This is a genomic window from Enterobacter cloacae complex sp. P14RS (assembly GCF_014895895.1).
Classification (GTDB): Bacteria; Pseudomonadota; Gammaproteobacteria; order Enterobacterales; family Enterobacteriaceae; genus Enterobacter; species Enterobacter bugandensis.
On record NZ_JADBQM010000021.1, the window covers coordinates 114646 to 171384 of the forward strand.

Annotated in this window: 53 protein-coding genes (2 of these 53 cut by a window edge); 28 read left to right on the forward strand and 25 right to left on the reverse strand. The window is 57.2% G+C overall.

The window, feature by feature from the left end; genetic code table 11:
* The 10 genes from IM295_RS16645 to dsbG all read left to right on the forward strand — a co-directional run.
* A protein-coding gene (locus IM295_RS16645) for a sucrose-specific PTS transporter subunit IIBC (protein WP_028013216.1) crosses the window boundary here: on the forward strand, positions 1–1059 show its 3' portion. It extends 312 nt beyond the left edge of the window; the window shows 1059 of its 1371 coding nt (coding positions 313–1371); its start codon lies beyond the left edge, outside the window; it ends in the stop codon at positions 1057–1059.
* Positions 1059–2465, forward strand: coding sequence for a sucrose-6-phosphate hydrolase (locus IM295_RS16650; protein WP_193066987.1), 1407 nt, complete (start codon positions 1059–1061; stop codon positions 2463–2465). Before IM295_RS16645 ends, IM295_RS16650 begins: the two co-directional genes overlap by 1 nt.
* Before the next feature lie 28 nt (positions 2466–2493).
* Positions 2494–3510 (forward strand): LacI family DNA-binding transcriptional regulator, encoded by a 1017-nt coding sequence (locus IM295_RS16655; RefSeq protein WP_193066988.1) that lies wholly within the window; start codon positions 2494–2496, stop codon positions 3508–3510.
* A gap of 89 nt (positions 3511–3599) precedes the next feature.
* A complete protein-coding gene (locus tag IM295_RS16660; protein ID WP_028013213.1) occupies positions 3600–5150 on the forward strand; it encodes a methyl-accepting chemotaxis protein in 1551 nt (516 codons plus the stop codon).
* Positions 5151–5352: 202 nt separating this feature from the next.
* The gene (locus IM295_RS16665; RefSeq protein WP_059357577.1) at positions 5353–5772 is read left to right on the forward strand and encodes a hypothetical protein; all 420 of its coding nucleotides are present in this window, start codon (positions 5353–5355) and stop codon (positions 5770–5772) included.
* A gap of 5 nt (positions 5773–5777) precedes the next feature.
* The gene (locus tag IM295_RS16670; RefSeq protein ID WP_045630592.1) at positions 5778–6338 is read left to right on the forward strand and encodes an RNA polymerase sigma factor; all 561 of its coding nucleotides are present in this window, start codon (positions 5778–5780) and stop codon (positions 6336–6338) included.
* A gap of 87 nt (positions 6339–6425) precedes the next feature.
* On the forward strand, positions 6426–6794 hold the full coding sequence (locus tag IM295_RS16675) for a hypothetical protein (protein ID WP_028013210.1): 369 nt from the start codon (positions 6426–6428) through the stop codon (positions 6792–6794).
* Positions 6795–6842: 48 nt separating this feature from the next.
* Positions 6843–8867: a protein-disulfide reductase DsbD gene (locus IM295_RS16680; RefSeq protein WP_193066989.1), complete on the forward strand. Its 2025-nt coding sequence runs from the start codon at positions 6843–6845 to the stop codon at positions 8865–8867.
* A 6-nt stretch (positions 8868–8873) separates the two neighbouring features.
* Positions 8874–9485, forward strand: coding sequence for a DsbA family protein (locus tag IM295_RS16685; RefSeq protein WP_048958256.1), 612 nt, complete (start codon positions 8874–8876; stop codon positions 9483–9485).
* A 41-nt stretch (positions 9486–9526) separates the two neighbouring features.
* Positions 9527–10285, forward strand: a complete 759-nt coding sequence (gene dsbG / locus IM295_RS16690; RefSeq protein ID WP_059357572.1) for a thiol:disulfide interchange protein DsbG — start codon at positions 9527–9529, stop codon at positions 10283–10285.
* Positions 10286–10325: 40 nt separating this feature from the next.
* Here the strand turns inward: dsbG and IM295_RS16695 are convergent, their stop codons facing one another.
* From IM295_RS16695 to IM295_RS16735, 9 genes are all read right to left on the reverse strand, one after another.
* Positions 10326–11618, reverse strand: a complete 1293-nt coding sequence (locus IM295_RS16695) for a glycoside hydrolase family 10 protein (protein WP_059357571.1) — start codon at positions 11616–11618, stop codon at positions 10326–10328.
* A 7-nt stretch (positions 11619–11625) separates the two neighbouring features.
* The gene (locus IM295_RS16700; RefSeq protein WP_041909918.1) at positions 11626–11913 is read right to left on the reverse strand and encodes a VF530 family DNA-binding protein; all 288 of its coding nucleotides are present in this window, start codon (positions 11911–11913) and stop codon (positions 11626–11628) included.
* A 94-nt stretch (positions 11914–12007) separates the two neighbouring features.
* Positions 12008–14182, reverse strand: coding sequence for a glycoside hydrolase family 2 TIM barrel-domain containing protein (locus IM295_RS16705; protein ID WP_193066990.1), 2175 nt, complete (start codon positions 14180–14182; stop codon positions 12008–12010).
* A complete protein-coding gene (locus tag IM295_RS16710) occupies positions 14179–16845 on the reverse strand; it encodes a PAS domain-containing hybrid sensor histidine kinase/response regulator (RefSeq protein ID WP_193066991.1) in 2667 nt (888 codons plus the stop codon). The genes IM295_RS16705 and IM295_RS16710 overlap by 4 nt, the downstream gene beginning before the upstream one ends.
* Before the next feature lie 11 nt (positions 16846–16856).
* A complete protein-coding gene (locus tag IM295_RS16715) occupies positions 16857–17282 on the reverse strand; it encodes a hypothetical protein (RefSeq protein ID WP_028013202.1) in 426 nt (141 codons plus the stop codon).
* Positions 17279–18673: a DUF3131 domain-containing protein gene (locus IM295_RS16720; protein WP_193051616.1), complete on the reverse strand. Its 1395-nt coding sequence runs from the start codon at positions 18671–18673 to the stop codon at positions 17279–17281. Before IM295_RS16720 ends, IM295_RS16715 begins: the two co-directional genes overlap by 4 nt.
* Positions 18658–20205 carry a DUF3131 domain-containing protein gene (locus IM295_RS16725; RefSeq protein ID WP_193066992.1) on the reverse strand — a complete coding sequence of 516 codons (1548 nt, stop codon included), beginning with the start codon at positions 20203–20205 and terminating at the stop codon, positions 18658–18660. Before IM295_RS16725 ends, IM295_RS16720 begins: the two co-directional genes overlap by 16 nt.
* A complete protein-coding gene (locus tag IM295_RS16730; RefSeq protein ID WP_193066993.1) occupies positions 20202–21521 on the reverse strand; it encodes a DUF3131 domain-containing protein in 1320 nt (439 codons plus the stop codon). Before IM295_RS16730 ends, IM295_RS16725 begins: the two co-directional genes overlap by 4 nt.
* Positions 21518–23335, reverse strand: a complete 1818-nt coding sequence (locus IM295_RS16735) for a glycosyltransferase (protein WP_193066994.1) — start codon at positions 23333–23335, stop codon at positions 21518–21520. The genes IM295_RS16730 and IM295_RS16735 overlap by 4 nt, the downstream gene beginning before the upstream one ends.
* Before the next feature lie 280 nt (positions 23336–23615).
* Here IM295_RS16735 and opgC point away from each other — a divergent pair, with 280 nt between their 5' ends.
* From opgC to IM295_RS16760, 5 genes are read left to right on the forward strand one after another with little or no spacing between them, the layout of a single operon-like run.
* On the forward strand, positions 23616–24833 hold the full coding sequence (gene opgC, locus IM295_RS16740) for an OpgC domain-containing protein (RefSeq protein ID WP_193066995.1): 1218 nt from the start codon (positions 23616–23618) through the stop codon (positions 24831–24833).
* A gap of 11 nt (positions 24834–24844) precedes the next feature.
* Positions 24845–25744: a hypothetical protein gene (locus tag IM295_RS16745; RefSeq protein ID WP_028013196.1), complete on the forward strand. Its 900-nt coding sequence runs from the start codon at positions 24845–24847 to the stop codon at positions 25742–25744.
* 9 nt (positions 25745–25753) lie between these two features.
* Complete coding sequence (locus IM295_RS16750) at positions 25754–26968, forward strand: PP2C family protein-serine/threonine phosphatase (protein ID WP_028013195.1); 1215 nt, start codon at positions 25754–25756, stop codon at positions 26966–26968.
* Positions 26958–27296: an STAS domain-containing protein gene (locus IM295_RS16755; protein WP_028013194.1), complete on the forward strand. Its 339-nt coding sequence runs from the start codon at positions 26958–26960 to the stop codon at positions 27294–27296. The genes IM295_RS16750 and IM295_RS16755 overlap by 11 nt, the downstream gene beginning before the upstream one ends.
* Entirely contained in the window at positions 27297–27722 is a 426-nt protein-coding gene (locus IM295_RS16760; RefSeq protein ID WP_193066996.1) for an ATP-binding protein, read from the forward strand.
* A 24-nt stretch (positions 27723–27746) separates the two neighbouring features.
* On the opposite strand, the gene IM295_RS16765 is transcribed toward IM295_RS16760, so the two are convergent.
* Positions 27747–29234 (reverse strand): UbiD family decarboxylase, encoded by a 1488-nt coding sequence (locus IM295_RS16765; RefSeq protein WP_193066997.1) that lies wholly within the window; start codon positions 29232–29234, stop codon positions 27747–27749.
* 113 nt (positions 29235–29347) lie between these two features.
* Here IM295_RS16765 and IM295_RS16770 point away from each other — a divergent pair, with 113 nt between their 5' ends.
* Positions 29348–30232: a LysR substrate-binding domain-containing protein gene (locus IM295_RS16770; protein WP_041909939.1), complete on the forward strand. Its 885-nt coding sequence runs from the start codon at positions 29348–29350 to the stop codon at positions 30230–30232.
* Here IM295_RS16770 and IM295_RS16775 read toward each other — a convergent pair.
* The 4 genes from IM295_RS16775 to IM295_RS16790 form a co-directional block, all read right to left on the reverse strand.
* The gene (locus tag IM295_RS16775) at positions 30223–31134 is read right to left on the reverse strand and encodes a LysR family transcriptional regulator (RefSeq protein ID WP_193066998.1); all 912 of its coding nucleotides are present in this window, start codon (positions 31132–31134) and stop codon (positions 30223–30225) included. The two genes, IM295_RS16770 and IM295_RS16775, sit on opposite strands and share 10 nt — an antisense overlap.
* A gap of 4 nt (positions 31135–31138) precedes the next feature.
* Complete coding sequence (locus IM295_RS16780) at positions 31139–32125, reverse strand: MBL fold metallo-hydrolase (protein WP_193066999.1); 987 nt, start codon at positions 32123–32125, stop codon at positions 31139–31141.
* 141 nt (positions 32126–32266) lie between these two features.
* Positions 32267–33010, reverse strand: a complete 744-nt coding sequence (locus IM295_RS16785; RefSeq protein ID WP_180216685.1) for a 5'-nucleotidase, lipoprotein e(P4) family — start codon at positions 33008–33010, stop codon at positions 32267–32269.
* Positions 33011–33096: 86 nt separating this feature from the next.
* Positions 33097–33624, reverse strand: a complete 528-nt coding sequence (locus IM295_RS16790; RefSeq protein ID WP_041909946.1) for an N-acetyltransferase — start codon at positions 33622–33624, stop codon at positions 33097–33099.
* 132 nt (positions 33625–33756) lie between these two features.
* Here IM295_RS16790 and treZ point away from each other — a divergent pair, with 132 nt between their 5' ends.
* The 3 genes from treZ to glgX are packed head-to-tail and all read left to right on the forward strand — an operon-like array spanning position 33757 to position 40100.
* On the forward strand, positions 33757–35544 hold the full coding sequence (gene treZ, locus IM295_RS16795) for a malto-oligosyltrehalose trehalohydrolase (protein ID WP_193067000.1): 1788 nt from the start codon (positions 33757–33759) through the stop codon (positions 35542–35544).
* Entirely contained in the window at positions 35541–38009 is a 2469-nt protein-coding gene (treY, locus tag IM295_RS16800; RefSeq protein ID WP_193067001.1) for a malto-oligosyltrehalose synthase, read from the forward strand. The genes treZ and treY overlap by 4 nt, the downstream gene beginning before the upstream one ends.
* 15 nt (positions 38010–38024) lie before the next feature.
* Positions 38025–40100 carry a glycogen debranching protein GlgX gene (glgX, locus tag IM295_RS16805; RefSeq protein WP_193067002.1) on the forward strand — a complete coding sequence of 692 codons (2076 nt, stop codon included), beginning with the start codon at positions 38025–38027 and terminating at the stop codon, positions 40098–40100.
* 1 nt (position 40101) lies between these two features.
* On the opposite strand, the gene IM295_RS16810 is transcribed toward glgX, so the two are convergent.
* Complete coding sequence (locus IM295_RS16810) at positions 40102–40647, reverse strand: winged helix DNA-binding protein (protein WP_028013183.1); 546 nt, start codon at positions 40645–40647, stop codon at positions 40102–40104.
* Positions 40648–40846: 199 nt separating this feature from the next.
* Here IM295_RS16810 and IM295_RS16815 point away from each other — a divergent pair, with 199 nt between their 5' ends.
* The 6 genes from IM295_RS16815 (at position 40847) to IM295_RS16840 (ending at position 45105) form a co-directional block, all read left to right on the forward strand.
* A complete protein-coding gene (locus IM295_RS16815) occupies positions 40847–41569 on the forward strand; it encodes a DUF969 domain-containing protein (RefSeq protein ID WP_028013182.1) in 723 nt (240 codons plus the stop codon).
* Positions 41566–42552, forward strand: a complete 987-nt coding sequence (locus IM295_RS16820) for a DUF979 domain-containing protein (RefSeq protein ID WP_193067003.1) — start codon at positions 41566–41568, stop codon at positions 42550–42552. The genes IM295_RS16815 and IM295_RS16820 overlap by 4 nt, the downstream gene beginning before the upstream one ends.
* Positions 42553–42561: 9 nt before the next feature.
* Positions 42562–43557 carry a DUF2891 domain-containing protein gene (locus IM295_RS16825; protein WP_193067004.1) on the forward strand — a complete coding sequence of 332 codons (996 nt, stop codon included), beginning with the start codon at positions 42562–42564 and terminating at the stop codon, positions 43555–43557.
* Between the two features lie 236 nt (positions 43558–43793).
* On the forward strand, positions 43794–44186 hold the full coding sequence (locus IM295_RS16830; RefSeq protein WP_193067005.1) for a polymorphic toxin type 44 domain-containing protein: 393 nt from the start codon (positions 43794–43796) through the stop codon (positions 44184–44186).
* Positions 44164–44598, forward strand: coding sequence for a hypothetical protein (locus tag IM295_RS16835; protein ID WP_048958788.1), 435 nt, complete (start codon positions 44164–44166; stop codon positions 44596–44598). The genes IM295_RS16830 and IM295_RS16835 overlap by 23 nt, the downstream gene beginning before the upstream one ends.
* A gap of 21 nt (positions 44599–44619) precedes the next feature.
* A complete protein-coding gene (locus tag IM295_RS16840) occupies positions 44620–45105 on the forward strand; it encodes a type VI secretion system tube protein TssD (RefSeq protein WP_048999579.1) in 486 nt (161 codons plus the stop codon).
* A 39-nt stretch (positions 45106–45144) separates the two neighbouring features.
* Here the strand turns inward: IM295_RS16840 and IM295_RS16845 are convergent, their stop codons facing one another.
* Positions 45145–46545 carry an MFS transporter gene (locus IM295_RS16845; RefSeq protein ID WP_193067006.1) on the reverse strand — a complete coding sequence of 467 codons (1401 nt, stop codon included), beginning with the start codon at positions 46543–46545 and terminating at the stop codon, positions 45145–45147.
* Positions 46546–46662: 117 nt separating this feature from the next.
* Between IM295_RS16845 and IM295_RS16850 the strand changes: the two genes are divergently transcribed.
* A complete protein-coding gene (locus tag IM295_RS16850; RefSeq protein WP_048958224.1) occupies positions 46663–47568 on the forward strand; it encodes a LysR family transcriptional regulator in 906 nt (301 codons plus the stop codon).
* A 118-nt stretch (positions 47569–47686) separates the two neighbouring features.
* On the opposite strand, the gene IM295_RS16855 is transcribed toward IM295_RS16850, so the two are convergent.
* From IM295_RS16855 to IM295_RS16895, 9 genes are all read right to left on the reverse strand, one after another.
* Entirely contained in the window at positions 47687–48490 is an 804-nt protein-coding gene (locus tag IM295_RS16855; protein WP_193067007.1) for a carboxymuconolactone decarboxylase family protein, read from the reverse strand.
* A gap of 15 nt (positions 48491–48505) precedes the next feature.
* Positions 48506–49201, reverse strand: a complete 696-nt coding sequence (locus tag IM295_RS16860; protein ID WP_193067115.1) for a putative quinol monooxygenase — start codon at positions 49199–49201, stop codon at positions 48506–48508.
* Positions 49202–49260: 59 nt separating this feature from the next.
* A complete protein-coding gene (locus tag IM295_RS16865; RefSeq protein ID WP_193067008.1) occupies positions 49261–50280 on the reverse strand; it encodes an aldo/keto reductase in 1020 nt (339 codons plus the stop codon).
* Between the two features lie 2 nt (positions 50281–50282).
* Positions 50283–50855: an NAD(P)H-dependent oxidoreductase gene (locus IM295_RS16870; protein WP_193067009.1), complete on the reverse strand. Its 573-nt coding sequence runs from the start codon at positions 50853–50855 to the stop codon at positions 50283–50285.
* A 150-nt stretch (positions 50856–51005) separates the two neighbouring features.
* Positions 51006–52040: an amidohydrolase family protein gene (locus tag IM295_RS16875; RefSeq protein WP_193067010.1), complete on the reverse strand. Its 1035-nt coding sequence runs from the start codon at positions 52038–52040 to the stop codon at positions 51006–51008.
* Positions 52041–52142: 102 nt separating this feature from the next.
* Positions 52143–53090, reverse strand: coding sequence for an aldo/keto reductase (locus tag IM295_RS16880; protein WP_193067011.1), 948 nt, complete (start codon positions 53088–53090; stop codon positions 52143–52145).
* Positions 53091–53174: 84 nt separating this feature from the next.
* Positions 53175–53864, reverse strand: a complete 690-nt coding sequence (locus IM295_RS16885; protein WP_193049966.1) for a type 1 glutamine amidotransferase domain-containing protein — start codon at positions 53862–53864, stop codon at positions 53175–53177.
* Between the two features lie 8 nt (positions 53865–53872).
* Positions 53873–54181, reverse strand: a complete 309-nt coding sequence (locus IM295_RS16890) for a superoxide dismutase (RefSeq protein WP_193067012.1) — start codon at positions 54179–54181, stop codon at positions 53873–53875.
* 184 nt (positions 54182–54365) lie between these two features.
* Positions 54366–54749 carry a helix-turn-helix domain-containing protein gene (locus tag IM295_RS16895; RefSeq protein ID WP_193067013.1) on the reverse strand — a complete coding sequence of 128 codons (384 nt, stop codon included), beginning with the start codon at positions 54747–54749 and terminating at the stop codon, positions 54366–54368.
* Between the two features lie 97 nt (positions 54750–54846).
* Here IM295_RS16895 and IM295_RS16900 point away from each other — a divergent pair, with 97 nt between their 5' ends.
* Both IM295_RS16900 and IM295_RS16905 read left to right on the forward strand, forming a co-directional pair.
* Positions 54847–55950 (forward strand): alkene reductase, encoded by a 1104-nt coding sequence (locus IM295_RS16900; RefSeq protein ID WP_193067014.1) that lies wholly within the window; start codon positions 54847–54849, stop codon positions 55948–55950.
* A 204-nt stretch (positions 55951–56154) separates the two neighbouring features.
* Positions 56155–56739, forward strand: partial view of a LysR family transcriptional regulator gene (locus IM295_RS16905; protein WP_193067015.1) — the 5' portion only. Its footprint extends 315 nt past the window's final position; only the first 585 of its 900 coding nucleotides appear in the window; the start codon lies at positions 56155–56157; the stop codon falls past the right edge of the window.

Sequence of the window (56739 nt, forward strand, 5' to 3'; positions counted from 1 at the left end):
ATTGCGCGTCTGCTCTCCAATATCTTTGTCCCGATCATTCCCGCCATTGTGGCGTCCGGCCTGCTGATGGGCCTGCTCGGCATGGTGAAAACCTACGGCTGGGTCAATGCGGATAACGCCCTCTACATCATGCTGGACATGTGCAGCTCGGCGGCGTTTATCATTCTGCCAATCCTGATCGGCTTTACCGCGGCGCGGGAATTTGGCGGGAACCCGTATCTGGGCGCGACGCTGGGCGGCATTCTGACCCACCCGGCGCTGACCAACGCCTGGGGCGTGGCCTCCGGCTTCCACACCATGAACTTCTTCGGCCTTGAGATCGCGATGATTGGCTACCAGGGCACGGTATTCCCGGTGCTGCTGGCCGTCTGGTTTATGAGCATCGTCGAGAAAAACCTGCGCCGCGCGATCCCGGACGCGCTGGATCTGATTTTGACGCCGTTCCTCACCGTCGTTATCTCTGGCTTCATCGCCTTGCTGATTATCGGCCCGGCAGGTCGCGCGCTGGGCGACGGCATCTCCTTTATTCTGAGCACGCTGATTGAACACGCGGGCTGGCTGGCCGGGCTGCTGTTCGGTGGGCTGTACTCGGTGATTGTGATCACCGGTATTCACCACAGCTTCCACGCGATTGAAGCCGGGCTGCTGGGTAACCCGTCGATTGGCGTAAACTTCCTGCTGCCGATCTGGGCCATGGCGAACGTGGCGCAGGGCGGCGCCTGTCTGGCGGTGTGGTTTAAAACCAAAGACGCGAAAATCAAAGCCATTACCTTACCGTCGGCGTTTTCTGCGATGCTGGGCATTACCGAAGCGGCCATTTTTGGTATCAACCTGCGCTTTGTGAAGCCGTTTATCGCGGCGCTGATCGGCGGCGCGGCGGGCGGAGCCTGGGTGGTGTCAGTGCATGTCTACATGACCGCCGTCGGGCTGACCGCTATTCCGGGCATGGCTATCGTTCAGGCCAGCTCGCTCCTTAACTATATCATCGGCATGGTGATTGCCTTCGGCGTGGCGTTTACCGTCTCGCTGCTGCTGAAATATAAAACGGACTCTGAATAATGACGCAACTTTCCCGCTGGCCTGCGATCCTGCAGGCCGTTATGAAAGGGCAGCCTCGCGCGCAGGCGGATAGCCACTACCCGCAGTGGCACCCCGCGCCGGTGACGGGTCTGATGAACGACCCGAACGGGTTTATTTGGTTTGCCGGACGCTACCACCTGTTTTATCAGTGGAACCCGCTGGACTGCGAGCATCGCTTTAAATGCTGGGGGCACTGGAGCTCTGCGGACCTGGTGCACTGGCAACATGAGCCGCTGGCGCTGATGCCCGACGAAGAGTATGACCGAAACGGCTGCTACTCCGGTAGCGCCGTGGACAACCACGGCGTTCTCACGCTGTGCTACACCGGCAACGTTAAGTTTGATGACGGCAGCCGCACCGCCTGGCAGTGCCTCGCCGTGGAGCAGCCGGACGGAACCTTTACGAAGCTGGGGCCGGTACTGGCGTTGCCGGAAGGCTACACCGGCCACGTGCGCGACCCGAAGGTGTGGCAACACGACGGGGAGTGGTACATGGTGCTGGGTGCGCAGGATGTGCAAAAGCGCGGCAAGGTGCTGCTGTTTAAATCAGCCGATTTGCATGCCTGGACGTCCTGCGGGGAGATCGCTGGTCACGGCGTCAACGGCCTGACGGAAGCGGGGTATATGTGGGAGTGCCCGGACCTGTTCGCCCTCGACGGAACGCACGTCCTGATCTGCTGCCCGCAGGGGCTGGCGCGCGAGCCGCATCGCTACCTCAATACCTATCCGGCCACCTGGATGAGCGGGGCGTTTGACTATGCCAGCGCCGCATTCGATCACGGCGATCTGCACGAGCTGGACGCGGGCTTTGAATTCTACGCCCCGCAAACCACCCTGGCGGAGGATGGACGCCGCATTCTGATCGGCTGGATGGGCGTACCGGACGGGGAAGAGATGCTTCAGCCAACCCGGTCGTACGGCTGGATGCACCAGATGACCTGCCCGCGTGAATTACGCTATCGTGACGGCAGGCTCTGGCAGACCCCGGCGCGCGAGCTGGCGGCGCTGCGTGAAGATGAGCAGCGCTGGCAGGGGCGCGCCAGCGAGGCGCCGGAACTGGACGCGATGCGCCTGGAGTTTGAGCTGGGCGCATCGCAGGTGAATGTCGATTTCGCAGGCGCGCTGCGCCTCACGGTCGATGAGCAGGGTTTACGCCTTGAACGCGCGAGCCTGAAAACCGGTGAAACATTGACCCGCTACTGGCAGGGTGAGGTTCGTCATTTACGCGTTCTGTGCGACTGCTCAAGCGTTGAAATTTTCATTAATCACGGTGAAGGGGTGATGAGCAGCCGCTATTTTCCTGACCATCCGGCCCGGGTGCGATTCGAAGGTGCGTCCGACATCACATTACGCTACTGGTCGCTGCGCGCCTGCATGATAGAATGAGGGTTTTGGCAGCCGGATCTAAGTCGTTGTGAGAAAAACAAAACGCGTCACCATTAAAGACATCGCGGAGCTGGCGGGTGTGTCAAAAGCCACCGCCAGCCTGGTCCTGAACGGGCGCAGCAAAGAGCTTCGCGTGGCGGAAGAGACGCGCGAGCGCGTGCTGGCGATTGCAAAAGAGCACCACTATCAGCCCAGCATTCACGCCCGCTCGCTGCGCGATAACCGCAGCCACACCATTGGTCTGGTCGTTCCCGAGATCACTAACTACGGTTTCGCCGTCTTTTCTCACGAGCTGGAAACGCTGTGCCGCGAGGCCGGCGTTCAGCTGCTTATCTCCTGCAGCGATGAAAATCCGGGGCAGGAGACGGTGGTGGTGAACAATATGGTGGCGCGTCAGGTGGACGGGCTGATTGTGGCCTCCAGCATGCTGAACGATGCGGACTACCTGAAGCTCAGCGAGCAGCTGCCCGTGGTGCTTTTTGACAGGCACATGAACGACAGCGCGCTGCCGCTGGTGATCACCGACTCCATTACCCCGACAGCGGCGCTGGTAGCGGACATTGCGCGCCAGCATCCGGATGAATTCTACTTCCTCGGCGGCCAGCCTCGCCTGTCTCCGACGCGCGACCGTCTGGACGGTTTTAAGCAAGGTCTGCGAGAGGCCGGTGTGGAGCTTCGCCCCGAGTGGATCATTCACGGTAACTATCACCCGAGCTCCGGGTACGAGATGTTTGCTGAACTCTGCGCCCGCCTGGGGCGTCCGCCAAAAGCGCTTTTCACCGCCGCCTGCGGGCTGCTGGAAGGGGTGCTGCGCTATATGGGCCAGCACAACCTGTTGCAAAGCGATATCAGATTAACCAGCTTTGACGATCACTATCTCTACGATTCACTGACGATCCCGGTGGATACCATTCGGCAGGACAACCGCCAGCTGGCGTGGCACTGCTTTGATCTGATTGGCAAATTGATCGAAGGGGAGACGCCGCAGCCATTGCAGCGCAAGCTGGATGCCACCCTGCAGCGGCGCTATAAGTCAGGGGTATAGCGTCGTTCGATACATCAATAACTTTAATTAATTTAAGTTTTGGATGCGCCGATAACCATAAGGAATAATTCTCCTTGAGGTATTGGTTTATGTCGTTGAAAAAGTCGTCCCTGATTGTCCTGTTCTCGCTGCTTTTGTTCTTTATCGTCAGCACCGTGACGAGCGTTGGCCTCATCATTAAAAGTAATAACTCGCTGGATAACGTCAACAAAGAGATCCAGGTGGTGCTGTCGATTATTGACCCCATCAACCACAGCCGTACGCTGCGCGTGCGGGTGATGGAGTACGTGAAGATGGTGGAAGCGGGCAACGCGGCGGACGAGTCTGCAAAGCTTGCCGCAGTGAAAGAGGCGCTGACCAAAGCGGACAATGCCTTTGCGGCGTTTATGGCTTCGCCGCGTCTGACGGATGAAGCGCCGCTGGTGAGTGCCTATCAGGACGCCTGGCAAAACTACCGCAACCAGGGGCTGGCGCCGCTGATCGATGCCGCTGCGGCGCACGATGTCGCCAAATTTGACGCGCTGATCCCGGAAGTTTCCCGTCTCGATCGTCAGTACGAAATCGTGCTCGACCAGGTGCTTTCAGTCCACCAGAAATACGCTAAAAGCCTGAACGAGGATGCGAGCAGCAATTTCGTCTCCGGCCTGGTGATGATTGCCGTTATTGCCTGCCTGTTTGTGGTGGTGATCGTTGCAGTCAGCATCTTCATGAAGCGCTTTGTCTTTGCCCCGGTCAACCTGGCGCGCGAGCACTGCAGCCAGATTGCAGCGGGCAAGCTGGACATTCCGGTGCCAGTGAAGGGGAGTTCAAGCAACGAAATCGACCACCTGATGGGCTCGATGGAGCAGATGCGTCATGCACTGCTGGCGACCATCGCCCAGGTGCGCGATGCGAGCCATACCGTGACGCACGCGGCGCAGGAGATTGCCGCCGGGAATATCGATCTGGCTTCGCGTACCGAGCAGCAGGCTTCCGCGTTGACCCAGACGGCGGCGAGCATGGAGGAGCTGAGCGCGACGGTGGCGAACAATACCGATAATGTCTATCAGGCCGGAAAACTGGTGCAGGACGCGGTGAAAAATGCCCACACCGGGGAAGCGGTGACCCGTGAAGTCATCGACACGATGAATACCATTGCGGCGAACTCGAAGCGCATCGAAGACATTACCAGCGTGATCAACAGCATCGCCTTCCAGACCAACATTCTGGCACTTAACGCGGCGGTTGAAGCGGCGCGCGCCGGAACGCAGGGCCGCGGCTTTGCAGTGGTGGCCAGCGAAGTGCGCACTCTCGCGCAGAAAAGCGCGGTGGCGGCTAAAGACATCGAGAGCCTGATTGCGCAGTCGGTCTCCAGCGTGAAAAACGGTGCGGAGCTGGTGAGCCGCTCGGGCGAGGTGATTGATTCGATTATTTCGTCGGTGAATAAGGTGAATACGCTGATGGAGCAGATCTCCGTCGCCTCCGAAGAGCAGAGCCGCGGGATCGGCCAGGTCGGGCAGGCGGTAACCGAGATGGATGGCGTGACCCAGCAGAACGCCGCGCTGGTGCAGCAGTCCGCGGCAGCAGCGGCCTCGCTGGAAGAGCAGGCGCAGCAGCTTTCGCGGAGTATTGCGAGTTTTAGGTTGCCGGTGCAGGCGTAAGTCTTTGACACGTGCCGGGTGGCGCTGACGCTTACCCGGCCTACGAAACCTGTAGGCCCGTGCAAGCGTCAGCGCGCCGCCGGGCAATAACCGCGAATGTGCGGCCAGAGTAATTATTTCATTCACCCCAGCAATATTTCCCCCCCTCATCCGTCTACCTCATCACAAGCCATAATCAGTTACTGCACACGAGGTAAACACCATGAGAGATTTTGAACTGCACGGCAGAGGTCACGGGCGCGGATTCGGTCGCCACCGTATGGGCAAGGGCTTAATCATCGGCGCGGTGATTTTCATCGTGCTCGGCCTGCTGGTGATGTCCCTGTGGAACGCCTTGCTTCCGGCGATCCTCGGCGTGAAGGCCATTGGTTTCTGGCAGGCGCTGGGGATTCTGGTGCTGAGCCGCATTCTGTTCGGCGGATTAGGTTTCCGCCCGGGGATGTTTGGCGCGCACCGCCGGATGCACGAGCGCTGGATGAACATGACGCCCGAACAGCGCGAGGCGTTTATTCAGCAGCGTCGCGAAGGATTTGGTCGCCACGGTCGCGGTCACTGCGGCTGGCACGGCCATCGTGACGATAAGCGCGATGACGCCGCGCCCAAAACCCCGGAAGCAGAGTGAGCGAAATGAAAGCCGGGGAGGCGGGCGGATCCATGCTGATGTCGGCGCTCAACGCCTGCCGCGCCCGGCTGAAAGCCTTCATTCGCGGACGGACGTCCGTTCGCGATGATGCCGACGACATTTTGCAGGAAGTCACGTATCAGCTGATGAAAGTGGAGCAGCCGGTCGAAAACGTCGCGGCCTGGCTGTTCCGCGCGGCGCGTAACGAGATGACAGACCGGGCGCGTAAAAAGCGCGAGGTGCCGCTCTCCGGCTATTTTACGGGCGAAGACGAAGAGGGTTTTCCCGAGGACGAGCTGGCCGAAACCCTGTTCGGCGTACCGCAAACGCCGGAGGAGGAGTATCTCAAAACGCTGCTGTGGGAAGAGCTGGGGCAGGCGCTGTCAGAACTCCCGCCACCGCAGCGGGAGGTGTTTGAAAAGACCGAGCTGCACGGCTACAGCATTAAAATGCTGGCTGAGGAGACGGGGGCCAGCGAGCAGGCGCTGTTATCCCGCAAGCACAAGGCGGTGCTGTTTCTGCGCACGCGGCTGCGGGATATCTACGACGCGCTGACGGGGGAATAGTGGCGACAGACAAAACCTTACACTTCCGGCACTTGTAGATTCATCACTATCGTTTATGATCGGGGCGTCTTGTTACTCTGGAATATTATGCGCAACCGTCAGCTCCTCGGAAAATGGCTTTTGATCATCACCTGTCTCGCGATGGCGATTTGCCTCGTGCAGCGTGCGGTGATGCTCAACCATTTTTTACAGGGACTGGATCCGCAGATTTCACTGAGTGCAGATGCCCCAACCCAAAGTAGCACCGAGCAGTCCGGGCCATCGCCCTGCCAGCTGGGCGCCCAGTCGCTTCTTTGTGCCCAGCCGCTGTTCTTCGACGGCGCGCTGCCGGCTATCATTATCTTCTTCGCGCTGTTACAGCTGCTGACGCAAGGGCGGGCATTCGCTCCCGCGGAACAGCCGGTTCAGGCACCGCCTCCCCGAATACACCTTAAAAACTGCGTTTTCCGTGAATGAAAATCATCGTCACCACACGATAATTTTTCACTGTTCACGGAGTAATACATGGTTAACCTCTTCAGGGGATTCGTCCTCCTGTGGCTGTCCTGCATCGGCATTGCCCATGCGGCAGACACCGGCTGGCAGGTCTCCCCACAAAACGATCACGCCCGCATCCGCTTTCAGGCGGAAAGGGAACAAACGCACATTAAGGGCCTGCTCACCGTTGAGCTAAAGCCCGGCTGGAAAACCTACTGGCGATCGCCGGGCGAGGGCGGCGTCGCGCCAAAAATCAGCTGGCCGGAAGGCGTAACGGATAGCTGGTCTTGGCCGGTTCCTTCGCGCTTCGATATCTCCGGCATGACCACGCAGGGGTATCACGATAAGGTCACGATTCCGATCGTTCTCGACGGGGTGAAGAGCGACGCGCTCAATGGAACGCTCACGCTCTCCACCTGCAGCAACGTCTGCCTGCTGACGGACTACCCGCTGCATCTCAATTTTACCCAGCCGGTGGATGACGGCTTCCAGGCCGCCTTCGAGCAAGCGATGCGCGCCGTTCCGGGCACGTCTGGCGTATCCACGGATCTCTCCGCATGGCTCGCTGGCGACAAGCTGGTGATTACCGGCACGACGGATGGGAAGTGGGACAATCCGGGGATCTACTTTGACCCGCTGGAGGGTGACATTCTCCCCGGCGAGCCGGCCATTAAGCACGACGGCAACACGCTTCGTGTGACGGTAACCGTGACCGACGAATGGGGCGATAAACCCGCCTCGCTGGAAGGCAAGAGGCTGTCATTTGTGCTGACCAATGGCGGTAACGCGCAGCAAACCACCATGACCGTTGGGGCAACTCCCGCAGAGTCTTCCGCGCCTGAAGGAACGGGTAAAATGGTGCTTTTTGCCCTGCTGGGCGGATTGATCCTGAACCTGATGCCCTGCGTGCTGCCGGTAATGGGCATGAAGCTTAACAGCATCCTGCAGGCGGGATCGGACAGGCGCGCCATCAGGCTGCGCTTCCTGGCCACCAGCGCCGGGATCCTCACCTCCTTTGCGCTGCTCGCCGCGATGGTGACCGCGCTTAAGCTGACCGGGGCGTCGCTGGGGTGGGGCATTCAGTTCCAGAACCCGTGGTTTATCGGCCTGATGGTCGCCGTCACCTTCCTCTTTGCGCTAAACCTGTTTGGGGCGTTTGAGATGCTGCTCCCTTCTGCCGCCGCCGGGCGGCTGGCAACGGCAGGGGGCACAGGGCTTGGTGGCAGTTTCTGCGAAGGGATGTTCGCCACGCTACTTGCCACGCCGTGCTCCGCGCCGTTCCTCGGTACGGCGGTTGCCTTTGCCCTTGGCGCGCCGCTGCATTCCCTGTGGCTTATTTTCCTGATGCTGGGCGTGGGCATGAGCCTGCCGTGGCTGTTTGTGGCCCTGGTGCCGAAAACGGCCATGCTGCTGCCAAAACCCGGCCGCTGGATGAACACGCTCAAAACGATCCTGGGCCTGATGATGCTGGCCTCCAGCCTCTGGCTGGTCACGCTGCTGAGCCTGCATCTGGGCGAGGCGGTCAGCCAGATCGTGATGCTGGTGCTGATCGTTATCGCGCTGGCGCTGTTTGCGAAGAAGGGGCAAGCCTCCTCGCCGTTGTTCTGGGTCGTGGTCATCGCGCTGTCGGTGTTCGGCGGGTATCAGCTGCGCGGGTTGCTTAACTCACCGTCAGATGCCACCACGCAAAGCGTCGCACAGACCATCCCGTGGCAGCCGCTCAGCGAGGAGGCCATTGAGCAGGCTCTGGCGCAGGGGAAACGGGTGTTTGTGGATATCTCGGCGGACTGGTGCGTGACCTGCAAAGTTAACGAGCACCGGGTACTGCGTCAGCCGGACGTTATTGCCGCGCTGAGTCAGCCGGACGTGGTGGCCCTGCGCGGAGACTGGAGCCAGCCCTCCGCGCTTATCGCGGAGTTTCTCGCGAAGCGAAACCGCTACGCCATTCCCTTTAATGAGGTCTATGGCCCCGGCACGCCTGGCGGAGAGATCCTCTCGCCGCTGCTGGACAAGCGCACCCTGGTCACCACCCTGAACAACGCAAAAGGCTAATGCATTATGAAAAAATTCTTTATTACGCTTATGCTCCTGCTGGCCTCGACTCAGGTGATGGCAGCCCAGCCGCTGACGCCGGACCAGGAACAGCGCGCGCAGAAGATGATCGCTGATTTCCTGTTTAACGATCCGGATTCGCCGCGTATTGGCGCGAAAAATCCAAAGCTTACCCTGGTGGTGTTTACCGACTATAACTGCCCGTACTGTAAGAAATTCGATCCTTACCTGGAGAAGATCGTCGAAAAACACCCTGATGTGGCGGTGGTCTTTAAGTTTTTACCTTTCCGCTCGGAAAGTTCGCTGACCGCCGCGCGCGACGCGTTAACCGTCTGGCGCGCGCATCCCGAGCAGTTTATGAAATTTAACCATACCCTGATGGCCAAAAAGGGGTACCACGATGACGCCAGCATTCAGGAGGCACAAAAGCGCGCGGGGGTGAGCGTCACCGCGCCGGATGATGAGAGCATGGTGTCGATCAAACGCAGCCTGATCGTCGCTGAAAAAATGGGAATTCAGGGCACGCCCGCCACGCTTATCGGCGAAGGGCTGCTGCCCGGCTGGGTTCCTTTTGAACAGTTCGACGAAATGGTCAGTGACGCACTGAAAAACCGCTAACCTGAGGGGGGCGGAATGCCCCCGACAAACCGGAGAGGGAAATGAAAAAATTACTGTTACTTTCGGCGCTGGCGACCTCAGGGCTGGCCCAGGCCGCTGATGCCATACCGGATGTGGTGAAGCAGTTCAGCGAGCAGCAGCAGATCAAAATCATTAAGAAACTGGATGCCCCCGGCGGCGCACCGGCCTGGCTGGGGCAATATCAGGACATGGGCGTGACGCTGTTTTTAACCCCGGACGGCAAACACGTTATTTCGGGCTATCTGTACGATGACAAAGGAAAAAACCTCAGCGAAGGCTATTTCCAGAAAGAGATCTACGCTCCGATGGGGCGCGAGATGTGGAAGAACCTCAACGCGGCACATCCCCTGAAGGAAGGGGCAGATAACGCCCCGCGTAAGGTCTTCGTCTTCGCCGATCCGTTCTGCCCATACTGCAAGCAGTTCTGGGCCGAAGCGCAGCCGTGGGTGAAGGCAGGCAAGGTTCAGCTCAACACGCTGCTGGTGGCGTTTCTTAACCCCAACAGCGGGCGCAACGCCTCTGCGATCCTGAATGCGAAAGATCCGGTTTCGGCCTGGCGCGAATACGAGCTTTCCGGTGGGAAAAAATTGCCAAAACCTGAAGGGGACGCTTCCCGCGAAACGGTAGCGATCCTGCAGAAACACCAGGCGCTGATGGACAGCCTCGGCGCTAACGCCACGCCGGCCATTTACTATCTGAATGCGGAAAACGAGTTGCAGCAGGTGGTCGGTATGCCGGACGCGCAGCAGCTTGAGGCGATGTTCGGGCCGAAGCCGTAAAAAATCAGGCAGAAACGGGGTGTTTCTGCCTGATAGTCACTTAACTACCCCAGCGTCCTTTGAGGTAGTTCACCGCCTGCTGGGTCTGCGGCTGGTTCAGGTAATCTTCCCGGAACAGGATGGTGCCGTTCACGTTGGGCAGCGAATCGTTAAGGTCGAGCTGTTTTTTCAGCTCCGGCACGCCGCCCTGTACCGTCCAGTCCGGCTCATTTTTCGACGGTTCGCCCACCTTGTAAAACGCGATACCGATATACAGGCGGGTGTGGGTCGGCTTGACGACGTCGGCCCACCATTTGGTCAGCACGTCGTAGCGCGCGGCGTCCCGGGAGAAGGGCCAGTATATCTGCGGGGCAATGTAGTCCAGCAGGCCCTGCTGCACCCACTGACGCGTATCGGCGTAGGATTCATCGTAGGCCGCGGCGCCGCGCGTGTCCGAACCCGCCGGGTCAAAGGAGCGGTTCCGCCACACGCCCGCCGGGCTGACGCCAAACTCCACGTTGGGCCTGGTCTGCTTGATCGCGCGGGAGACCTGCACGATCAGCTGCTGCGTATTGTGTCTGCGCCAGTCGGCTTTTGAGGCAAATCCCTGGCCGTACTGCCGCCAGGTTTGCGCGTCGTTGAGCGCAGATCCCGGCGATTCAGCGTAAAAGTAATCATCAAACTGCACGCCGTCTACCGGGTAGTTTGCCACCACTTCGGTCACCACTTTGGTTATCCAGTCGCGCACTTCGGGAATGCCCGGGTCGAGAACAAAACGATCGCCGGAGACGCGTACCCATTCCGGGTGCTGAACATAGACGCTGGACGGGGTCAGATATGAAGTCCGGTTCAGGGCGGCGATGGTTGAGGGCTTAGTATTGGTCGACACGCGGTAAGGGTTGAACCAGGCATGAACCTTCATGCCGCGCTTGTGCGCTTCATCCAGCATAAACTGCAGCGGGTCGTAACCCGGATATTCGCCGATGTTGCCCGTCAGCATATCTGACCACGGTAGAATTTTTGATGACCAGAGCGCGGTGCTGTCCGGCTTCACCTGGAAAAATATCGTATTGATGCCGAGGCGCTTAAGGTTGTCGAGCTTGCCGATCAGCGCCTGCTTTTGCATGGTGATGCGCTGGTCGGCGCTGCGGCCATTCACCGAGGCTACCGGCGGCCAGTCGAGACGAGAGACGGTCGCCAGCCAGACCCCGCGCATCGGCTCGTTTGCCTGCTGCGTCGGTTTGCTGGCGGTGGGAAGAGGGGTAACCAGTGATTTAGGTGGTTTTGAGGAGCAGCTTACAAGTAAAAGCGCGCAGGCAGCCAGCGCACCGATCCGTTTTACGTGTCGCGTCATTTGCGTATTAGCTCTTGATAATCCGACTGTTAGCCCAGGGATTAAAGGCGGGCGCCGCCTGTTCTGCGCTTTCCTCATCGTTGAGGGAGTCCAGATACAGGGCTTCAACTTCCGCGCGCGCCCACGGGGTGCGGCGCAGGAATTTCAGGCTCGATTTAACGCTGGGATCTTTTCTGAAACAGTTAATTTTGATGCGGTCGCCCAATTCGCTCCAGCCATACTTCGCCACCAGGGCGTTGACCATCATCTCCAGCGTTACGCCATGTAAAGGATCTTTGGAAATGTGTGCAGTCATAGGCGTCCGGATGTCTCGATTTTTAGGGGATTGGGGTAAACGCTGAAAGGGTACAAGAAAGCAGGGGAAGCGGCAATTTTCCTTTTCCCCTCGCTCACTTTATGACGGACTCCGTGCGCTGATTTTCACCGACAATTTTTCCCGCGCTGTTTTCAATCGTAAACCGAATCGACACGTCGTCCTGGCCCACGGGCGTAGCCGTCAGCGTTTTGACCATCGTTCCCGAGTCTGGTGCGATCGTCATCGTCGTCGTGCCTTTAGCCAGCACCTTGTCGCGCTGCGTGATGCGCCAGGTCAGGCGGCATTCGCTGCACGGTTTCCAGGTGTCGTTGATGGCCCACAGACGCACGGTCGCCGCCGCGCCGGATTGCCACTGCGCGGTGACCGGTTCAATGGACGGCAAAACAGGCTGGTAGGCGCGTTTTAAGGCGTAAAACCCGGCTTTAGGCATACGCAGGTAGTCCACCACGCCCCAGTTGATGGAGGGCCAGGTTTCCACAAACATGAAGTGGAACAGGGCCGTCACCGGCTGGTAGCGCTGTCGACGGTAGCTCTCTGCCGCCGTGGCCACCAGCTGCGACTGGTACGCCTGAGTATTGCGGATCATCGCCTGAATGTTGTCCCCACGCGAAATACCGGCAAACTTAAAGGTCTGGAAGGGCTGAAAATTATGGTATTTCCAGACGGTCCAGCCGGGATCGTCGGCGGCGGTCGTTTTTGGCCAGAGCGACGCCGCCGGGATGATGGTTTTTAGCGTTGACAGGCGGGGAAGCGCCTGCGCGCCGAACTCTGTGATGATCCCCGTTTTGGCTGGTGCCAGCAGGTCGCGCACGGTGCCGAAGTACCAGCCCGCCCAGTAATGCTCCTCAACGGCGGAGAAGCGGTGCACGATGCGGGAGGTATCTTCGGCAAGCGTATCCGCTACACGCTTCGTGAGTTCGCGATTCAGATCTTTATTCCAGTCCGGGAAGCGTTTTTCCATCCACGGCGAATTCCACGGCGGTTCGTTATGCCCGCCCCAGACGATGATGGCGGGGGAATTGCCAAACTGTTCGATCATCTCCCGCGTCTGTCGAACCGCATTTTCCGTGAAAGCCGCACTGTTATTGTAGCCCCACTGCAGCGGAACATCCTGCCAGATCATCATGCCCATCTCATCGGCCACGTCATACAACGCACGTCCGGCAACGTGTCCGTGCACGCGTATGGCGTTGGCGTTCATGGCTTCCACCAGACGAAGGTCGCGTCGGTATTTTTTCCGCGTCATGGTGCCGAGCCAGGGGGAACCGATGTAATTGCTGCCCTTAATAAAAAGGCGCCTGTCGTTTATGAGCCAGCCCTTATTGTCGGCCTGCTCGACGATTTTGCGCAGCCCGGTGCGGGTTACCGCCTTATCCATCAGGCCGTTTTCATCCCGCAACGCCACGCGAACGGTATACAGGTGGGGTTTTCCGGTACCGACGGGCCACCACAGCTTTGCCTTCGGCATGGGCAGCTTCACCTGAACGGAATGGGCACCGCTTTCGAGAGTAACCGGAAAGTCAGCCTGATAGGGCCTGCCGCTGAAGTTGGCGGGTGTGGCGGTGAGCCGCACGGTCGCCGGGCCCTGACCGAGCGCGCGATAGCGAATCTCCGCTTTTAGCGTCGGGCGAGTCAGCCCCTGCGACCAGTCGGGGCGCAGGATGGTCTCATCAAGGGTGGCGCCCCGGCTAAGGTGCAGCCGGACCGGTGCCCAGATGCCGCCCGAGTTTGCGTCCTGTCCTTCCGGCGACCAGGCGCCACCGGGACGCGTGTCATGCTGATTAAGAACCCCCTTCATGGCCGTTTTATGCAAAGGCCAGATCGTGTGCGGATCTTCGTAGGGGCTGCCTACCCTGACGACGAGTCGATTGTGACGTTGTAACGCCGGGCTGGCGTCCAGCGAAAAGCGCTGAAAGTAGCCCTCATGCTTGCCCAGCGGCTGGCCGTTCAGGGTCACCTCTGCCAGGTAATCGACGCCGTCAAACACCAGGGTACTCATCACGTCAGGGGGCTGCACGGGCAGGGAAAACGCGTGCTTGTACCACAGCGCGCCCTGATGATCGTACCCGGCGCTGTACCAGTTGGCAGGAACCTGAAGCGGGTGCCAGCCTGATGCGGCAGGACGTGCGCTGTCATTGGCATCCTGAACCTGCCATTCTCCGGCCAGAGACCAGCTGACCGGCGCAGAGTTCGCCACCGCGTGGGTGGTCAACAGGGCAACGAGCAGCGTGCAGTTGCGAGCGTTCATTTGTTTACCCCGCGCGCGTTGAGCCACGCCATCAGGCGCAGCGATTCCTGGCGAAGATTTTCTTTCAGGGCCGCAAGCTGGCGCCCATCCAGCGTATGCGCGTCGCTTTCCAGCACCTGCAACTGCTGTGCGAGCGTGCTGAAGTCCAGGGTGACGGCTTCTCCGCGCAGCTTGTGGGCCGCTCGTCGCAGCGCCTCGCGGTCGTTGCTGTCGATCGCCTGGGTAATGGTTTTGATTGCTTCATTTAGCCCTTCGCCAAACAGGGCCAGCAGCTCTTGTACCAGGGTGGGATCGTCAGCACACTGCTTCAGCAGGCGTGCTTCATCCGGAAAACCGGAGGCGTCTTCGTGGTGCTGGAGCACGCGGGCAATCTCTTCAGCGAGACGCTCCTGGCTGATGGGTTTGGCAATATAGCCGTCGAACCCCATGTTCAGGCAGCGCTCTTTATCCCCCTGCATGGCGTGTGCGGTCATGGCGACGGTGGGTTGAGGCGGTCCGGGCCGAGACTGCTCTTCTTCACGAAGCAGGCGAATGGCGGTCTCACCGTCCATCTCTGGCATCTGAAGGTCGATCAGTAAAACGTCCCACGCATCCGCGCGCCAGCGTTCCAGCAGCGCGACGCCATTGTCGACGATCTGACAGCTATGGCCGAGCCGCTCGAGCAGGCGCGCGGCGACCTTCTGGTTGACCAGATTATCTTCAGCCAGCAGGATCCGCAGTCCCGTGGCTGCAGGCGAGGCGACAGGCGCGGGCGTGCTTTCACCCACGGGTGCTGGCGAACGTTCAAACGCGGCGGCAATCGCCTGATGTAATTCATCCTGGGCGATAGGCTTATGCAGATAGTTCTTGATTCCGATCCGCTTCAGCATATTGATATCAAAATGTCGGCTCATGGAGCTCAGCATGATGATATGGCTTTCAGCAACCTGCGGCAGAACCGAAAGCTCAAGGGCCAGAGACACGCCGTCCATATCCGGCATCTGCGCGTCCAGCAGGATCAGGGGCCACGCCGTTCCCGTTCTAACCCGGTCAATGGCCTCGCTGGCGTTGTTAACGCAGGTGGGTTTCAGTCCCATCTGGCTGAGCATCGCGGCCAGCAGCCGCAGGTTGGTCGCGTTATCATCAACCACCAGCACGGGTTCACCGTTAAAGCGCTGGCTATGTGGGCGCTCTCCGGGCGCAAGGGTCTGCGCCGCCAGGGGCAGCGAGAACGAAAATTCGCTTCCTTTTCCCGGCTCGCTGGAGACCGTTAATTCGCCCCCCATGGCCGCAACCAGTCTTGCCGAGATGGTTAGCCCGAGCCCCGTGCCGCCGTAGCGGCGGGTGGTTGAGTTGTCCGCCTGGCTGAAGGCTTCAAAAATGGCCTTCTGCTTATCTGCCGGTATGCCAATGCCGCTGTCGCGCACGCGAAAACGCCATCTGCCCGCGCTATCGCCGGGCTCAACCACCAGGATAACTTCTCCCTGATGGGTAAATTTCAGCGCGTTGCCCAGCAGATTGGTCAGGATTTGGCGCAGCCGCGCGCCGTCAACCAGCAGCACGTCGGGAACGTCGGGCGCAATATCAACCAGCAGCTCGATGCCTTTTTCGCTCGCCCCCGGCATGTGCGGACGAATGAGCGACTGAATAAAGGGGCGGACAGGAACGGGTTCCGTCTCCAGCTCCACTTTGCCGGCTTCAATTCGGGAAAAGTCGAGAATATCGTTGATGATATGCAGCAGAGACTGGGCAGAGCTCATCACCAGGGTCAGATAGTCGCGCTGATCGGCGCTCAGAGACGTATCCAGGCACAGCTGGGTCATGCCAATAATGCCGTTCATCGGGGTACGAATTTCATGGCTCATATTCGCCAGGAACGCGCTTTTGGCCTCATTGGCTTTTTGTGCCTCAATGGCCGAGGCGAACGCCTGAATTTCAGCCTCTTTGCGCCGCGTAATATCCTGCAGCGTGCCAATAACGCGCTCTGCGTTTCCCTCAATGGAGAGCGTAACCACCTGGCCGGACAGCAGCATCCAGCGCAGTCCTTCGGTAGGGTGATGCACGCGAATTTCACATTCAAAGACCGGACGATGATCCTGCTTCGAAGCGTGCAGCGCCTTGCGTAGCGCTGCGCGATCGTCCTCGTGGACCTGATTGAGGAGAAAACGCACCGGATATCGCCACTGTGTGCGCGACTGGCCCAGCATGGCAAGCAGGGTATCGTTGACCTGGAGCGTGTCGCCGGAAACCTGCCAGTCCCAGATCCCGATATGAATGGATTCCGCCGTCAGCAGAAAGTCGTCATGCAGCTGGTGGCGCGCGCGCTGCGCTTCATCCAGCTCCGTAACATCGCTGTGCAGGCTGACAATACCACCGTCCGCAAGCCGCTGATGCTGGACGAAGATCCGCCGCTGGCCCGCCTGGCGCACCTCGCAGTGTTTATCCTGCCGACAGTTGCGCACGATCGACTCGCGCAGCGTCTGCCGCAGGCCGGGGTCGACGTTGTAAACGGCATCGATAAAGCGTTCCGCCAGCGCCTCAAGTGTCGTTCCCACCGTCAGCCACGGGGTTATGACCGGATAAAACAGGGCCACGTTGTGATTCCAGGCCTGAAGGCGTTCCTCGCGGTCATAAATCATGACGGCGGCCGGCAGCGCGTTAAGATCGTACGTGAATGAACTCATCGTGATTCCCCCTACGCGCGGTAGTGCAGTTCTGCCTGTCGGCGAAGGTATTCCAGCCCGGGCGCGATCGCCATGGCCCAGGCGGTGAGGATCTCATCGTCGCACTGCGGATCGCGCAGGCTCACCGCATTCAACATCGCTTCGCGCCAAAGGGCAAAAAACCGCGGGGGAAGGTGGAGGCCGTCGTCGCTTTGCTCCCGCGCCAGGCGCTCGAGAAAATCAGGGACGATCAGGGCGCCGTCGACCGCAAGCATGGCGAAGAAGCTTTTAAACAGGGTCTGCTGACCCTCCCGATCCGGCAGACGAGAAAAATGCGCCTCGGTTTCGGGTGACATATGGACGAAGGCGTCATAGAACGTCTGAAAAAACGCGGTTTTTTCATTATTCGGAAAGACGCGGTTCAGGCTTGATTCAAACAGATCGCGATAGAACTTCACGGCGTCCTCCTTATGGTGCTTTCGCCCGGCAGACAGTGCCCGATGGGCGTGTATTGCTCTGCCAGGCGGCGTGAGAAGTAGCTCTCTTTCTTCGACCGACGCACGTCAAACAGAGGCCCGGCGTTGTGTTTAAAGAAGAGGGCTTCCAGCACCGTGGCGTTGGTCGAGAGGGTTAAGGCAGCGTTGGTATCGCCCGTGGCTTCCTGACGGCCTTCATACCAGCCTTTCTGCGGATCGTTAAGGTGTTTGGTGACCGTCATCAGCACGTCGGTGTACGGGGTGTCCCACAGCGCCCACAGGGCAAAAACCGCTTTGGTCGATACCTGTGCGAAACGGGTGTAGTCCCGGCCATCGTCTCCGACTGAGTTCCAGGCATAGCCATTTCCCCAGACGGTATCCTGGATATGCCAGGGCGCCTGAGAGAGCGTGAAATCTGCCCTGGCCGTCAGGATTTTATCGGTCTCCCAGCGGGTCTTCTGGCTCAGCCAGACGTTTTCGGCCTGCTTGCGCAGACGCTGTTGCAGATCGGCCGCAACGCCTTCTGGCTCCCAGCCAAACTCCAGGCCCGGCAGCATATAGGGAAGGGTGGTAATCAGAGAGGGCTGCCACGTGGTGCGCGGATCGCGGGCATCGACGGCCAGACGCCGCTGGGCGATGATGACGTGGTGCGCCGGGGGCGTAAACGCTTTAGCCGGGGAAAATCCCCACAGCTGAAACGCCGTCGCGGCATATTCACTTTCGCCCAGCCGCAGTTCCTCCCGCACGACCGGCTGACCGTTTTGCAGGGAAGAGGACCATAGCTCGCCTTCGCTATCGATGACCGGGCAGAAATTCCAGCGCAGGATAATTTTATCCAGGTATTCGCTGTACTGCGGCTCCCGCTCTGCGGTAAGGCGCAGGGCGAGCATCAGACGCGCCATGTCGCGCGCGGACCAGCCGTTTTTGCTGGGCTTGCCGCTAAAGTCGACTGGCGTCGCAGTCTGGCTGGAATAGAGTCGACCCGGCGTTCGGGCATCGGTCAGCATCAGGCGGTTAAGGGTGCCCATGAGACGGGTTAAGCGAGCGTCATACTCGGCGTCCTCAATCAGCCCCAGCTCTTTTGCCGCCAGCAGGGCGATAAGCGTATCGCCCATTTGCCAGAGCGTGACGCGGGGCTGTTTGTCGCTCCCGTTGACCAGGCCCGTTTGCGGCTGGGTATTATTGACGAAATAGCGCCAGGCGATCGTCGCCCACGTCTGCTCTTCCGGCGTCAGGGCGGCGATACGCGCGCTGGAGTGCCAGCCGCCGTGGATTAGCCAGCGCCAGCCTGCGCCCTGATGGCCAAACAGGGCAAAAATGACCCCGCCTGCAAGGAGTAATCCCGCGAGCCCTCTGGCTAAGGTTTTAAGCATTGCGCAGTCACCGGAGGCAGTTTAACGGGCTCGTCCACGCTGCATGACGCGCACTGACAGGCCTGACAGGCGGGTTTGGTACGCTGCGTGACGCCCGTCCGGTCGCACCAGCTTTTTATGGCCGGTGTGCTGCTAAGGAACGGACGGCTGCGCAGCGCGTTGTTCTCTTCAAACTGATCGAGCAGCTTGCGATCCCACAGCGAGGGGGCAAAATCCTTGCTCTTTGGGTTGTCGGTGTTGAAGGCCAGCAGTTTTCCCTCTTTCTTGAACAGCAGGGCTTCCAGCATAATGCCGTTATTGTTCGCGGTGAACTCTTTGATCGGGCCGTCACCGTTTTCATACAGCCCTTCGTAGTAGCCTTTTCCCTCTTCGTTGGCATTCTCAATGGTATTCAGCAGGCGGTCGGTATAGGGGGAGTTCCACAGCACCCACATGCCCAGCGCCGCCTTCAGCGATATTGCGGCAGCGTTGGGGACGAACTGGCCTTTATCGGTAATGGTGTTCCAGTTGTATCCGTCGCTGAAGACGGTGTCATAGACGAAGTAAGGAGCCTTATCGAGCTGGTGCTCGGAGCGCGCGGTGAGGACGCCGGTAATGGTATAGCGATTCTCCTGAGCCTGATAAACGCGGTCAGCAAAGTTTTTCATCCACGTCAGGGAGTAGTCGCGCGGGGCGTTATCCCGGTCGGTCGGTTTATCAAAGCCGAACTCCAGCCCATAGAGCAGGTAGGATTCCGTCACCACGTAGTTATGCTGCGACGTGTTGCGCGGGTCGCGCGTATCGTACGGGACCAGCACGCAGTAGATTTCGGCCAGCTCATAAGGCTGCGGACGGCTGGCTTTACAGGTATTAAACCCCCAAAGCTGGAACCCGGCCGCGCCGTACTCTTCATAGCCCAGCCGACCTTCCTGAACGTACTTCGGCTGGCCGTTCTCGAGATAGGCCCCGTACAGCGTGCCGCAGGGGTCGATCGCGTGGCTGAAATCCCAGCCGAGCACCACGTTATCAATGCTGTTGCCGTATTCCGGATAGCGCTCTTTGACGATTTTCAGCCAGACCAGCATTCGCCCGATATCCAGCGCTGAGAAGCCAATTTCGCCGGGCTTGTTGGTGTAGTCCACCTTCTGGGCGCTGATGGTGTTATAGGCCTTGTTGGGTAGCTCGTTGCGGAACAGTACCAGGGTGTTTAACGTGGCGAGAAATTTCAGCATCCGGCGGTCAAATTCCGCTTTATCAATGATCCCGAGCTCGCGCGCCGCCGTCAGGGCGGCCAGATAGGAGGCGCTGTCCCACATGGTGGTGGAGGGAAATTTGTTGACCGCATTCACCAGGCCCGTCGTGGGCTGATAGTTGGTGACGAAATACTGCCAGGCGTTTTTCGCGATGGTCATCTCTCGGACCGTCAGCTCGCCGCTGCGCGGGGAGAAACCTGATGCAGGAAGCTCGGTGTCCGCACGCACGGTCGATAACGCCAGCCAGCAGATCGTTATTCCCGTGAGCAGGTGGAAAAGGATCGGGGATCGTGGCTTCATGGCGTTGCTCCTGCTGAGGGGGAAGTGTAGAGGCAGGCCAGACAGAGCATCTGACCATGCGCGATGTAAGACAGACTTTCCAGCACAATGGCATTGGTATCGGCGTCCACGACGGCATTGACGCTGTTGTTGAGATTTAATCCGCGCTGCCAGCCTTTACCCGGTACCTGAAGCGGCAGAACCTGCTGGCGCAGCGCTTCGCTCCAGCTGTTGCGGAACAGGGCATACCAGGCAAACGCGGTGCGGGTGGAGGTAATTGCCACTTTCTCCGGCACCTCGTCGCGCAGGTTGCGCGCCTGTACCGGCTGCCTGTTCGGCAGATCGTTGACGTAATCCGGCGCCGGTTCGGCGTAATCCGTGCTGACAGGCTGTTTTGGGCTGCGCAGGCTATGACGCCGCTGCTGGATCTGCATAATCCGCCACGCAATCTCAGCGCTCTGCGCGTCAAAGCCCAGTTCAAGGCCGGTTAACAGGTAGGGGAGACTGATCAGGGAGGTTTGCTTGCCCCAGGGCGTGCGTAGCCCTTCATCCGGCACCATCACGCCGTCCAGATCGATCATCTTTTGCCCTTCAGGCGGGTTGGTTACCGCGAGGCCTGCCGCGCTGTCAATCAGGCGCAGCGTATGGCTGGCATAGAGACGGTAGCCAAAGCTGTCCCGCTGTTCGTCATCGGTCAGCGTCCAGTTATGGAGCGGCACGGCCGCCTGGCTTTGAACGTTATGTTCAATCAGAGCGCCGGTGTTCCAGAGGCTGAAGAGATCGTGGATAGCCGCCGCGTGCTGAGGATAGCGCCACAGGAGGGTCTGAAGCGCCGTCAGCAGGCGGCTCAGCCCAATTGCCGAGGCGTCGGGTTTGCCGAGGATTTTCAGGGTGTCGGCATGGTAATACGCGGCTGGCAGGCCTCGCTCGTTGAGCGGCAGCTGCCCCAGCGCGAACAGGGCCGTACCGATCCTCTCGTCGAACTCATCGGCGGAAATAATGTTGAGCTGCTCTGCGGCAGCGGTCGCCAACAGGTAGCTTCCCACGCTCCAGAGGCTCAGCCAGGGTTCACCGTCGCTGGCATTCGCCAGCCCGTTTGGCTGGGTATTATTCACGTAGTATTGCCAGGCGACCCGCGCCCAGATGGCTTCGTCATAGGTCAGGGCGCGTTTCGCAGGCAGCGGCGGGAAGTCTTTGCTGAGCGCGATGCCGCCGCTGCTTTCCACGCGCGTGGGCATCTGTTTCTCCACCCAGACCACAATGGCAAAGCCGAGCAGGAACCCGAGCAAAATGGTGAGGTAGCTGCGCGCGGGCAGCAGGGCATCACGTATCCTCATTGGGTGACCTCATCCTCTTCGGCGGGCGTCCACATGGCCGCGAAAATCAGCGGCAGCATGGCGGCGATGTTCACCCCTCCCCAGAAAATATTGATGACGTAGCCGGAGGGGTCGTCCACCTGTCCACGCGCCACCTGAATACCGCCCCAGATAAGCCCTGCGAGGGTCAGCACCACAATGGCAATCTGCGGCTTCACCAGGTAGAGAAAACGGCCCGTCTGCCGCTCTTTTGGCGTGACGTGAAATTTGATCTGCTCGCCCCGCAGCACGGTATTGAGCGCGCGCAGGTTCATGGAAAAGAAGGAGAGGTAAGAGGCCCTGCCGTCCCAGGCAGAGATCCCCCATGTCCCGAACATAAACGCCAGTTCAGAGAAGATAAAAAAGGGGAGAAAGTGGAGATAGAACGGCGTCGACCATGCGGATACCGGCGGAATGCCGGTGAACAGATAGATAATGGGCGAAATCAAAAATACCGTGTTCCACACGCAGGCCATGTAAGACCAGAAGGTGGTGGCATACATCAGCGTCTGGGGGAGGGAAAGCCGGAAGCGGCGACGGCTGAAGATATTGTCATGGAACAAAATATCCAGCGAGCCGGCGGCGTATTTAAAGCGCTGGATCATCCAGGTCAGCATATCCTGAGGAGAGAGCATCTTCGACTCCACCCGCGGATGCATGACCGAGCGCCAGCGTCGCGCGGCGTCACCGTGCAGCAGCACCGAGGTGTAAATATCTTCGGAGACGTGAAATTTGTAGGGGGTGAGCTCGGTGTCAAACGCCACGTGCGGGCGCATCGCCTCCTGCAGCGCTTCGCGGGTTTCTTCATCGCGGATGTCGCGGGTGTGGCGATGGATCTCCTCTTCGACGGACCAGACGTAGCTTCTCAGCGCGGCCTGCATGACCGCCTCGCGCCGGTGGATGGAGGCCGCGCCGCAGCAGAAAGCCGCGTTCGCCCAGTTGCGCCGCCGCAGGATCACGTCATAGAACATGCGCGGATCGTTAAAAAACGGGTCGCGGCCTACGGTCACCGGGCCAACGCACTTTTGAATCAGCCAGCCCAGACCGTAGCCCACTTTTCCGGCTTTTCGCTGGCCCCAGCGTGAAAGATTTTCTCCTTCCGGAAGGTCGAAGAACCACTGCGGCGTCTGCACCCAGGCCACGTCCGGATCGCGAAAATAGCCCAGCGTATGGCTGAGCAGGGTGGGAAATACGCGGGTATCGGCGTCGCAGATAACAATGAAATCACCGTCGGTTTGCTCAAGACCGTTGCGCAGGTTGCCGGCCTTAAAGCCGATGTTGGTCTGGCGGCTGATATAGTTAACGCCTTCCTCGTCGCAGACGGCTTTCATCTCCGGGCGGCGGCCGTCATCAAGCACGTGGATCCGGTAGTCAATCGGGTACGGGTAGGCCATCTTCAGGGCGTCGCGAATGGACAGCCTGACCAGCTCGGTGTCTTCCGAGTAGGTGGCAATGAACAAATCCACTTTAACAGGACGAGGTTCTACGGCCTCTTCCGGAAACAGGCATTCGTTAATTTCGCCGGGGGGCGGACACTGGGGGAGATCCTGTTCTTTCCATAAGTTGATGGTAAACAGCACGGTCCCTATCCACGCCAGCGTTTCGGCGAGGACCAGCGGTATGGCATACCATAGTGCGTCAGTATTCAGGGAGGCGGTCCAGCGCCAGTAAATATAATTTGCACCCAGAATAAGTGCCGCGACCGCTAATACCTGCCAGGTCATCATGACCCAACGCGGTGTTGTTAACGGTTCCGGAGGACGACGATGTTCAAAACGGGAAAAATAAAAATCCATAGTTCCGGCGTTCCTGATTCCGTGAAAATGCAGACCCATTCTGCTGCGCAGACAGTTGCCCAAAAGCGAAAGAAAATAGCGAGTAAACAAGATTTAAGATAAGTGTAGAACGCCGAATAAAAGTGTCCAGCGTCGTTTTTATTAATATGAAGTGGTGGTTAATTTGGATTTAATTCTGCTTAATATGTTTCATCTGCCGGTGATAAATTGCAGTTACTATTCCTTTAGACTATCTACTTTATTTAGACCTTAATTTTCGTTTTCAGGCAAAGGACACCCTATGAGCCATGTTGCGCCGTCGATTGCGCAAAAAGATGACGCTAAATCAATAACATGGATGTATTCCGTTGCAGGTGCCCGTGACCTGAGAATTGACTTTATGCGCGGCATTGCCCTCGTCATGATGGTCGTGGCGCATACGGAGGTGATGTCGATATTTAATATATTCTCCTGGGAGCGTTTTGGGTTAACAACAGGTGCAGAAGGCTTTGTCATTCTCTCCGGGTTTATGCTGGGAATGCTGAATCGCGCGCGTCTGCAAAAAGTGGTTTTGCTTACGGTTTCCTGGGGGCTTTATCTCAGAGCATGGAAAATATATCGCGTAAATATCATTATCATAGTGTCGTTTATTCTGCTGGCCTATATCCCACATATTAACGTTTTCGAGGTCACCCATTTTACCGACCGATTTTCAGGTCAAAGCTGGTCGCTTTATCCTGTGACGCCGCAAATTAAAGAGACCTGGTTCAACATTATTCTCTATTTGCAGATCGGCCCCCACCAGACGCAAATTCTCGGACTGTATATCTTTTTGCTGCTACTCAGCCCGCTATTTTTAGGGATGCTGCAGAAAGGAAAAGTCTGGTGGCTGTTAGGGCTGTCGCTGCTGGTGTACAGCCTGTGGCAGCGGTGGCCGCTTCGGCTGACGCCGTCGGAATTCGAATTCGCCTTCCCACTGCTCGCCTGGCAGTTCATCTTTGTGCTGGGCATGGCCAGCGGCTGGTATAAAGCCGAACTGCTCTCGTTCGCCCGGACGCCCCCGGGCAAAGGGGTGGTGGTGGCGCTGGTCATGGTGTCACTGGTGCTGGGATTTGTTGCCCAGAACCATACCAACCCGTTTATGCCGCCCGCGCTGCTGATGCACGTCATCCCGCCTGACAGCTTCAATTCGTTTTATCACACCTGGGCGGCGAAGAATGGGCTGGGCCCGGTGCGGGTATTGAACGATATCGCCCTGATGGTCACCGTCTACCTGGTGCTGACGTATTGCTGGACGCCGCTCAACCGCCTGCTGGGATGGTTCCTCATCCCGCTAGGGCAGCACTCGCTCTATACCTTTATTTTGCATGTTTACGTGGTGCTGCTGGTGAGTCAGTTCATCACCTTCGATTTATGGCGTCACGCCTGGATAGAGAACACGTTAGTGCATGCGGCGGCACTGGGTATTTTGTGGCTGATGGCAAAATACGACGTCGGCGCACGCTGGATACCTAACTAAGGATGGCGGTTATGCGCGAAAAATGGCTTCTGGCGGGCGTGCTGCTCGCCGCGATACCTGCCGCGGAGGCGGCGCAAAGCAGTGATAAAGAAACCCTGCGCGATAAGAACGGTGAACCCGTTCAGGCAGGCGTTTTTACCAGCCGTTGGGGGCGCCTGTTCTCGGGTAACGACAAGAAATTCTCAGGTGCGCTGAGCTTTAGCTCGGGACTGAAAGAGCAGTGGATGAGCATTCCTAACAGTTCAGACACCGCCACGGAAAAGAAAAAGATTAACCAGACGCTGAATCTCAGCCTTCAGTATTCCCCCTACAGCTTCTGGTTTGCCAACATTACGTCCCGACTGCCGGTCAGAGACACCAGCCGCTACACCGCCGATTTTCGCTACAGCTTCGGCTACGATGACTGGCACGCCAACACCGTGAGTCTGGTTTACAGCAACTACGGCGATAACCATTTCTGGACATCGGGCAGCCGACGACACACCTATTTCGAACAGGGCGCCTTCACGCTGGCCTATAAGTTTTCGCTACCGAAACCGGTTGAAAACACGCTCCTGATTAATAAAGGGGATTCCATCATTTGCCAGGTCGGGTACAGCTGGGTACCGCGCTACTACGACCTCAGCAGCGATGACATCCGCAAAAATAAAAACGTCATGCTCGGCGGCTGCGGCTACACCTTCAAACAACATTTCTTCGTTCGCGCGACGGCATTCTGGTTCCCGGACAGCAGCCAGCAGCAGCCCTGGAACGGCGATTACAGCTACAGCTTCGGTTATGCCGGCTATACGCCGGGTTCGTTCTCCATCCAGTACGCGAACTATGCGGGAACGCGCTATCCGGGGCACGGCAACGGGAATGCAAAATTCAGGGAAGGGACCGTGAGCCTCATCTGGTTCTTACCGCTTTAGGAGGGATGTATGTCGGCGCTGCACGTGTTAATCGTTGAAGATTCGCTGATTTATCGTCGGTTACTCTCCCGAATGCTCACCCAGTGGGGATATATCGTGAGCGAGGCGGAAAATGGTGTCGACGCGCTGGAAATCTTGTCCAGCCAGCCGGTCAGCATGGTGATAAGCGACTGGGAAATGCCGGAAATGGACGGACTGACGCTGTGTCAGACCATCCGCAACCGTCAGTTTGGCCGCTACGTGTATATCATCCTGTTGACGGCCCGCGAGAATGCCGGGGACGTGACGCAGGGGTTTGATGCCGGAGCGGATGATTTTTTGAGTAAGCCCGTTGAGCAGGCTGAACTGCGGGCGCGGCTTCATGCCGGGGTCCGTATCCTGACGCTGGAGGCGACCCTCGCGGCGCACAACAAGCGCCTGAGTGAAGCGTTGCATCAGATTGAAAAAGATCTGGAACTGGCTGCGCGCGTTCAACACTCGGTGCTGCCTTCACGCCGCTTACGCTATGGCGACTACTTCTCCGACTGGCTTTTCCTGCCGTCAGCCTGGGTTTCGGGCGACGTGTTCAATATTTTCCCTCTGGATTCACATCTGGGATTCTATTGCGTTGATGTTTCGGGTCACGGCGTGGGGGCCGCGATGATGTCCCTCGCGGTGGCTCGCCAGTTTTTACATGGCCGGGTGGTGGATCGCTTTCTGTTTACCGAAGAGGGGGGGATTCAGTCACCTGCGGAGGTTGTCAGGATGTTGAACAGCCGCTTTTGCAGTGAAGAGAGCGACATCACCAGTTATTTCACGCTCATTTACGGCGTGATCGATCCAGAGACTGGTGAAGGGTGGCTGTGCCAGGCCGGGCATCCTACTCCCTTCATTGTGAATGCGGACAGCGCCGTCACGTCCGTGGGTGATGGCGGACCGCCGGTCGGGCTAATCCCGGATCTGAGCTGGGAAGACGTCGCGTTTACCCTCCATCCAGGGGATCGCTTATGCTTATTCAGTGATGGTATTACCGAGTGTGAGAACGTCAGCGGCGAGCAGTTTGGCCCGCAACGTCTCGAACGCTGGCTTCATGAGCATGCCCGGCTCCCCGTTGACCAGCTCCTGCCGCGGTTCGGTGACCACCTGACCGGCTGGCGCAATGCAAACCGTGATGAACCGATCGCCTTAACCGATGACGTGTCACTGCTCGTGATTGAGCGTCAGGGAGAACAGAATGATAATTAACACCGAACGATTACCGCATGCCAACATTCTCACGCCCGCGGTCCGACGGCTGGACGCCTCCGTTGCTGCGACGTTTAAAGCGTCCGTGACGGAGGAAATCGGCAGCGATCGTAAAGCCTTAATCGTCGACTTTAGCAAAGTGGATTTCATCGACAGCAGCGGGCTGGGGATGCTGGTGTCGTTGTTTAAGCTGATGAACGGGAAAGGCGACATGGCGCTGTGCTCTCTGAACCCCGGGATCATGAACATGTTCACCCTGACCCGAATGGATCGCATCTTCCGTATCTATCCGGATAAACATAGCGCGCTTGCGCAGCTGGGGCAGTAGATGCAGAGGCCAGAGCATGCTGAATTTCCGGCGGCGATCGCGTCCCTGACGCCGCTGTCCGACTGGCTGAGAGACAGGCTGAGCGCGCTTCCCGTCAATGACGAGTGGCGTTTCGCCTTCGATCTCGCCGTTTGTGAAGTGGCAACGAATATCATCCGCTACGCGCTTCATGAGGATAATTCGTGCGTCTTTAGCGTACAGTTCGCCATCCGCGGCAATGACGTCAGCCTTGTTTTTATCGACGCGGGTGACGCGTTCCCGCAGGAGCGTCTTGAGATCGCCCGGCGAGACCGTTTCTGCGAAATGTCGCCGCTGCTGGAGAGCGGCAGGGGGCTGATGCTCATATTGCTGAGCGTCGATCGTTTCACTGTTGAACGCGTGGCGGGTGAAAATATCGCCACGCTTGAAAAGAAAATACGCGTATGACCTGCGGGCCATACGCGCGTGATTTTATTTCTTATCGGCAAACAGCTCCGGCGCCCACGGACGTGGATCCACTTCCATAAATGGCGCGCGCTCGAAGCGGTCCTTCAGCGCCCACGGCACCGTGCAGTCGAAGATCGTCTTGCAGGAAATGCCGTTGCCGCGAATCGAGGTGCTGTAATCCGGCGACTGGGACGGATCCAGCTGGTGGCCGCGGATCCCCGGAATATTGGTGATGCTCATATCGCCCTGCATGCGCGTCGTCATCGCCCACAGGATGTCGTCGCTGTCGAAAATATCCACATCTTCGTCGACAAGAATAATGTTTTTCAGCTCCGAATAGGTGGCTAAGGCGATGAGCGCCGCCTGGCCCTGGCGTCCTTCGTCTGACGGCTGGCGTTTTTTCACCTGCAATATGCCGAGGAACTTACCGCCGCCTGCGGTATGGGCATAGACGTTTTGCAGGAAGCCCGGGATTGCCTCTTCAACGGCATTACGGATGCTGGCCTCGGTCGGCAGTCCGGCCAGCGTGGTATGTTCTTCCCCCGGTCCCACCAGCGTCTGCAGGATTGCGTGGTTGCGCATGGTCACGGCTTTCACTTTGATCACCGGCAGGGAGGGATTCGCCTCACCGCAGTAGCCCGGGAACTCCGGCATCGCGTGGCCAGTGTTGGTATGCTGATCCTCTCTTACGCGCACGCCCGGAAGCAGTTCGCCTTCGATGATGATTTCCGCCCGTGCGATGGCTTTCTCTTTGACCGCCACGCCCTGCACCAGCTCGACCGGCTGCTGGCGCAGCGCCCCGGCGACGCCCAGCTCGTTGTAGCCAAACGGCGTGGTAGGGGCCTCAAAGCATGCGCCGATATAGATGGCGGGGTCGAGACCCATGTTGATCGTCACCGGCAGCGGTTTTCCGGCATCCTCCGCTTTTTTACGGAAGACTTCGATATGTCGCCCGGCGGCAAGGAACATGGAAAGCTCGTCGCGCTCCTGCACGCAGAGGCGGTGAATGGTGACATCCGTCAGCGAGCTGTCTTCCGGATCGCTTGCCAGCACCAGCCCCAGGCAGAAAAACGGACCGGCATCAATTGGCGTATTGGTCGGTGCCGGAAGCAATTTGCGAAGATCGAAGTCAGGGTCGTCAGCGTAGAAGACCTGTTCCTGGCAGGGGGCCTGCGAGGCCGGAACGACAACCGGTGCGACCGGCTTTTTCACCGCCTGGCCGACGTGTTTTGCCAGTTCAGACGGTTCGCAGCCTAACAGCAGCGCCGCGCGCTCGCGGCTGGCGTGCATGCCCACCAGAATGCGGGAGCCCGGATAGCCCTTAACGCTGTTGAACATCATGGCCGGACCCGTGCGGGTCGGACGTTTGACCGTGCCGCCTGCGCCGATATGGCGATAGACACCCGCCAGTTCCGCGTTGGGATCGACCGGATGAGCGGTTTCAATATACTGCCCTTCGTGGCGCTGCAGTAAGGCGATGGCGCTGCGGAGATCGTTGACTTGGTTTTCCATATTTTCCTCCCTCGGTTGAATACCTCCATTTTTATGGCAAAGACCAATAGCATCAATTTCATCATTTCTGTTAAATTGATAAGTAAATTTATATCAATACAGGGAGACGTCTCGTGCAGTTTCGTCAGATGCGCCACTTCATTGTCGTAGCCGAAGAGCTCCACATGCACCGGGCCGCCGAGCGTCTGAACATCGCCCAACCGGCGCTGAGCCAGCAGATAAAGGCGCTGGAAGAACGTTTAGGCGTCACGCTTTTCAGCCGGGCGAACCGCCGCTTAACCCTGACGCCCGCGGGCGAAGCGTTTCTGGTCAAAGCCCGGCTTGCCATCTCGTTGACCGAGCAGGCGGTGCTGGATGCCAGACAAACGGCACGGGGCGAGCAGGGGGAGTTAAACCTGGGGTGCGTGTCGAGTGCGATGTTTGACGGCAGGCTGCCCGCCGCGCTGCGCCAGATGCACAGCCGCTGGCCGGCCATTACCATGTCCCTGATGACGGGAAATGTGCAGACGCTCTACGCCGCCGTGCAGAGCAACCAGCTGGACGTGGCCATCATCCGCGCGCCGCTGCCGTCGCTGCCTGACGATCTGCAAAGCCGGCCGTTCACCTCGGAGAAAACGGTGCTGGCGCTCTCTCGTCAGCATCCGCTCGCCGGATCGTCCGCGCTGACGCTTTCGTCGGTGAAAGACGAAAAATGGATCTCGCTGCGCGATCCGGAGGGAATGGGGCTGGAGCAGTACTTCTATGACGCCTGCAGCGGGGCGGGCTTTCAGCCGGACGTGGTGCAAAATGCGACCGACGTGCCCACGGTGATAAGCCTTGTTGCGGCCGGATTTGGGCTGGCGCTGCTGCCCGCGTCGGCAAAGGCAGTGAGCGTTGAGAATGTCGTCTACGTGGACATCCTCGACCGGCTGCGGGAGAGCGAACTCACCCTGGTTTGCCACCGGATTATTCGTTCAGAAGTGCTTAAAAAGTTTCTGGTCACGCTCGATCACACCTGACGTCCGGCGGCCCGCAGCAGCTGCCCGCGCAGCCAGGCGTTCGCCGGATCCTGGCTGTTTTTCGGGTGCCAGTACATGTTGATGGTAATCGGCTGGAGCGGCAGCGGCGGTGGGAAAATATCCAGCGTGCTGGCAAACTGCTTCAGCATCCGTTCCGGCAGGGTACATACCAGGTCGGTACCGGCAACCAGCGCAGGCGCCATAGCGTAGCTCTGGGTGGACATGGCAACGTGTCGCTGATAGCCCAGCCCGGCGAGGGTTTGGTCGACAAATCCGGTAAAGGGATCTCCCGCCGACGACACCACCAGATGGGAAAGCGCGCAGTAACTTTCCAAATCTAACGGACCTGTTCCACGCGGATGAGCTTTGCGCTGGGCGGTGGCAAACGCGTCTTCGAGAAGTTTGCGCCTCACCCATCCGTCATGGGCGCCCGCGCTAACGCCGATGTAGATATCCACATCACCGTTTTCCAGCTGCTGCGGCAGGTCTACCATCTCCGGCAGGGCGAAGCGCAGGCGGATGCCGGGGGCATCGGTACTCACCTGGTTAAGCAGCGCGGTGCCGAGCATCAGCGCCGGGTTTTCATGCAGCGCGATAACAAAGGTCCGGCTGCTGGTTTGCGCGTCAAACGCGGTGGGCGCAAACATCGCGCTGATGCCGCGCAGCACGCTTTCAACTTGTGGCCTCAACGCCTCCGCTCTCGGCGTGGGTAACACCCCTCGTCCATGTGGGGAGGGAATAAACAGCGGCTCGCCAAACAGCGTGCGCAGACGCGCCAGGCGGGCAGAGAGGGCGGGTTGGCTGATGCCCAGCCGCGCGGCCGCATGGGTGATGTTCCTGTCCTGAAGCAGGGCGTCCAGCGCCAGGAGCAGGTCGATGTCCATGTCAGATATACGCGACATCACTCTACTTCGCGCCGCTGGCGTCCCGGTTGGTATAGGTGACAGGGACCCAGGCATAGCCGCCTTTCTCACCTTTCGTCACATAGCCGATGCCCGGGAAAGGCAGATGGGGCGCGGCAATAAGGTCTTTATTTTTCACAAAGTCAGCGAACGCATGCTCGCGTACGCTTGCCGCTTTGTTCTCATCTTCATCGTAGGTGATGGTCACCGCAGGCTGCGGGAACTGGACCGCCGCTGCGTGAATGATGTCGCCGACAAAGGTGATTTTCTCGCCTTTACTTGTCAGCGTGTAGAAGGCCGATCCCGGCGTATGTCCGGGGTGAACCGTGCCGGTCAGCCCCGGAAGAATCTCCGATGTGCCGCTAAACGGCACCACTTTACCCGCGTCAAGATAGGGTTTTAAGGTCTTCTGTGCGACATCGAAATAGTTCTTGCCGTAGCCGGTTTTCTTCTGATTGTCGTCGTTAAAGAAAAAGTCGATGTCCGGTTTGCCAACGAAAACGCGCGCGTTGCTGAACACCATCTTGCCGTCTTTCACCAGGCCGCCCGCGTGGTCGGAATGGGCGTGGGTCAGCAAGACTTCAGTAATGTCCTCGGGTTTGATTCCCTGGGTGGCGAGGCTCTCAATCAGACGTCCGCCGTTGCCGGGGCCAAAGAGCTGGCCGGAACCGGTATCCACCAGGATTTTGTGTCCGGGCATCGCAATCAGGAATGCGTTGATGGACACTTCCGCCGGGTTGGTCTGAAAGTTTTTCGCGAGCAGTGCATCAATGTTTTGCGGCGTTGTCCGGCGCAGCAGCTTGTGCAGATCCTGCGCAACGGTCCCGTCCGTAAACGACGTTACCAGAACGTCACCGACCTGCACGCTGTAACCGCCCGCTGGTTGTTTAACGACGTGCTGCGGCGTTTCTGCCGAGGCCTGCAGCGCAGGGTAGAACAGCAATGAACTGGAAATCAGCGTGGAAAGAGCAAGTTTTTTCACGGTAAGCATACGAGTCTCCTTTGAAAGTGCTCATCTTACTGCTCCGTAAAATTATAAGAACCTGCTCAGAAATGATAGGACCTATAAACGAGATAAATAGCACAGCGCAACAGCCGGGTGGTGGTGAAGCCTTTCCCGGCCCGTAAAGCGTTATTTTTTCAGTGGTGCGTTCCAGCTATCCAGCGTGGCCCTGGACCAGGCACCATAAGCGGCATTTGGGAGCACAATCCAGTCGTTGCCGAAGTGTTCGGCGCTGGCTTCAACCAGCTCACGCTGCTGCTCGCTCGGTTTTTTGTTTTTGAACTGTACGGCGAAGTCCGGCAGGCTGTCGCCGAACAGCATCACGATCTGCTGCTTTTTGAGGATGCTCTGACGGCGCTCTTCCTTGCTGACCGTATCCAGCAGCACGCTCTCGTCAGATACCTGCGGCAGGCCGAGAGCGTTTAACGTCTTCAGCGTGTCGGCTTTGTTTTCCTGCATACGGTCCGAGACATAGTAGATACGGACCTTGCTTTGATTCACGTGGTCAAGAAACGCCTTCGCTCCCGGGATTAAGCCGGGTTTTCCCTGTTTTTCCCAGTCGCTCCAGGTATCCCATTTCGTATAGTCGTGACACTGCGCCATGTCGCGAACCAGCAGAGGGGTGTTATCCAGCACCGTTTCATCCAGGTCCATCACCACAGCGTAATTTTCAGGTGTTTTCAGATCTTTTAATTTTTCGTTGAAACGCTCGGTGGCAAACCGATACGTCTGCAGCTGAAGGGCCAGAATCTCTGCCGATTTCTGCTGATAGCGCAGCGCCATTTCGTACGCTTTGGGTTCACACAGCTCGCGCTCAGCGGCCGTCGCCGCTGCACTCAAAACGGGTAATGCCAGCAGTAATGCCTTAGCCATTGAATTCACACTTCTTTCCTCAACACCGTGGTTAAAATCCCGAAAGCGTAATGAAGTTCAATGACAGAAATATGAAGGCTGCGGCGCTACACCAGCATGTAATACCAGAACAGGGCGACCTCGTCTTTTTCCGGTAAGGCGTTGTAGAGATACCGATCGTACCCGCCCAGGGTGAACCCGTAGTTACGGTAAAACAGACAGGCAGAGACGTTCACATTTTGTGTTTCAAGCCGTAATCCCGGCGCGTTTACGCTGCGGGCCCACACGTGCGCGGCAGCCATTAATTTTTGCGCGGCGCCGGTTCGGCGTCTGGTGCGATCAACGGCAATATAATCCACTGAAATAAATTTATTCCAGCCGATTGACGCGGTAATAAATCCGGCTAATTCACCGTCATCGGTTTCCGCAACAAGAAATATGGCGTCCGGATTAACGCAATGGTTTTCAAGGGTTTGGATGTCGAGTTCGTAGGTTTTTATCCAGGGCTCGGCGACGGCTTCAATATGCAAATCACAATGGATAAAGGGCTCTCGCGCAATGTGGCTAATGGTGAAAGAAAAGTCACAACATTCAAGACGGACGAGGTCCGTATTTAATCCTTTTCGAATCTGCATAGTATTCCCGATAGTGAGTTATTTCATAAAGAATAGACGACGCGGTTAAATCCGCTGAGCTCACGCACTTGAGATCCTGAACTAAGCTTGTACTTCGTTCCGCGTAAAATGTGGGTCATTCGAGGACAATGAATGGAATTCAGGACATTTCAAAAGCAGTGGGGTGCTGAGTTTATTTCCGATGACGTGGTACGTTTTCGCGTCTGGGCAGAAGGACAGAAAGAACTTACGCTACGTCTGGCCGCCACCGACGTGCCGATGACGGCGGTGGGGCACGGCTGGTTCCAGGCAGACGTTTCTGGCGTCACGCACGGTGCAGAGTATCAGTTTGTCCTGCAGGACGGCATGGCGGTACCCGACCCGGCATCGCGCGCGCAAAAGGGCGACGTTAACGGGCCATCGGTTGTTATCAATCCCCGACGCTATCAGCCGGTTAACCGGGACTGGGCAGGGCGGCCGTGGGAAGAGACGGTCATTTACGAGCTGCACGTCGGCACCTTTACCCCGGAGGGCACCTTCCGGGCGGCCATCGACAAGCTGCCCTATCTGGCGGAGCTCGGTATCACCCAGCTTGAAGTGATGCCCGTTTCCCAGTTTGGCGGAACCCGCGGCTGGGGCTACGACGGCGTGCTGCTGTATGCCCCGCACGCTGCCTACGGCACGCCGGAGGATTTTCACGCGTTTATCGACGCCGCGCACGGGCTGGGGCTTTCCGTGGTGCTGGATATCGTGCTCAACCACTTCGGCCCGGAGGGGAATTATCTCCCTCTGCTGTCGCCCGCGTTTTTTGATGCGGATCGAATGACGCCGTGGGGCAACGGCATCGCTTACGAGCGCGAGCCGGTGAGGCAGTACATCACCGACGCACCGCTCTACTGGCTGACGGAGTACCGTCTGGACGGCCTGCGCTTTGATGCCATCGACCAGATTAAAGACAGCTCCGGGACGCACATTCTGGAGGAGATTGCCGCGAAGATCCGCGAGGCGATCCCGCACCGTCACGTTCACCTGACCACGGAAGACAGCCGCAACGTGATTTTCCTGCATCCGCGCGATGAACAGGGCAACACGCCGCTGTTCACCGCCGAGTGGAATGATGACTTCCACAATGCTGCCCACGTGTTTGCCACCGGCGAAACGCACGCCTACTACCAGGATTTTTCGTGTGAGCCGGAGAAAAAGTTCGCCCGTGCGCTGGCGGAAGGGTTTGTCTACCAGGGCGAGATTTCGCTGCAAACCGGGGAATCTCGCGGGGTGGAGTGCCGCACCCAGCCGCCGCAGTTCTTCGTCGATTTCATTCAGAACCACGATCAGACCGGGAATCGCGCCCAGGGGGAGCGGCTCATCACCCTCGCGGGGGCCGACAGGACGCGGGTGCTGCTTGCCGCGCTGCTGCTCTCTCCCCATATCCCGCTGCTGTTTATGGGCGAGGAGTTCGGTGAAACGCATCCGTTCCTGTTCTTCACCGATTTTCACGGCGACCTGGCAAAAGCGGTGCGGGAAGGGCGCGCGAAAGAGTTTACCGGCCACGCCGGGCACGATGAAGCCGTCCCGGACCCGAACGACGTTAACACCTTCGTTCGCTCAAAGCTCGACTGGCATAAGATTGCTACCGACGAAGGGAAAACGTGGCTGCGCTTCACCCGCCACCTGCTGACGTTGCGCCATCGCTATATCGTTCCGCTTCTGCATCAGGGCGGCATCGTTGAAGGCAAGGCGATCGAGACCGCACCCGGCATGGTGGCGGTGAGCTGGCGCTTCCCGTCCGGGACGCTCTCTCTGGCGCTCAATATCGGCCCTAAGCCTGTCGATTTGCCCGCGCTCGCAGGGGAGACGCGCTTCGCCTGGCCGGAGGTAAACGACGTTTTGCCGCCGAACAGTATTGTCGTTCGCTTTGCTGATGGAGACGCATCGTTATGATCCCTTCCGCCACGTACCGTATTCAGTTCCGCAACGGCATGACGTTTGACCGCGCTGTCGAGCTGGTGCCGTATCTGAAAGACCTCGGCATCAGCCACCTCTACGCCTCGCCCGTGTTTACCGCCACAACGGGTTCCACCCACGGCTATGACGTGACCAACCCGAATGAAATTGACCCCGCGATTGGAGGTCGGGAAGGGTTTGACCGCATGGCCGCGGCGCTCAGGCAGGCTGGCATGGGGCTGATTCTGGATATTGTCCCGAACCATATGTCCACCTCGCTGGAAAACGCCTGGTGGCGGGACGTGATTGAATACGGCCAGCAGAGCCGCTATTTCCGCTATTTCGATATCGACGCGTCGCGCCCGCTTACGCTGCCGTTTCTCGGAGACACCTTTGAGGCAGAGCTGGAGAAGGGTGCCATTACGTTAAAACGTGACCCTGTCACGAATAAAGCCTCTCTGGTCTATTACGACACGGCGTACCCGCTTAATCCGGGCACGTACAGCGAGGATAAAAGTATCGCCGAACTGCATGAGGCGCAGAGCTGGCGGCTGATGTCCTGGCGGGAAGCGCCGAAGCAGCTCTCATGGCGGCGCTTCTTCGAGATCACCGGTCTGGTGGGCGTACGGGTTGAAGACGAGGCGGTCTTCGACGATACGCACCGTCTCATTCTTGAGCTGGTTCACGCGGGCGTGGTTGACGGACTGCGCATTGACCATATTGACGGCCTGGCCGATCCGCTGGGTTATTTGCAGAAGCTGCGGCATGCAGCCGGACCTGACTGTTACATTACGGTCGAAAAAATTCTCGCGAAGGGAGAGCAGCTCCCCACCGACTGGCCGGTTTCCGGCACCACCGGCTACGAGTTTATCGCCTCGCTGGCGGAGGTGCTGGTCGACGACGATAACCTCTCGCGCCTGGAGACAATCCACGACGAGACGCTGGGCGTCACGGTCAATCGCCACGCCGAACTGCGCGATGCCAAGGGTCTGATGACCGATCGTAATTTTGAGGGCGAGTTCACCACGCTGCTAAACCTTGCGGACGATCTGGCCCGCCGCAATGAGGTTGCGCTGCGCCGCGAGGAGATCCGCCACGCGCTGCGCGAGTTGCTTATCGCTTTTCCGGTGTACCGCACCTACGGCACTCGCGAGGGATTAACCCCACCTGACGTGGCGCTGCTTAGCCGCGTGGTCGCCGGCGTAAATACGTCCGAAGCGGCCCTGAGCCTGATTGTCCGCATTCTTACCGGCGATCTGCCGGAAGATTGCCGCGACTGCGCCGCGCTTTTCAGAACCCGCTTCCAGCAGCTGACCGGGCCGCTGATGGCGAAGTCGGTGGAAGATACGCTGTTTTTCCGTCTGAACCTTGAGCTTGCGCTCAATGAAGTGGGCGCTGACCCGACGCCGCGCGCGTTCTCGTTATCCCGCTTTCACCAGGAGATGCGCATTCGTCGCGCCCGTCAGCCCGACGCGCTGCTGGGCACCTCCACGCACGATACCAAGCGCGGAGAAGACGCCCGGGCGCGGCTCTACACCCTGACGGAGGCGCCGGAACGCTGGGGAGAAAATCTCGCCCGCTGGCGGCAGATGAACCAGACCCAGGTGCGTTTTCTCAACGACGGCACCGCGCCGAACGCCGCCGATACCTGGATGATCTATCAGGCGCTGGCGGGCGTCTGGCCCGCCACGCTGTCGCCTGACGATGCCGAAGGGCTTGCATCGCTGGAGACGCGTTTCCTCGGCTTCCTTGAGAAAGCGCTTCGCGAGGCGAAGCAGCGCACCGACTGGATCGACAGCAACGAGAGCTATGAGAGCGTAGTGCTGAGCTATGCGCGACATCTGCTTTCCCCGGATAACGCCCCGTTCCTGCACGATTTCAGCGAGGCGATGCAGCCCTTTATCCGCGCCGGGCTGATGAACAGCCTCAGCCAGACGGTCATCAAGCTGACGGCGCCCGGCGTGCCGGATATCTATCAGGGCAGCGAGGCGCTCAACTTTAGCCTCGTCGACCCGGATAACCGGCGGGAGCCGGACTTCAACGCGCTGGTGCAAAACCTCAGCGCGGCGGATGCTTCAGTGTTTGAACACCCGGCGTGCTGGCGGGACGGCAGGGTAAAGCAGTTTGTCACCGCCACGCTGCTGCGGCTTCGACCGCATTACGACGCGCTTTTCCGCTACGGAAACTGGCTGCCGCTCAAGGTTTCCGGCGAGCGCGAGGAGAACCTGATTGTCTATGCGCGCGTTAAAGACGAGGAGGCGCTGATCGTTGCCGTGCCGCGTCTGGTTTTTGGCATCACCGATAATCATCAGCTGTGGGTCAATACCACGGTAGCGATACCCGACGAACTGGCCGGGAAGCGCTATCGGGATCTGTTCAGCGGTGAAAGCCGCATTCTGCAAGAGACGCTGGATTTAACGTCAGAAAAGGGATGTGTACTGGTTCTGCTTACCTGCGAATAATCGTGGAGAACGAAAATGGCAAAGGAAACTACGTTTGAAATTCGGGCCGGTCATGGCCAGCAGTTGGGTGCGAATTATGACGGGAAGGGCGTTAACTTCGCGCTGTTCTCCGCGCACGCGGAGCGGGTGGAGCTCTGTCTGTTTGACCCGTCCGGGAAAACAGAAATCGCCCGGCTGGAGCTGCCGGAGTATACCCATGAGGTATGGCACGGCTATGTGCCTGACCTGAAACCCGGTGCGCTGTACGGCTATCGCGTCTACGGCCCCTACGATCCGGAAAACGGTCACCGCTTTAACCCGCATAAGCTGCTTATTGACCCGTATGCCCGTGAACTGGTGGGCGATATCGACTGGAACGACGCCCATTTCGGCTATGAACTGGGGCATGACGAACTGGATCTTAGCTTCGATACGCGAGACAGCGCGCCGTTCACGCCGAAATGCAAGGTTATCGACCCGAACGCTTTCGACTGGCAGGACAACAACCGGCCAAACGTGCCCTGGCCACATACCGTCGTCTATGAGAGCCACGTGAAGGGTTTCACCCAGATGAACCCGGCCATCCCGCCCGAGCTGCGCGGGACGTTCGAGGGGATGGGACACAAAGCCTCGGTCGACTACATCAAGAGTCTGGGCATTACCTCGGTGGAGCTGCTGCCCGTTCACTGGTTCCCGGACGACCAGCATCTGCTCGACCGTGGCCTGAAGAACTTCTGGGGCTATAACACGCTCGGCTTTTTTGCTCCGGCGTCGCGCTACTACGGCCCGGCGGGGATCCAGGGCTTTCGCGACATGGTGCGCGCCTATCATGACGCGGGCATCGAGGTGATTCTGGACGTGGTCTACAACCACACGGCGGAAGGTAACGAGCTGGGGCCAACGCTTTCATTCAAGGGCATTGATAACTACAGCTACTACCGCACGCTGCCGGACCAGCACCGGTATTACATCAACGACACCGGGACGGGGAACACTGTGAATACCTCGCACCCGCGCGTGCTGCAGATGGTGATGGATTCCTTGCGCTACTGGGCCGAATCCATGCACATTGACGGTTTTCGTTTCGACCTGGGGACGATTCTGGGCCGCGAGCCTGAGGGGTTCGATCCGCGCGGGGGCTTTTTCGACGCCGTTACCCAGGATCCGGTGCTCTCTAAGCTCAAGCTGATTGGCGAGCCCTGGGATATTGGCCCCGGCGGCTATCAGGTCGGTGGCTTCCCGCCAGGCTGGGGAGAGTGGAACGACAAATACCGCGATACCGTGCGCGAGTACTGGAAGGGGGACAACGTCTCGACGGACTTTGCCGCGCGTCTGCTGGGATCCGGGGATCTGTACGATCTGCGCGGGCGTCGCCCGTGGGCCAGCGTCAACTTTATCACCGCCCATGACGGCTTTACGCTGAATGACCTGGTGTCGTACAACGAGAAGCACAACGCCGACAACGGCGAGGACAATAACGACGGGCATAACGATAACCGGTCGTACAACTATGGCGAAGAAGGGCCGACGGAGAACCCGGACATTATCGCCACCCGCGAACGGCAGAAGCGTAATTTCCTGACCACGCTGCTTTTCTCCCACGGTACGCCGATGCTGCTGGCGGGGGACGAGTTTGGCCGTACGCAGAAGGGCAACAACAACGGCTACTGCCAGGACAGCGAGATCTCATGGATCGACTGGAAGGGGCTGTCCGAAAACGAGGCGGCGCTGCGCGAGTTCACCCGCCGGCTCATTGCCCTGCGCGCGCAGCAGCCGTTGCTGCGTCGTGAGAGCTGGCGCGACGGGCTGGAGATCCGCTGGTTCAATGCCGGAGGCGGTCCGCAGCAGGCCGAGCAGTGGGATGAAGGATCAACGCTCGGGGTCTCCATCAGCAGGCCGGATCTTCAGCAGGAGGACGGCATCTGGCACGACGTGCTGATGCTGTTCAATCCGTTTGAAGGCACCGTGCCGTTCCAGATCCCGCAGTTTGGCGAAGGGGGATGGGTGCTGGAGCTTTCTACGGCGGATGACGCTGCCGCCGGGACAGCGTTCACCGAAACCGTAGAGTACGAACTGGCCGGACGCAGCATTACCCTGTTCAGACGTCCGTAATTCAGAGTGATGCCGCCGCGCGGGCGGCGGTGTCATACAGGGAGGAGATCGCGCGTAGCAGCTGCGCGGTTTCGCCGATGGATTTCCCGGAAATGCCGCTCTCCGCATGAATGGCGATCAGGCACGCTTCGCGCACGTCCCGGTACTTCATGCACAACGCTTTCCCTTCCTCCGTGGTGGAGAAAAATAGCTCTTTACCCGCTTTCTCGCTCGTCACGTAGCCCGCTTTGACCAGCTTTTTCAGGGCATAGGTCACTACATGCGTGTCTTCCACGTTGAGAACAAAGCAGATATCGGCCAGCTTTTTCTTGCGGTTGCGGTGGTTCACGTGATGCAGCAGCGAGACGTCAAAAGCGCCCATATCCGGCTCTCCGGCTGCGGCCATGCAGCGCACCATCCACTTGTTAAACGCGTTGCCGGTCATGATCAGCGCGTACTCCAGCTCTGACAGTTCCGCGCAGCGCTCCGACACCAGATGGCGGGAGGAGACGATCCGGCCATCGTTGATATCGTTGCAATCGGGTGAAGCACTCTTTTTCGAGGTCATAACGTTCCTTAGCCAGAAATGTAAACTCGTCGATAAAATAAGAACATTTTATTGATAATTTGTTTACATGTTTTTGAGGTTCAGATATAGCTTTTTAGCGCAGGTTTTGTGAAGCCTGACGAAAAACACAACATCGCTCGCCGCAAATTAAAAAAATAGCCGTCGGCGCGCAACGCTCACTTTCGATAGGGTAAACGTTATGGACGGTACTACGCTGTTGCCGCTGATCGGGATACCGATCGTGGTCATTGGTTTTGCACTGCGCTTCAACCCGCTGCTGGTCGTCGTCGTGGCGGGTCTGGCGACGGGCCTGCTGGTCGGGATGGATTTCGGAATGCTGCTGGAGACCTTTGGCGAGAAGTTCGTCAATAGCCGATCGCTGGCGACCTTCATCCTGATCCTGCCGGTAATTGGTCTGCTGGAATATTACGGGCTTAAAGAGCGCGCCCAGGCTTGGGTGGCGAAGATTGCCAGCGCCACCTCGGCGCGTATTCTGATGCTCTACTTCGTGGCGCGTGAAGGCACCGCCGCGCTGGGGCTGATGTCGCTGGGCGGCCATGCCCAGACGGTACGCCCGCTGCTGGCCCCGATGGCCGAAGGGGCAGCGCTGAACGAATACGGCGAACTGCCGCAGCACATTCGCGACAAAATCAAAGCCCATGCCGCGGCGTGCGACAACATTGCGGTCTTCTTTGGGGAAGATATCTTTATCGCCTTCGGTGCGGTGCTGCTGATTGACGCGTTTCTGAAGGAAAACGGGATCGAAGGGATCGAGCCGCTGCACATCGGCCTGTGGGCCATTCCCACCGCCATTGCGGCATTGATTATTCATATGACGCGCCTGCTGCGCCTGGATGCCAGCATCCGCCGCGACGTCATGGCCTGGCGTGCAGAGCAGGGTACGCAGGGGGCCGCGCAATGATGACGCTTATCACCATTAATCGCGTGTATTACCTGATCGGCTTTGTTGTAATGCTGCTGGTTGTCATGACTCTGCGCGACCGCGCTAATCCGAAGCGTTTTACCACCGCGCTGTTCTGGTTTTTATTCGGCGGTATCTTCCTGTTCGGTGACCTGATGGTTCAGGAGCTGGGCAAATCGCTGGCGTACCGGATCGTTGGCGGTTGCGTTATCGCTATCGCGCTGCTGGCGGGTTTTGGCCTGGTCGGGAAAGGCCACTATAAAATGGCCTCCGACGAGGAGCGCATTGCCTCGTCAAACCGCCTTAAAAACTGGCTGTTCCTGCCCGCGCTGATGATCCCGGTGGTGACGGTAATCGGGACGCTGTTCCTGAAGGGGGTGACGATTGGCGGCGTTTACCTTCTCGACCAGAAACAGCTCACTCTGGCGGCGCTGTGCGTGGCCTGCGTTGCGGCGATCCTCACCGGCTGGTGGCTGACCAAAGGCACGCCGTTGCACGCCATTCGCCAGTCCCGTCGTCTTGTCGATACCATCGGCTGGGCGGTGATCCTGCCGCAGATGCTGGCCATGCTCGGCGGCGTGTTCGTGGCGGCCAATACCGGTGATTCGGTGCAGAAGATGGTGAGCCTGTTCGTGAACCCGGACAGCCGCTTCATGCTGGTGGTCATTTACTGCGTGGGGATGGCGCTGTTTACCATGATCATGGGTAACGCCTTTGCGGCCTTCCCGGTGCTGAGCGCGGGGATCGCCTTGCCGTTCCTGATCAACGTGCATCACGGCAACCCGGCGCCGCTGCTGGCGATCGGCATGTACGCGGGCTACTGCGGCACGCTGATGACGCCGATGGCCGCGAACTTCAATATCGTTCCCGCCGCGCTGCTGGAGCTGAAAGACAAATATCAGGTGATCAAGATCCAGATCCCGACCGCGTTAACCCTGCTGGTGGTGAACGTGTTCCTCATGTATTTCCTCGTGTTTCGCTAAGGAGCTGTTATGGAATTGACGCAACATCAGGCTGACGCGTTTGCCCGCATGCCTTTAACCTATTTGCGCCAGGAATACCCGAACCACATCATGCATCTGCTGAATGATGACGGTGACGTTCTGCCGCCTCGCGAGCTGCACCCGATTTTCTACGGCTGTTTCGACTGGCACTCGGCGGTGCACGGCTACTGGCTGCTGCTGCGCTGCGTGCGCCTCTATCCTGAGCTACCGTGTCGGAATGACATCGTCGCGCTTTTCGACGAGCACCTGACCGACGAGAACGTGGCGAAGGAGCTGGACTATTTCACCGCGCCGTTCCGCGCCTCGTTTGAGCGGCCGTATGGCTACGGATGGCTGCTGGCGCTGGCCCAGGAGCTGAAACAATCGTCGCTGCCGCAGGCCGCAGGCTGGTACCAGACGCTGGAGCCGCTCACCCAGGATATTCGCAACCGGCTGGTGGATTACCTCAGCAAGCTCACCTATCCGATCCGCGTCGGAACGCACTACAACACGGCGTTTGCTCTCGCGCTGGGGCTGGATTACGCCCGAGCCGTGGAAGATAGCGTGCTTGAGCAGGCGATTGTGACGGCGGCGGAGCGGTTTTATCTCGCCGACACGCGCTACCCGGCCCACTACGAGCCGGGTGGCGATGAGTACATCTCTGGTGCGCTGACGGAAGCGCTGCTGATGAGCAAGGTCGCAGAGAATTTCCCGGCCTGGTTTGACGCGTTTCTGCCGGATATCGGCTCCATTGCGGCGCTGATGAACCCGGCGGAAGTGAGCGACCGTACCGACCCGAAAATTGCCCATCTGGATGGGTTAAACCTCAGCCGCGCCTGGTGTATGAAGCATATCGCCAGGGCGCTTCCGGTAAACCACCCGGCTCAGCAGGCCCTGCGTGATGCCGTGGCAAAACACCTGGCGGCAAGCGTCGGGCACGTGGTGGGCAGCCACTACAGCGGCGGGCACTGGCTGGCGAGCTTTGCGCTACTGGCTCTGGAGTAAACAAATACGCCGTCTTTCCTGCCGGGTGGCGCTGCGCTTATTTGCCCTACATTGTGAAATGCACAATTCCTGTAGGCCCGCGCAAGCTTAGCGCCGCCTTAATTTTTTTGATTTTTAATGCGGTTAATACCTTAGTCGGATATTTTTCCGTCATTTCTCTGTAAACAGATATCTTTTTTACCATCGCAAAGGTGTACGATATGCGGCCATATACCCACATGAAATAGGTGGTTAATATGGCTGTTATACCTTTGTTACCCAAAGAAGGAATCGCTCTTGTGTTGGCAAACATGAGGATTGCAAGAGCGCATGGTATGAGCAGAAACATGGCTATCCCTACAACCTATCTTTGGTTTTATCAAAAAGTAAGAAATAAGGGACCGTGGGATTACAAGCAAGGACACCCGGAGTTAGCAAATTTTGGGAACTTCAATTATGGTTCGGCTGGCTATGCTGCCGGGATACCATCAGAAACGCTATTGATGGGTGCTGGATGGGCGCAGGAAAGAGCTAAAACCTCCAAAAAGAAATGGGGGCACTGGTATCACAAACCGCCTTATGGGGATGATCCACACGATCAGTTTTGGATAAGGCAAGGTATAGAATATGCAAAGAAATACGGTTATTAAACGGCTCCATTGCTTACTCACAACGATTCTGTTGCTCGTTGTTTGTGGGTTTCTGACATATCAATACTATTTTAATGCATCTCCTCACGATAGCTTTGTCAGCAAACAGAAACTCTCTGATACCGTCACACTGTACATAACTAAGTATGATGATGGAGACGCTACGGTGTCGGATGTTTACCGCTTCTATTTAGATAAAGACAACAGCGGGAACATTATGAAAGCCCTTGAAGAACGATCACCCTTCCTGGAAGCCGATACAAGCAATGTCACAGCTTCAGCTTATGGGAACACGGTAAATGTAAAAATCACGGGCAAGGTTTATTCATTCACTAATTCTGATCTGTTCTATGCCGATGGTGTAGCGATCATGCCTGTAATTAATCTCATAGCCAATGGAATAAGAAATTAATTAACATAAGGAGTTTTAAAAATGGCTGTACCAGTACACCTCTTTTTGAAAGACGATGGCGGAGCAATGATCCGTGGTGGTTCTGATGTTGCAAACCGTGAAGGAAGCATAGAGCTTAGAGATCTGATCCATAACCTGAGCATTCCAACAGATGAGGCAACAGGTAAACTTACAGGTACAAGGCAACATTCAGCCTTCAGTTTAACAAAGGCAATTGACTCATCTTCACCCTATCTATACAAAGCAGTGGCTACAGGTCAGACGCTTCAAAGTGCCGAATTAAAGTTCTATCACATCAATGATGCTGGTCAGGAAGTGGAATACTTCAACATCCTGATGGAAGGCGTGAAAGTCATTTCAATAACTCCAATAATGCATGATACAAGAGATTGTCCCGGTACTGGTCACATGGAAAATGTATCTTTACGATATGCAAAAATCACATGGAAAATTCTGGACGGAAATATACAGTACACTGATGCGTGGAACGAACGTCCTACAGCGTAGTTGTTATAAACAAGCAGCGCCGAGAGGCGCTGCACAGCGTTACGCTGATGCCCGCACCCCAGGGAGCAGCCTGCTCAGGCTAAACAAAACCGATCCTGTTGAGGCGATGACGGCGATCCACAGTGCCAGATGCACGGCCCGATCGTGGTCTGATCCGGTCGTCGCAAGCAGCACCCCCACCGCGGCGGCCCCCAGACATTGCCCGAAAGTCCTGACGATAGACAACACGCCGGAGGCATAGCTGGCATATTCCCGCGCCACGTTAGCGAGCATCTCCCGGTTATTGGGGCTCTGGAAGCAGCCAAACCCAATCCCGCAAACCAGACTGCGCAGGCAGATATTCCATGCGGACGGGTTTTCCGGCAACGTCGCCAGCAGAATCAGCCCACCGACAAAAATCATCAGGCCGATAGTCGAGATCAGCGGTGCGGAAAGGGTATCTGCCCAGCGCCCCGCGTGCGGCGCGATCAGCACAATGCCAATTGGCCACGGGGTGAACAGCAGCGCCGAAACCACCGGGCTGAAGCCATACACGCTCTGAAACAGGAACGGCAGCGCGACAAAGGTGATCCCCTGGCTGACAAACGAGGCCAGCGAGGTCAGGGCGGCGAGGGTGAAGCGTCCATTTCTGAACATAACGGGCGGCAGTATGGGACTGCGCGCGCGCCGAATACGCCAGACGAAGGCGATAGCGCTGACCAGCGTGAGAAGCCCCCAGCCTGCGGCTGCCGGGTTAATGCCTTGCGTTATGTGCTGAAGGCTGTCGGCCAGCATGATTGCAGAACCTAACAGCACGGCGGAGAGCGCGGCGCCCGGCGCATCAAAGGGGGAGCGGTCAACGTCCGACTGGCGCGGCAACGCCCGCCATGCCAGAAACAGGGCAACACTGCCCGGAACAAGGTTAATGGCGAAAAGCCACTGCCAGCTCAGCGCGTCCAGTATCGTTCCCCCCAGCACAGGGGCAATTGCCGTGCTGGCGGCGATAAGCAGGGCGTGCAGCCCCAGAATGCGCCCAAGCAGTCGCCCCGGAAAAACGGAACGCAGGATCGCCGGGGCGATACTCAGGGTAGCCGCGCCGCCGATGCCCTGCAGAATACGCATCCCGATCAGCATGTCGGACGTTTTCGCCAGCGCGCAGCCGAGCGAGGTGAGCGTAAAGGTGGCAAGCCCGGTAAGAAAAACCCGTCGAAAGCCCACGCGCGCCGCCAGCGCCGCGAAGATGGCCAGCGTCATTGCCGCCGATAGTAGATAACCGTTGGCAAACCACACCGCAACGTTCGCGGGGACCTGCATCGCCCTTGCCATGGAGGGCAGCGCGATGTTGATCATGGTGCCGTCAAAGACGCCCATCAGCGTGGTGGTCATGACGGCGGCCATCACCCGGGCGCGTTCATGACCGGGTAAGCCTTCATCGCCGGGCTGGTTTGAAAAGAGCGTCATCGTCGTTACTCCGCATAAGAATAGTGATGACGAAACTATAATCATGGGGTATACAGGGCGGAAGACGCAGCGCTTGCACTTTATCGTTGCATATAACGCCTTATCTGAGGAGCCATTGTGTCCGATCCTGACTTTAACCTTCTGGTTGCGCTCGACGTTCTGCTGGCCGAAGCCAGCGTGGCTGGCGCGGCGCGGCGCTTAAACCTGAGCACCTCCGCTATGAGCCGCACCCTGAGCAGGCTGCGGGAGGTGACAGGCGATCCTATCCTGGTGCGGGCTGGTCGGCAGATGGTGCTGACGCCCTGGGCCGAAGCCACCCGGGATCGGGCCAGAAGTGCCGTGCATGAGGCAAGGGCGGTACTGCAACCCTCCACGGAAACGCTGAATGTTGAGCGTATGGAGCGCCTGTTCACCATCCGAGCCAACGACGGCTTTGTGGTGGCGTTTGGGCCACTGCTCATTGCCGCAGTGGCGGCGGTGGCTCCCGACGTCTGCATTCGCTTTTCGCCGAAACCTGAGAAAACGTCGCGCTATCTGCGTGAGGGGCTGGTTGACCTGGAGATCGGCGTGCAGAGCAATATGGGGCCTGAAATTCGTCTGCAACGGCTCTTTCAAGACCGGTTTGTTGGCGCGGTGCGCCAGGGGCATCCACTGGCCTCGCTGTCGTCAGTCAGCCTGGAGGATTATGTCGCCTGGGGGCACGTGGTGGCCTCGCCCGACGGCTCGTTACACGGATTTGTCGATGAGGCGCTGGCGGAACGCGGGATGAAGCGCAAAATTGCCAGCGTGGTGCCAGGGTTCCCGACGGCATTATCGGTGGCGCTGGTCTCCGATCTCGTTGCCATGGTGCCGGCGCTCTATCTGCTCAATCAGCCGATGACCGAGCGCGTGCACGTCTTTGAACTGCCGTTTAAAACCCGGAGCATTACGGTGTCACAGATGTGGCATCCGCGCATGGAAAAGGACCCGGCGCATCGCTGGCTCAGAGAAAAGGTGCTGGAGGTGTGCCGCGCTGTACGCTGACGGCTCAGGCCACTTTTTTCGGCACGGAGAGAATGAAGCGCGTCGATACCGCATCCGATTCAACGCGAACGTTCGTTCTAATTTTGTGATGTGCGTCAGGTTTTAGTGTTCAGTAATATTACCTTTTACTCGTTGAGCGATTGCTTAATACCTCTCCGACAACAGGAGCAGCGGTAAATGCGTTTGGCCAGCCAGCGTAAAACGCGGCTTGGGTAACGATCTCCCCAGCTTCCTCAGCAGAAAGTCCATTATCCATCGCTCTGTTGAGGTGATAGCCAATCTGCGCACTCTGTCCGGATGCGATTAACGCGCTGACCGTAATCAGGCTTCTGTCGCGGGGTTTCAGCGCGGGTCTTTGCCAGAGATCCAGGAACAGTGGGTCAGCAGTAAATTTAACCAGGCCTGGAGATATTGGGCCTACATTTTTTTCCACTGTCTCTGAACGCTGCTTTTCTGCTTCCTGATTGAGAGGAAGCAGGTCCGGAGAAGCTTCAGGAAGTGCATCTGCCGTGACGCCACGAGTTTCAAATACTGCTTTGGTCACGCTGACGGCTGACATTGCATTTGGCCAACCTGAGTAGAACGCCAGATGGGTAATGATTTCTGACAATTCCGCTGGCGTAACGCCGCTATCGAGAGCGACGTCAATATAGTGCTTAAGCTCGGCAGGCTGGTTACGGGCAATCAGCATGGCGACGGTCACCATACTACGATCCCTGGGCGAGAGGGCATCGCGTGTCCACAGATCTTCAGTAATCGCTTCTCGACCAAAGCGCGCAAGAGCCGGTGAGACAGAACGAATATCAGCTTCAGGAATCGCTGAAGGTTCAATTTTCATCATAGCTTTACCTCTTGTTTCCTCAGCATTAGCAAAATCAGAAATAACAAGCGACATGGCCGCCGCTGCAATTACGCTTTTCATGTTAATCCTCACTGGTCAACGGTGCGGATCCTGTTTGATTCCGCCTTTGTTACGAAGAAATACCGGTTTTACCGGGATAGCGTCCTTCCTGGCGCTCATATGCGCCGTTTGCCTGAGATAGTCCAGGAAGTGCGGCGTTTGTCGGTGCAGTTGATAATCCTCCTCACTGGCGTAAATCTCATAGAAATACCAGCGGTTCGGACTCTGTGAGTCTGTAGCGGCATACATGGCTAACACGCCTTTCTCTACTTTGAGCGACTCGGCCATTTCAGGAAGGACGATGTTTTTAAATTCGGTCTGAAATTCAGGCTTTACCTCGACGATCACCAGATTATTAATGGTTCGCTCATTCGGTATGATGTGTTTGTCCCCCAGAAATTGGGGCTCCAGAGTGATTTTATTTTTCCGATCGATAATGTCAGGTGCCCGGGCAGCGAATGCCTTGTATGGTTCGGCATTCAGATGTTTGCGGTAAGCACTCTCGTTTTCATAGAGTTCGACCATGAATGCCTTACGTGGATTGTCGCTTCGTTGCAGGGCGTACATCGCCAGCGTACCTGCTTCATGATCAACCGAAGCGGAAATCGTCTGCCTGGCCACGTCTTCAAACTCTTTGTCCCGATCGGGTCTGACGCCGAGCTCAAAGATATTCATCACTACCTTATCCGGCGCGTCCGGCTTTGTTGCAAAGACAGAGCTGCTTATTAGCATGCAAATTAAAAGCATAAGGGGCTTTTTCACGTTGATCCTTTTACTGAAATGACTGTTTGCTACCGCGTCCAGACCTGCTTAACGTCTTTCGTTTGCGGCGTGTTTTGCGCCATAATCCCCGTCAGAACGTGCGGCTGGTAGGTTTCTTCAAGAAACTGGATGTCTTCTGGGCTCAGTTGAAGATTTACGGCGTTTACCGCGCCATCAACGTGATCTTTTTTTGTGGCCCCTACGACAGGTGACGTGACCTTTGTCAGCAGCCAGGCGAGTGAGATTTCCGTCATGGACACCTGATGTCGTTCAGCAAGTTCGGTGACGCGCTCGATAATGATCCGATCCTGTTCAGCCGTGCTGTCATATTTCCCGCGCGCATAATCATCCTCCGTGGCTCGCCGCGTGTGGCCTTCTTTCCGGGCGAGACGACCGCTGGCCAGCGCGCTATAGGGGGTCATGGCGATATCATCTTCAGCGCACAGACCGAAGAGCTCTCGTTCATCTTCACGCATAATCAAGTTGTAGTGGCTTTGCACGGAAACAAAGGGCGTCAGCCCTTCGCGTTCGGCAAGCGCGTTCGCTTTCGAAAGCTGCCAGGCATAGCAATTGGAAATACCAATAGCGCGCACTTTGCCCGCAGTAACGGCGGCATGCAGCGCTTCAAGCACCTCAATAACTGGCGTGTTGTAATCCCAGATGTGGTAGATGTAGAGGTCGATGTAGTCCATCCCCAGATTCTGCAGGCTCTGGTCGAGCGATCGGGCTATTGCCTCTTTTCCGCCGATCCCCGCGGCAATTTGCGCGGCGGTTCGTGGCAGAAACTTGGTGGCCAGCACCACGTCCTCGCGTTTTGCCATCTCCCGCAGCGCCCGGCCAACGTATCGCTCGCTGGAGCCGTTCTGATAGGCGATGGCGGTATCGTAAAAATTGATACCCTTTTCGAGACCGTAGCGGATGATGTCCCGGCTTGCTGTTTCGTCCAGCGTCCAGCGATGCTGGCCCGTTAACGGGTCTCCAAACCCCATACATCCCATACAGATGCGGGAGACCAGTAAGTCACTTTTACCGAGCCGGGTATACTGCATCGTTATTCTCCCTCTGGATTATTCACGACGGAATTGAGCAGATCGACAAGCCTTGAAGCGTGTTCCCGGGCAAGCGTTTTTTGCTGCGCGATTTTGTCGGCATCCCGGTCGGCATAGCTGATACCGCAGGTATAAACCGGCGCCAGCAGCTCAAGATTGCACAGTCTTGCCGTGGTCTCGAACGGAATAAGATACTCTTCAATGGCATGGCCAAAGAAACCGTCAGCGTTATAGAGCGCCTGTGGCGCCCCTGTAGTGAAGGAGAGGATTAGCTTTTTACCGCCCAGTTTCGCCGTTGAGCCATGCGCGAAGCCGTGGACAAAGACCTCGTCCAGCCATTGTTTCATTAACCCGGGCAGCCCATACCAGGAAAAAGGAAACTGCCAGACAATCACATCGGCCCTGAGCAGGCTTTCCTGCTCCGAAGCGATATTGAATTTGCCGTCCGGATAGAGCCAGTCCAGACGACGAATTTCAGCATCGGGAAGGGCGGTCGCCACTTCATCAAGGATAGTGGCGTTGGCGACGGAATGGTTCAGCTCAGGATGACCTGAAATAACAAGGATATTTTTCATTTCAATACGTTAAAGAGGCTGGTGAGTTTTTAAACCAGTATAGAGTGACACCATTATTTTTTTTAGAGCAGTAAAGGCTCATTCACTTTTAGACAAAAACTAATAATGGTCGACTGTTCTCATTGTGCCCGGTCATCATGAACCCGTGAACTACGCCATGATGCCCAGTAAACGTTCTGCATTGCGAAACGCGATGGCCTCTTTTTCAGCCTTGTTGACGGGCAGACTGTCGATAAATGTTTTTACACCGTCCAGGGTCTGATAGGGGTAATCAACGGAGAACAGGATCCTGTCTGCCCCCATTAACGCGTAGATAAACTGGAAGTGCGGCAGTGTCAGCATACCTGACGGGGTAACGTAAACGTGTTCCTGGAAGGTTCTCGTTAGCGTGCGTGACAGACCCGTTGCAGCCAGCGGAAGGCTGTCATCAAGACGCTGCAGCCAGAAGGGCAGCATCTCCCCCCAGTGGCCACTGATTACCTGCAGGTGGGGATATTTATCAAATGCGCCCGATAACATCAGCCGTAACAAATGGATCCCGGCTTCGTGATGCCAGCCCCAGCCAAACATAGAGAGCCGGGCGTTGACCTCTGCATTGAAGCCCGTGAAGTAGGCCTGTTGCACGCTTTTAACCGGTAATCCGGGATGAAGATAGAGTGGCACATTCAGTTTATTAAACCGGGAAAGCAGGGAGTCATAGTCAGGATGATCGAGAAAGCATGAAGAGGGTCGGCCATTCAGAAGTGCCCCCTTAAACCTCAGTTTTTCAACTGCGCGGGCAAGCTCTTTTTCAGCCTCTTCCGGCTGTGCCCAGGGAAGTGTGGCAAATGCCGCGAAGCGATCCGGGTGATTTCTTACCGCCCCGGCAAGGCGGTCGTTTGCCGCCGTATTTAATGTTACCGCTTCATCCCCGGGTGCCAGCTGGGGAAATCCGCCCACAGAGAGGATCTGCAGGGTAATTCCAGCTTCATCCATATCCCTGAGGCGGCGGCTTCCCAAATCAGCGCCTTTCGCGTTTATCAGCGCATTCTTTTCTATCTGCGGCCGGCTTCGGTCAGGATTATGACCATCAGCGACGGTTTTCCCCCAGTCGCCAAGGAAAGGTGCCTGCTCAAGCGCAACAGGCATACACGCTCGCCCTAACTCGCTGTCGAGATAATGTTCTTCGAGGCAAATGATTTTCATATTCTCACCCTTCATACAAAGCAGTAAAAGTGATGCAGATTAGGATCGCCCGGAACAGCCCGTTCGTGAGTGTCATTCATGACAGTCTGTCCCGGACAGGGTTTACACCATCGGTTTTTCCCAGGCGCCTCGTGTATCCACTCTGGTCTCTGTGGCGAGTTGTTCCAGCAGGATGATTTCCTCATCGCGTAACTGGATGTCTGAAGCGTATGCGGCGTCCAGAACGTGATGGACTTTAGTCGCACCAACGAGGGGAAGGGTACCTTTTGCAATAGCCCATGCGATGGCTATCTGTGCAACGCTGGCATTCCTTTCGGCTCCCATTTTTTTCATGGCGGCGGTTAATCTTTCTATCTGCGGCAGTACTGCGTTATAACTTTCGGCCCGGCCACTCCCGGCAGGCATGGGATGATTTGAATCATAACGACCACTGAGCGCGCCTTGCTCCAGGACCATGTAAGCAAAGAACGTGATGTTATTTTGTCGGCAATAATCAAGGATCCCGGCCTCTTCAGAGGCCCGATAAAGCAGGCTGTAGTGATTCTGTACTGCACTGAGGGAATAACCGGAAGCGTTAAGGATTTCGTTGGCGCGTCTGATTTGTGCCAGATTGTGGTTGGAAACCCCGACGCGTTTGACCTTACCGCTTTGTAAAAGTGGGATCAGTCCTGGCGTCCATTTCTCAACGTCGAGGGGATTGTGGATCCAGTAGATATCAATCGCGTCCACACCCAGGCGTCCGAGGCTGGCCTCAAGCATATCGCTGACAGGCTGCGCTGACTGTTCGTTCGCAATCTGCGGCGTGAATTTGGTGGATAAAATCATATCCTCGCGGGGGAACTGACGGACTAATGCTCCCAGCGCTGCCTCGGAACTCCCCATGCCATATACTGCTGCGGTATCCCAGAGATTCAGACCCTTACTCATGGCCGTGGTGAACACGTCTGCCATCTGAGTAGCAGAAAGATGATTGCCGAAGACGGTGTCGCCACCGGCGAAGCCTGTGTCCCAGGACCATGTGCCGAGCGCGACTGGAGGAAGAGTTTTCATATTCAGCTCCTGAAAAAAGGCCGGAACGTTGCTGACGTAAACCGGCCAAAGAGGGTGAGTAACGATGAAAGACAGATGAATGAATTAAGTTGGCTGGCGGAGGGCATTTAACAGCGCCACACCGACACCGTGCGCTGAAGCGGGATTCTGCCCCGTGATAAGGCGACCGTCAGTAACCACATTTTCAGACCAGTTCGGGGCTTCATGATGAAGCGCGCCATGCTCGCGGAGCGCAGTCTCAAGCAGGTAGGGAACCACATCTGTGGTGTGAACTTCTTCCTCTTCGTTGTTGGTAAAGGCCGCCACGTTTTTGCCTTTCACCAGGTATTCGCCGCTGCTGAGCTTTGCGTCAACCAATGCCGCAGGCCCGTGGCAGACGGCTGAGACAATCCCATCACTTTCATACACTTCGCGGATAATACGCTGGGCATCCTGGCTGTCGCGGAAATCCCACATGGTTCCATGCCCGCCCGCAAAGAAAACGGCGCTGTAATCGGAACCGTTCAGCTCGGATAACGCAGGCGTTGTTGCCAGGCGCTGCTGAAAATCGGTTTCGTTCCAGTACCAGGCGTTGACAGGATCACTGAGGTCAAATCCATCCACCGGCGGCTGTCCCCCGCGAATGCTGGCTATCATCGTTTTTAGTCCGGCATCTTCCAGTACTTTCAGCGGATGCGTCAGCTCAGCCAGGAAAAAACCGGTTGGTACACCGGATGCGCCTTTAATCGGATGGCTGGAAACGACACACAGCACGGGTTTATCTGCAGGTTTCATATCGGGCCTCACTCTTTATTTTTAAATTCAGCGGCAAAGAGATTTTCCCAGTTAATAAAGGAGCCAAGCGGAATGCACTCAAAGCTTAATAAGCCTGCTTTTGCCAGCGGGAATTCGGCCATTACGTTCATCGCTTCATCGACAGAGTCACATTCAAGAAAAATAGCGACGCCAGGTCTGTCCTGACGGAAGTAGATGTCGCGGATGAAGCCGGTTTTATACAATCCCCAGGCGTGCAGCGCTTCAGCGTTAAGGTGTGGAGCATACTTTTCCAGCGATGCTCCAGGTGCGGGGATGTCCAGACATAAAATTCGCATAAGTGTCTCTTGTTCTCAGGTTTAAAGGGAAAGAGAGAAGAGTATATGAGCGCCATTTTGAGAAGATTAGGCGGTCATTGGCTTAAGCATATTTAGTCTGTACTTAATAATCAGGTGAGGAGTACGACAGGGTAAATCTATGCCAGACATGTCTGTTCCTGCATCTGTATATGAATAGTCTGGCTTAATCAGTCGAAAACTCGGACTGGCTTTCATATTCAGAACGTGCCTTTTCAACCTCGCCCTGATGAATCAAGGACCAGTCTATAAGTGTCATAACTGGCCCCATTAATGTCCGTCCAAGTGGGGTTAGCTCATATTCAACACGTGGCGGGATCGAAGGGAATACCGTCCGCGATACTAACCCATCTCGTTCAAGACTTCTCAGTGTTAACGTCAGCATTCTCTGAGAGACCTGACCGATGGTACGTCTGAGTATATTAAATCGCAAAGGTCCCTCGGCAAGATGAGCAATGATTAAGATACTCCACTTATCACCAATCCGACTGAGCAATTCGCGGGTGAAAATATTGCAGGTGGGTGCTGTCCGTTTATCTGACGGTATCATGAATGTGCCTTCTTGCGGGTAAAATAACGGTATGTAATATAGCCCTGGTTACAAAACAAAACGACTCGTTTCTTACAGAGAATAAAGGTACTGCTCCTTGAAAAATGCACCCCTTACGCTTTTATCCCCATATAACATCGGGGAATTGACACTAAAAAATAGAATGGTAATGGCCCCAATGACCCGCAGTCGGGCCGTTACCGGTAATGTACCTAACCCTCTGGCTCCTGTTTACTATGCGCAGCGGGCGCAGGCAGGGTTGATAATATCTGAAGCTACGCAGGTTAGCCGTCAAGGTACCGGATATATAAGAACACCGGGAATATATTCCCTCGCTCAGGTTGAGGGATGGCGTCGCGTAACAGATGCAGTTCATGAAGCCGGGGGAATTATTTTTGCGCAACTGTGGCATGTCGGACGCGTTTCGCATCCTGAGTTCCATGATGGTGTCCTTCCGGTTGCCCCATCTGCAATTAATGCAGAGGCAGACGTTTTTACGTCTAATGGAATAGCACAAACTCCTGTCCCTCGCGCGCTTTTAACAAGTGAAATCGCCGATGTCGTCTCACAGTTTCGTCAGGGTGCTGAAAAAGCTTCTGAAGCCGGTTTCGATGGAGTAGAAATACATGGTAGTTCAGGATATCTCCTTGACCAGTTCCTTCGTGACGGTTCTAACAAACGAGAAGATCATTATGGTGGGACTATTATAAACCGTGCACGTTTTCCTCTGGAGGTCGTCAGTGCAGTGAGCGAAGTGCTCGGCGCCGATCGCGTTGGTTTCAGGGTTGGTCCAAACATGTCGCTACATGGTATGTCTGATTCTTCGCCGGTTGAAACATTCAGTTATTTAGCGACTCAACTCGACGCTATTGGCATCGCCTACCTTCACGTAACCGAAGGTATTGCCGGGCCCGATGCTCCGGTCGCAGGTTCACAGCGGATTGCACCTTATCTTCGTCAGTGTTTCTCGCGAACTTTTATTCTGAATGGTGGATATGATGCTCAGACCGGTGAGGATGCAATTAACAAGGGTGAGGCCGATCTCATCGCCTATGGTGTTCCATTTATTGCCAATCCCGATTTACCCGCAAGATTTGCGTGCGGCAGCGATCTCAACGTTCCGGACCCTGCAACCTTCTATGCGCCGGGACAGAACGATGCGGTGGGCTACACTGACTATCCCGCACTAAACAATAGTTAAAAAACATCAATACCTTAATGTCTTACGCCTATTGGCATCCATTCTGTGCCGTGAATGTCATCTGAATGAGTACAGGTGTATTTCAAAATACGTGGTTAACAGTGGATCGCAGCATCAGTAAAAACGAACTAAAGGGATATTATTGACTTAAGCATCTTTAGGCTGTAGTTAACAATTAAGCAGTGATTGCTTAAGGAACACATTATGAATAACGCCCTGTATAACCAGATACGGATCTTTCAGAGCATTGCACGTGAGGGCAATATTTCGGCAGCCGCAAGAAAACTGGAAATTACGCCTCCCTCCGTCAGCAATGCGCTTAAGCTGCTGGAAGATCATATTGGCCATCCGCTTTTTGTGCGTACGACCCGCCGTATTGAGCTGACGGAAACCGGGCAACTGTTGCTGGAACAGACCGCTGCGGCGGTGGAGTCGCTGGAAAATTCGCTTGAAAGCATTCGCGACCAGAATCAGGAGCCCTCTGGTATCGTGCGAATCACGCTCTCGCGTTTTGCCTATCTGTTAATTCTTAAGCCTGCAATGGCGAAATTCTGTCAGCAATATCCGGGTATACAGCTGGAAATTTCGGTTTACGACGGTACTGTGAATGTTATCGAAGAGCGTTTTGATCTTGGGATCCGTTTTGGCGATATCCTCGAGGGTGGGGTGGTAGCGCGGCCGTTAATGAAACCCTTTCGTGAAGGGTTATATGCATCCTCAGCCTATCTCAGCGAGCATGGAACGCCTGAGGTGCCGTCAGATCTCAGTCAACACAAGCTGATTGGCTAC

Excerpts from the sequence above, each read along its gene's own strand:
- IM295_RS16720 (WP_193051616.1), bottom strand. The coding sequence starts at position 18,673 with ATGCTTAAAACCTTAGCCAGAGGGCTCGCGGGATTACTCCTTGCAGGC.
- IM295_RS16650 (WP_193066987.1), top strand. The coding sequence starts at position 1,059 with ATGACGCAACTTTCCCGCTGGCCTGCGATCCTGCAGGCCGTTATGAAA.
- IM295_RS16695 (WP_059357571.1), bottom strand. The coding sequence starts at position 11,618 with ATGACGCGACACGTAAAACGGATCGGTGCGCTGGCTGCCTGCGCGCTT.
- IM295_RS16705 (WP_193066990.1), bottom strand. The coding sequence starts at position 14,182 with ATGAACGCTCGCAACTGCACGCTGCTCGTTGCCCTGTTGACCACCCAC.
- IM295_RS16670 (WP_045630592.1), top strand. The coding sequence starts at position 5,778 with ATGAAAGCCGGGGAGGCGGGCGGATCCATGCTGATGTCGGCGCTCAAC.
- IM295_RS16750 (WP_028013195.1), top strand. The coding sequence starts at position 25,754 with ATGTCGGCGCTGCACGTGTTAATCGTTGAAGATTCGCTGATTTATCGT.
- IM295_RS16840 (WP_048999579.1), top strand. The coding sequence starts at position 44,620 with ATGGCTGTACCAGTACACCTCTTTTTGAAAGACGATGGCGGAGCAATG.
- IM295_RS16710 (WP_193066991.1), bottom strand. The coding sequence starts at position 16,845 with ATGAGTTCATTCACGTACGATCTTAACGCGCTGCCGGCCGCCGTCATG.
- IM295_RS16860 (WP_193067115.1), bottom strand. The coding sequence starts at position 49,201 with ATGCTAATAAGCAGCTCTGTCTTTGCAACAAAGCCGGACGCGCCGGAT.
- IM295_RS16830 (WP_193067005.1), top strand. The coding sequence starts at position 43,794 with ATGGCTGTTATACCTTTGTTACCCAAAGAAGGAATCGCTCTTGTGTTG.
- IM295_RS16895 (WP_193067013.1), bottom strand. The coding sequence starts at position 54,749 with ATGATACCGTCAGATAAACGGACAGCACCCACCTGCAATATTTTCACC.
- treZ (WP_193067000.1), top strand. The coding sequence starts at position 33,757 with ATGGAATTCAGGACATTTCAAAAGCAGTGGGGTGCTGAGTTTATTTCC.
- IM295_RS16880 (WP_193067011.1), bottom strand. The coding sequence starts at position 53,090 with ATGAAAACTCTTCCTCCAGTCGCGCTCGGCACATGGTCCTGGGACACA.
- IM295_RS16855 (WP_193067007.1), bottom strand. The coding sequence starts at position 48,490 with ATGAAAAGCGTAATTGCAGCGGCGGCCATGTCGCTTGTTATTTCTGAT.
- IM295_RS16760 (WP_193066996.1), top strand. The coding sequence starts at position 27,297 with ATGCAGAGGCCAGAGCATGCTGAATTTCCGGCGGCGATCGCGTCCCTG.
- IM295_RS16885 (WP_193049966.1), bottom strand. The coding sequence starts at position 53,864 with ATGAAACCTGCAGATAAACCCGTGCTGTGTGTCGTTTCCAGCCATCCG.
- treY (WP_193067001.1), top strand. The coding sequence starts at position 35,541 with ATGATCCCTTCCGCCACGTACCGTATTCAGTTCCGCAACGGCATGACG.
- IM295_RS16685 (WP_048958256.1), top strand. The coding sequence starts at position 8,874 with ATGAAAAAATTCTTTATTACGCTTATGCTCCTGCTGGCCTCGACTCAG.
- IM295_RS16790 (WP_041909946.1), bottom strand. The coding sequence starts at position 33,624 with ATGCAGATTCGAAAAGGATTAAATACGGACCTCGTCCGTCTTGAATGT.
- IM295_RS16700 (WP_041909918.1), bottom strand. The coding sequence starts at position 11,913 with ATGACTGCACACATTTCCAAAGATCCTTTACATGGCGTAACGCTGGAG.
- IM295_RS16660 (WP_028013213.1), top strand. The coding sequence starts at position 3,600 with ATGTCGTTGAAAAAGTCGTCCCTGATTGTCCTGTTCTCGCTGCTTTTG.
- IM295_RS16665 (WP_059357577.1), top strand. The coding sequence starts at position 5,353 with ATGAGAGATTTTGAACTGCACGGCAGAGGTCACGGGCGCGGATTCGGT.
- IM295_RS16745 (WP_028013196.1), top strand. The coding sequence starts at position 24,845 with ATGCGCGAAAAATGGCTTCTGGCGGGCGTGCTGCTCGCCGCGATACCT.
- IM295_RS16810 (WP_028013183.1), bottom strand. The coding sequence starts at position 40,647 with ATGACCTCGAAAAAGAGTGCTTCACCCGATTGCAACGATATCAACGAT.
- dsbG (WP_059357572.1), top strand. The coding sequence starts at position 9,527 with ATGAAAAAATTACTGTTACTTTCGGCGCTGGCGACCTCAGGGCTGGCC.
- IM295_RS16875 (WP_193067010.1), bottom strand. The coding sequence starts at position 52,040 with ATGAAAATCATTTGCCTCGAAGAACATTATCTCGACAGCGAGTTAGGG.
- IM295_RS16775 (WP_193066998.1), bottom strand. The coding sequence starts at position 31,134 with ATGTCGCGTATATCTGACATGGACATCGACCTGCTCCTGGCGCTGGAC.
- IM295_RS16835 (WP_048958788.1), top strand. The coding sequence starts at position 44,164 with ATGCAAAGAAATACGGTTATTAAACGGCTCCATTGCTTACTCACAACG.
- IM295_RS16725 (WP_193066992.1), bottom strand. The coding sequence starts at position 20,205 with ATGAAGCCACGATCCCCGATCCTTTTCCACCTGCTCACGGGAATAACG.
- IM295_RS16820 (WP_193067003.1), top strand. The coding sequence starts at position 41,566 with ATGATGACGCTTATCACCATTAATCGCGTGTATTACCTGATCGGCTTT.
- IM295_RS16680 (WP_193066989.1), top strand. The coding sequence starts at position 6,843 with ATGGTTAACCTCTTCAGGGGATTCGTCCTCCTGTGGCTGTCCTGCATC.
- IM295_RS16735 (WP_193066994.1), bottom strand. The coding sequence starts at position 23,335 with ATGGATTTTTATTTTTCCCGTTTTGAACATCGTCGTCCTCCGGAACCG.
- opgC (WP_193066995.1), top strand. The coding sequence starts at position 23,616 with ATGAGCCATGTTGCGCCGTCGATTGCGCAAAAAGATGACGCTAAATCA.
- IM295_RS16780 (WP_193066999.1), bottom strand. The coding sequence starts at position 32,125 with ATGCTTACCGTGAAAAAACTTGCTCTTTCCACGCTGATTTCCAGTTCA.
- glgX (WP_193067002.1), top strand. The coding sequence starts at position 38,025 with ATGGCAAAGGAAACTACGTTTGAAATTCGGGCCGGTCATGGCCAGCAG.
- IM295_RS16815 (WP_028013182.1), top strand. The coding sequence starts at position 40,847 with ATGGACGGTACTACGCTGTTGCCGCTGATCGGGATACCGATCGTGGTC.
- IM295_RS16675 (WP_028013210.1), top strand. The coding sequence starts at position 6,426 with ATGCGCAACCGTCAGCTCCTCGGAAAATGGCTTTTGATCATCACCTGT.
- IM295_RS16845 (WP_193067006.1), bottom strand. The coding sequence starts at position 46,545 with ATGACGCTCTTTTCAAACCAGCCCGGCGATGAAGGCTTACCCGGTCAT.
- IM295_RS16825 (WP_193067004.1), top strand. The coding sequence starts at position 42,562 with ATGGAATTGACGCAACATCAGGCTGACGCGTTTGCCCGCATGCCTTTA.
- IM295_RS16765 (WP_193066997.1), bottom strand. The coding sequence starts at position 29,234 with ATGGAAAACCAAGTCAACGATCTCCGCAGCGCCATCGCCTTACTGCAG.
- IM295_RS16870 (WP_193067009.1), bottom strand. The coding sequence starts at position 50,855 with ATGAAAAATATCCTTGTTATTTCAGGTCATCCTGAGCTGAACCATTCC.
- IM295_RS16785 (WP_180216685.1), bottom strand. The coding sequence starts at position 33,010 with ATGGCTAAGGCATTACTGCTGGCATTACCCGTTTTGAGTGCAGCGGCG.
- IM295_RS16755 (WP_028013194.1), top strand. The coding sequence starts at position 26,958 with ATGATAATTAACACCGAACGATTACCGCATGCCAACATTCTCACGCCC.
- IM295_RS16890 (WP_193067012.1), bottom strand. The coding sequence starts at position 54,181 with ATGCGAATTTTATGTCTGGACATCCCCGCACCTGGAGCATCGCTGGAA.
- IM295_RS16730 (WP_193066993.1), bottom strand. The coding sequence starts at position 21,521 with ATGAGGATACGTGATGCCCTGCTGCCCGCGCGCAGCTACCTCACCATT.
- IM295_RS16865 (WP_193067008.1), bottom strand. The coding sequence starts at position 50,280 with ATGCAGTATACCCGGCTCGGTAAAAGTGACTTACTGGTCTCCCGCATC.